Raw genomic sequence first — 57,671 nt, forward strand, 5'->3', positions numbered from 1 at the left:
GGTGGGCCCCAGCGAACCGGTCGGACCGGTCGGACCCGTGTGCCCTGGAGTGCCGGGCGAACCGGCGGTGCCAGGCGTGCCGGCGAGGCCCTGCGGACCGGTGGGCCCCAGCGAACCGGTCGGACCGGTCGGACCCGTGTGCCCTGGAGTGCCGGGCGAACCGGCGGTGCCAGGCGTGCCGGCGAGGCCCTGCGGGCCAGTGGGCCCCAGCGGACCGGTCGGGCCGGTCGGGCCGGTGTGCCCCGGCGAGCCGAGCGAGCCGGCCGTGCCAGCAGGCCCCTGCGGACCGGTCGGGCCCGTGGGCCCCTGCGGGCCGCGGCAGCCGGTGTGGTCATCGGCACGCCTGCAGTGGTCATCGCCGCCGCCACCGCCCGCCGGGGTGAGGGCCGAGGTGGTCGGAGCCGCCAGCACCCCCAGACCCATCACCGCGGCGGCCACAGCCACGCGGGCTGCCCTACGAGCGTTCACGATCTTCTCCTTCGACAGGTGGCACCGGGGCCGCACCCGAAGTGATGGATGCTCACATTGAGTGACAGTGAGCGTTTATCACCCTGCCTCAGCCACTGGAGGGCCGCCACCTGGAAGCCGCGCCCGCGGCCGGAACGCCACCGTTGGCACGGGCGCAACGAACTGCGCCGACGCTCGTTCCTCACGCCATGAGGAATGTCATCACCGCGCGGCGACGGTCGCACATCCTGGTCGCAGTCGCCGCCCTGACGCTGGGAGTTACGGGCACGGGGATCGCGCAGGCGAGCCCGGCGGCAGCCGGCTGCCCGACCGCGGAGATCTTCGCGAGCAACAACACCGCGATCATCACGGATCCGGCCGACCCCCGGCTCAAGACCCGTCTGACGCGCTTCGACCATGTGGTGCGAGCGATCATCCAGGCCCATGGCGCGCGGCCCGGCGCCTCGAAGCTCCTGGACGGCGTCTTCTGGTCCGGTGACCTGAAGCAGGCCAGCTACGAGCGCTCACGCGAGTTCGACGTCAACAAGGTCGGCCGCGACGGGCTGCACCACATCGCGGGCGTCATCGCCAAGCAGTACCACCAGGAGTCGGTGCTCACCTTCCGCTGTCTGCCGCAGGCCTCGTCGGAGGCCGACGCGGTCGAGATCCAGGTGCCCGGCGTCAACCGGACCCGCCTTCACGACACGCTCCTCGCCGACCCCGAGGCCCGCGACGAACTCGGCGGCGGCTCGGTCACCCTGGACGGCCGGCTCATCCTCATCGCCCCGCTCGCCGACCTGCCGTCGGCCCAGAAGTTCACGGCCGAACTCGGCGTCGACTGGAACAAGGCCGAGCTGCGCTACGGCGACGAGGAGTTCGTCAGCTGAGGAGCGTCAGGCCCGCGGCGGCGGCGCACGACGACGGCTTCGGGCCCACCGTCCTCGGTTGCCCCGGGACGGTGCGCCTACCGCTCCCCGGCCGGCAGGTGGGCTGCTGCCGGGGCGGCGGTGAGCAGCGCGTGGACGGCTGCGCGGACCTGGTCCGCGACCACCTCGGGGGCGGAGGTGTCGAGCTTGCCGTCGAGGTGCAGGAAGGCCAGGCCGTGGACGAGCGCCCACACCGCGGTCGACATCGCCTCCGGATCGGCCCCGGGGAAGGCCTCGCGGACGACCGCGCGGACGTAGTCCCACATGGCCGCGGTCGCCGCCACCCGCTCCTCGTCGGCCGGGTCGCAGGGCTCCGCGAACATCACCCTGAACAGCGCGGGGCGCTCCAGTGCGAAGCGGACGTAGGCGACGGCGATCGCGGCCAGGCGGTCGGGCGTCCGGGACGAGGGGTGCGCCGCGACCAGCTGTTCGGCGAGTTCGCGGTAGCCCTGCGCGGCGACGGCGGAGACGAGGGCGTCACGGTCCGCGTAGTGGCGGTAGGGGGCGGTCGCCGAGACGCCGGCCCGTCGGGCGACGGCGCGCAGGGACAGCGCGGCGCTGCCGTCCTCCTCCAGCAGTTCGCGCGCGGCGCGCAGGCAGGCGGCGCGCAGGTCGCCGTGGTGGTACGAGCCGGTCTGCTGTGGCATGGGCCACCCTCTCCGATGTTTGCAGTGCATACACCGCTGCCCTAATGTGTGTGGTGTACACATTCTAGTCGATGCATGGGAGGCCCACATGACGGGCGAACTGTTCTCGCCACTGCGCCTGAGCTCAGGGGCGGAACTGGGCAACCGGATCGCGAAGGCGGCCATGGAGGAGAACATGGCCGGCGACGGCCAGCTGCCCGATGGGCGGCTGGCGGCCCTGTACCGGCGCTGGGCCGCGGGCGGCACCGGCCTGCTGATCACTGGGAACGTCATGGTCCACGCCGAGGCCCTGACCGGCCCCGGCGGCGTCGTGCTCGACGACGCCGCGCCGCTGGCGCCGTTCGCCGAGTGGGCCAGGGCCGCCAAGTCGGGCGGCGGGGCGGTGTGGATGCAGATCAACCACCCGGGCCGTCAGGTGCAGGCCGGCATGCCGGGCGTGGTGTGGGGTCCGTCCGCGGTGGGCGTCGACCTGGGGCGGCACAGCGGTCGCTTCGGCCGCCCCGTCGCCATGACCGCCGAGCAGATCGAGGCGACGGTCGCCCGGTTCGCGGTCACGGCCGCGCGCGCCGAACAGGCCGGGTTCGACGGAGTGGAGGTCCACGCCGCCCACGGCTACCTGCTCTCACAGTTCCTCTCCCCCCTGGTCAACCGGCGCACCGACGCGTGGGGCGGATCGCTGGAGAACCGGGCCCGGATGCTGCTGGACGTCGTGCGCGCCGTTCGGGCCGCCGTCTCGCCGTCCTTCGCGGTCGCGGTGAAGCTCAACTCCGCCGACTTCCAACGCGGCGGCTTCGACGCCGACGACGCCCGGCAGGTGATCGCGATGCTCGCGCCGCTCGGCGTCGACCTGGTCGAACTGTCCGGCGGCAGCTACGAGAGCCCCGCCATGACCGGCCGCCCCGCCGAGGCCCACTCCCCCTCGCGCTCCGGCTCGGACTCGCGCTCCAGCTCCGGCTCCGGCTCCAGCTCCAGCTCACGCGAGGCCTACTTCCTCGACCTGGCGGCCGACCTGGTGCGCACCAGCCCCCTGCCGCTGATGCTCACCGGCGGCATCACCCGGCGCGCCACCGCCGAGCGGGTCCTCGCCAGCGGCGTCGCGGTCGTCGGCCTGGGCACCGCCCTCGCCGTCACCCCCGACCTGCCCCACCGCTGGGCGGCCGACCGCGAGGCCGACCGGCAGCTGCGCCCGGTGACCTGGTCCGACAAGGCCCTCGCCTCCGCCGCCGGCATGGCACAGGTCCGCCACCAGTTGCGCCGCCTCGCCCGCGGCAGCAATCCCGCCCCCGGCACCCACCCGGCCTTCGCCCTGCTCTCGGAACAGCTCGGGCAGCGAAAGGCCCTGCGCCGCTACCGCGCCTGGCTGCCCACCGCCGGCAGCAACCCCGCATAGCCGGGGGCCCAGGGGCCCCGCGCGGCAACAGCGTCGGCCCGCGTCGATTCACGCGGGCCGGCGCTGCTGTTGCGATGGTCACACCGTGTGGTGCTGGTCACTGCTCCTGCGGGCCGAGCGCACGGACCAGGGCCGACACGTCCTGGTACTCGCGCCAGTGCACCACCTGGCCGCCGCGGGCCGTCAGCACGACCACGAACGCAGCCGTCTCGCTCTTGCCGGTGGTGGTCAGGGTTCCGCTCAACTCGTATTCAGCGACGATCACTTGCGGATCGGCGGTCTGGTGGACGGCGATGGTCCGGAACTCATCGAACCGCACGGGCAGCGCGGCCCGCGTGGAAGTGGTGAAGGCGGTGTACTGCGCGCGGTCGTTGAAGTGCCGCGGGCTCTCGGACGGGGACAGGGGGAGTTCGATCACGACATCCTCGGCGAGGAGGTCCTCGGTGAGGCCGATTTCACCGGCCAGTACGTTCACCCGGAAGCGTTCGAAGATCTCCAGCGGGCTCAGCTTCGCGGAGTCGGTGGACTCGGGCATGGCAGATCCTTCCAGGGGGAGTTGTCCCAGTAAGGCGAGTCACTGCTCAAGAAGAAGTATGAGTCCCGTCTCCGCATCGGAACGCTCTGCTTTCGGCCATCCTCAAAGACCCGCCGGCCGCCACCGGTGCCGGTGCCGCCGCCGGCGCCGCGCGACAACGGGCCGCTGATCAGCGGCAGTTGAGCTCAGGACCGGCGTGCCCGCAGGTACTCGCGGCCCAGCAGGCGCACGGCGCCGAGCGTGCCGGGGCCGGCGGAGCGCCGGAGCAGGGCGGGGATGTCCCGGCGGGCGGCGGCGCCGGTCAGCTCGTCCAGGCCGATCATGCACCGGACCATGGGCCGATGGGCGGGCGGGACGAGGCCGACCACGGCGCGGCTCTCGGCGAGCGTGCGGTCGACCTCGTCGAGCAGACCGGTGATCAGCTCCCGCACGGCAGGCAGGTCGCGGGCCTGCTCCAGATCACCGCGGGTGACACCGTGCCGCTCCAGTCTCTGCGCGGGGATGGTCAGGCGGCCCTGCGCCAGGTCCTCGGCGAGGTCGCTGACGAAGTCGAGCCGCTGGCTGGCGTCGATGAAGAGGCGGCAGGCGGCTCGGTAGGCCTGCTGGTCGCCGTCCGGACCGAGCAGGGTGGCGACGACCATGAACGCGGGCAGCGAGTAGGCGTCCAGATAGTGCTGGTAGTCGGCCTCGGTGGCGAAACCCGCGAAGTCGAGATCCGCGGCGGCCCCGGCGAGGAAGTCCAGCACGCACTCGCGCAGGACGGGGTGCGCGGCGACGGTGTTGAGCAGCGGTCGCAGCTCGGGGTCGTCGCTGTGGGCTCGGGTCAGGCTGTCGGTGACGTCCTGCTCCCACTGGACGTACGCCGCCTTGCGGCTCTCTCGCGGACCGCTGTCGAGGAGGTTGTCGGTGTGGTGGATGAAGGCGGTGGCGGCTATCAGGTGCGGGACGACCGACGGCGGCATCAGCAGCCCCAGGGCGAGCGGGACCTCCCGCTTGTACGCCGCGACGCGCGTGCGCTGCCGTTCGTAGTCAGCGCGCAGCCCCGGCTCGGTTATCCCCGCCGCGCTCAACGCCCGCTGCCATCCGCCCACGTGCCCCTGACCTTCCGCCCGACCGGCACCCCGGCCGAGCGCCGGTTCCGTCCACCGGGGCCACCGAGCCCCCCGAGACGCTACCGCACCGCACGGGGCACCGATCGGGCCTCCCCCGCCGCCGACATACACAATGCGTCAGCAGCGCGTCAGAGCGCCGTCAATCGCGGCGCTCCCGCCGCCCGGACGCCGCAGACTTTCTCCACCTGCAGGTCCGCAGGCCGTTCTGGAGGTGAGCCGCGTGTCAGTCTTCGCCGCGTTCCATTCCCTGGCCCCCGACCTGAGCCGCCGCGGCCACGGCCTGCGCACCACCTTCTCGCTGATGCTGGACCGGCTGGCCGCCGGCTCGCTCGACAACTCCGTTCTCCAAGCCGTGGGGGCGCCGCGGCGCACGCCCACCGAACGGGTGGCCATGCGGGCCCACTGGCGGACCGTCACCCGCGAGGACGGGACGACCCGGCTCGAAGCCGTCTGGCATCCCTCGCGCTGACCGCCCAGCACGACCCGGGCGCCGGCACCGACGCGTAGGTACCCCCATGGCCGGCGACCCCGGTGCCGGCAGCCGAGGCGGCCGGGGAAGGACCGGGCTCGTGGCCCGGACCAGGAAGGAGTCAGCGTGTCGTCAGCGGCGTGCGCCACAGTGAAAATCTCTGTGAGCCAACGGTAGGGGACACCATCGTGAGCACTCTCAAGCGCCGCCTCGCGGCCGCCGCCGCTGCCGCGTGCCTGACTGCCGGGCTCGGCGTCGCCACCGCGGGCACCGCCCAGGCCACCGCGGCGAGCTGCGGCCTGACCGACGTCGGCAACCCCGGCATCCTCACCATCGACGGGACCAGGCCCGTCGGCCAGGTCCAGCAGATCTACAACACCTGCAACGGCACCGCCCAGGCGCACTTCGTCTGGGACAGCCAGTACCGGAGCGCATTACCCTTCGCCGACGCCACCGTGGCCCTCACCGCGTCGAACGGCACCGTGGCCTCGGTCACCCAGCCCGCCTCCGCCGGCCAGACCGTCGACACACCCTGGGTGGACATCAACAGCCAGAACCCGCAGACCTATCAGGCCTTCACCCAGGTCATCTGCGTGCAGGGCTACGGCTCGTGGCACGCCTACGCGGACGGCTCGAACTGGGGCGACAGGGCATTCAACTCCTGCATCTGACGCACGCCGCACAGCTGACGGGCGTCGGATGCCCAACCGGCGCCCGTGTACCGGCCATGGTGTCCGATTTCCGCCAGCCGTCCTCGGCCCGAGGTGGCATCCTGGACCGTGCCGCGCACCGGCGCCGGGAGCGGAGAATGGGACCAGGTGGAGGAGGGCAGTGGTGACGTACCAGCACGCCATGGTGAGCACGGGTCTGGGCGAGCTCCTGATGGTCTCGGACGGAGCGGCGCTGACCGGGGTCTACTTCGAGGGGCACCGGTACCCGCCGGCCGCCGAGCAGATCGGCGGGCGGGTCGGCGAGCGCGAGGACGCGGTGATCGCCCGGACCGCCGACGAGATGCGGGAGTACCTCGCCGGTGAGCGGCGCGACTTCGAGGTCCCGGTGCACCCGCGTGGTGACGACTTCTCCCAGCAGGTGTGGCGGATCCTCACGCAGATCCCGTACGGCGGGACGACGACCTACGGAGCCATCGCGCAGCAGCTGGGGAACAAGCTGATGGCGCAGCGCGTGGGACAGGCGGTGGGGCACAACCCGGTGAGCATCGTCATCCCGTGCCACCGGGTCGTGGGGGCGAACGGCTCGCTCACCGGCTTCGCCGGCGGGATCGACCGCAAGCGCACCCTGCTCGACCTGGAGGAGCCCGCGGAGGCGGCCGCCATGCGGCTGTTCTGACGTCCCGGTGGCCGGCGGCTCTCCGCAGAGTGCCGCCGGCCACCCGGCCGCCCGGGGCGTGCTCAACTCACCTTGAAGCTGCGCACCTCGTCGTCCTGCTCGTTGCCGGGTTTCAGGGTGTTGTCGGCCACCCGGTGGGCGCAGTCGGGCCGGTCGTAGAGCTGGATGCCGTGCCCGGTGTCGTCGCGCAGCGCGAACGCCGGCGCGTCCGCCCGGGCGGCCAGCGGCGCCACGATGTTGCGGCATTCGCCGGCCTGCAGGCCGCCCACCGTCTGCGCCAGTTCCGCCGGGCCGGTGGCGGCGGCACTGTGGTAGCGCAGCAGCACGCTGCCGGCGATGGCGGCGTCGGTGTCCTGGGCGGTGCCCGGCAGCGGGTCGGCCCACGGCTGGACCTGCGTGACCGGGCGGGCCGCGCTGTCCCGGTTGCGGTAGGACGTGCCGGGCTTGAGCTCAGTGGATCCGAAGAGCTCCGGAACGGTGACCGGGGTGTAGCCGGCCCGGCGCAGGTTCCGGATGAGCTGCGGGACGGCGGCGAGGGTGTCGCGCTGGTTCTCGGTGTCGTGCATCAGGACGACCGACCCGGCGCGCACCCCGGCCTCGGCGCGGCTGAGCACCTGGGCGGGGTCGTGGTGATACCAGTCCAGGCTGTCCAGGTCCCAGAGCATCAGGGGGTGGCCGTAGGCCGCGACCTGCGCGCTCTGGTTGCCGTAGGGCGGACGCACGAGCGCGGGACGCGTCCCCGTGATGTCGGCGATCGTCTGTTCGGTACTGGCGAGTTGGTCGTGCACCTGAGCGGGTGTCAGCGCCCCCAGGTACGGGTGGGTGTAGGTGTGGTTGCCGATCGCGTGACCCTCGGCGACCTCGCGTCTGACGAGCTGCGGCCGGTACTGCGCCTCCTGGCCGACCAGGAAGAAGGTCGCCTTGGTGTGGGCGGCGGCGAGGTCGTCCAGCAGGGCGCCGGTCGCGGCCGACGGCCCGTCGTCGAAGGTCAGCGCGACGCAGGCCAGCCGCGCGCAGTCCGGCGCCGGTGGCGTGGCCCCGGCCGGGTCCTCGGCCGGGGCCAGCAGGGCCGCGCACAGGCACATCAGCGTCGGCAGGGCCGCGGCCCCCAGCCGTTCGCCGCGCGTGGCACCCAGCCGCTCGCCAGGCGTGGTCACCAGCGACCGGCCGTGCCGTCGGGCGCCCAGGCGCTCGGTCAGCCGCTCGGTCAACCGGCGCGGATCCCGACGGGCCGAGCAGCCGGGGTGGGCCGGCGGCTGGTCCACCGGAGCCGGCTCCTGCCTCGGCGAGCCCTCGCAGGTGCGGCCGACTCCGTACCCGTGCCCGTGCCGGCGTGCTCCGCGGCCGTGCCGGTGCGGGTGCGGGTCCTGGTGGACGGTGGTGACGGGAGCGCGATGCGTCCGGTCGTCAGGCGTCCAGTACTTGAGGAGCGTGGCGGCCGATCGGCGGGCGCGCGCGAGGCGTGACATGGGTTCTTCCTTCAGCTGGAACCGCGCCGGACACTGGTCCGGGGGGCTTCAGTCGTTTCCATCTGAATCCGTTTATATGACTTATTCGTTCCTTACTTCACCCGCACGAAGGACAGGGAGCGGGGCACCCTTGCCAGGCCCACGCGAACGGCGCAGCCTTGCGGTGTACACGACGAACCCGGCGGTCCACGGCGTCGGTCCCGGTGAACAGGAACCTCACGATGGGAGAAGCAGTGGTGTCAGCGGCTTCGCATCCGACCGTCCGCAGCGTGACCTACGATCTGCTGCGCACCCTTGGACTGACCACCGTCTTCGGCAATCCCGGTTCGACGGAGGAGACCTTCCTCCAGGAGTTCCCCGGCGACTTCAGCTATGTACTGGCCCTTCAGGAGGCCTCGGTGGTCGCCATGGCCGACGCCTTCGCCCAGGTCACCGGCCGCCCGGCGCTGGTCAACCTGCACTCCTCGGCGGGGCTGGGCAACGCGATGGGCAACCTGGTGACCGCGTTCCACGCCTTCCCGGCCTCGATGTCGCCTCCGTGGCCCGCGGCTTCGGCTGCTGCGCCGTCGACGTCAAGACCACCGACGACCTGGAACGCGAGTTCGCCCAGGCCCTCAGCGCCGGCATCACGACCGTCATCGTGGTCGCCACCCAGCCACAGGAGGCGGCACTGTAGCCGCCCCGCCGGGCCCCGTTCGACCGGGCCGAGTTCCGGTCGGGGCAGCCCAGTTCGAACCCGACCGGCTCACGCCGGCGCTTCGAGCCCGTACGGGTGAATCTGGGAATTTCGTGCATTTATCAGCGCTTACGATCGACTGCTATGACAGAAAGTCGGAGCAGTGGAGCGGCCCAGCACACGGCCGACGTGGTGATCCTCGGTGCCGGACCGGCCGGGCTGGTGCTCGGAAACCTGCTGCTGGCACGCGGGATCGACTGCGTCTTACTCGAACGGGCCGACCGCGCGCACCTCGGGTCCCGGGCGCGCGCGGGTTTCCTGGCCGCGAACACCGTGCGGATCCTGGAGCGGCACGGACTGGCCGAAGGGCTGCGCCGACGCGGCCGGGAGCACGCCAGCTGCGAGTTCCGCACCGAGGAGGGCCGCTTCCGGCTGGACTACGGCAGCCTCGGCCTCGGGGAGCGGCACACCGTCTATCCGCAGCAGGACCTGGTGACGGATCTGCTGACCCGCTATCTGGCCGACGGCGGGCGGCTCCGTTTCGGGACCGAGGCACTGGCCGTGCTGGACGCGGACAGCGCACGGCCCTCGGTCACGGCCCGCGAGGCCGACGGCCGTCCGGTCCACTGGCGGGCCAGGTACGTGGCCGGCTGCGACGGCCGGCACGGCGCCGCGCGGCGCTCGCTGCCGCCCGGTGCGGTCCGGCGCTACCACCGCGACCACCAGGTCTCCTGGCTCGGCCTGCTCGCCGAGGCGCCGCCGAGTCTGGACGCGGTGGGCTACGCGGTGCACGAGCGCGGATTCGCCGGACACATGGCACGCACCCCCGAGGTCACCCGCTACTACCTGCAGTGTGAGCGCGGCAGTTCGCCCGACGCGTGGTCCGAGGAGCGGATCTGGGACGAGCTGGCGCTGCGGATGCGCAGCGCGGACTACGGCCCGCTGAACCGGGGCCCGGTGCTCCAACGCACCGTCGTCGACCTGGAGTCCGATGTCCTCGAACCGCTGCGCCACGGCGCGCTGTTCCTCGCGGGGGACGCCGCGAGCCTGCTGTGCCCGGCCGCCGCCAAGGGGGCGAACCTCGCCGTGCTGGAGGCGGAACTCCTGGCCGCCGCCCTGATCGACGACCTCGTCCGCGGCGACTCCGCAGGGCTCGCGCGCTACTCGCAACGCTGTCTGGCCCACGTCTGGCGGGCGCAGGAGTTCTCGCAGTGGATGGTCCGGCTGCTGCACGCGGCCTGCGGACCGGACGACGCCGCGTTGTTCCACAACTCCCTGCGACGCTCCCGCATCGAGTCGCTGCGCACCTCGCGCAGCCAGCAGCACTGGTTCGCCGAGCACTACGTCGGCGTCTGAGGACTGCCGGGGCACGAGCGCTGCCGGCGCACGAGAGCCGCCGGCACATGAGAACTGCCGGGGCATGAGAACTGTGCCACCTACCTACCGAATTGAGGATTCCTCCACAATGGTGACAACGATCCCGAGCGAGCCGACGACGGTCCCCGGTGACGCGGCGCGCTTAGCCGCGACCGTGGACTTCGTCCGGGAGCAGCACACCGCCACGCTGCTGCCGCTCCTGCTACCCGGACTCGACGGCCCGGAACTGCGGGCGCTGGTGGGGCGCTGCCGCTTCTCGCACGCGGCACTGCTGGTGTTCCCCACGGACCCGCAGGCGCTGCGCACCCAACTCGCCGACTGCGGACTGGATCCGGCGGTGGTGCCACAGCCCAGCGTCGTCGTCCGGCAGCGGCTGGCCGCCCGGCACCGGCGCGACGCCGCGGAACTCGACGTGCGCATCCTGCGGCCACCGGTGCTCGGCCCGGACGGGGCGCACCGCACGGTCGAGATCTTCACGCTGACCGTGCCACCGGGGTCACCGCTGGCCGCGATCGCCGAGCACGAGCGCGACCGGCAGCACGAGGCGCATCTCGCCTTCGAGGTCGAACGGCCGGATCCGCTGGTGCTGCGCGGACTGTGCGCGATCCTGGCGCGGCACGGCGCACTCGCCGACGGCGGCGGGTACAACCAGCACGAGGACGGCACGGTCCTCTACTTCACCGCACCCGCCGACTCGAAGTCCGGCTACCGCCGGGTGGAGCTCTACCTGCACGGCGACCACCGGGACGTCCTCGCCTCCCATCTGGAGGAGTCCCGCGCGCGCCGGCCTGCCGAAACGCTTCTTCGCCTGCTGACCGGGGCATGGGCGACCCAGGCCCTGGCCGTCTTCGCCGACCTACGGGTCCCCGACGCCATGGACACCCGCGCGGCGACCGGTGCCGGGGCGCTGGCCCGGGCGGTCGGCGCCGACCAGGAGAGCCTGGCGCGACTGCTGCGCTACCTCACCGTGCCGGGGGTGGTGGCGGCGGAGCACGACGGCTTCCGGCTCACCGAACTCGGCGCGCTGCTCCGCGCGGACTCGCCCGGCTCGATGCGCCCGCTGGCCCTGATGTACGGCGGCCCGTTCTACCAGTCCTTCGCCCACCTCGCGCACACCGTGCGCACCGGGGAGACGGCCTTCGACCACCTCTTCGGCGAGAACCACTTCGACCACTTCGCCCGCGACCCCGAACTCGCCCGGCTGTTCGACCAGTCCATGGCCGCGAGCTCGCGCATGTTCGAGCCGCTCACCACCCATCCGGTGGTCACGGCCGTGAGCGCGGCGCCCGGCCCCAGGAGCGTCGTCGACGTCGCGGGCGGCAACGGCGAGCTGCTCGCCCGCCTGCTGACCGCGCACCCGCGCCTGAACGGCGTCTTGCTCGAACGCCCGCATGTCATCGAGGCCGCCCGCCGGTCACTGGCGGCCGCCGGCTGCGCCGAGCGGTGCGACCTCCGGGTCGGCGACTTCGCCGACGTACCGCCGGGCGGTGACCTCTACCTCCTCTCCCGGGTGCTGCACGACTGGGACGACGACCGCTGCCGCGAGATCCTGCGCCACCTCGCCCGCGCGATGCCCGCCCACGCCGACCTGCTCATCGTCGAGCGGGTGCTGCCCGCCGACGGCTCGCCCTCGCTGGCCCTCTCGTGGGACCTGCACATGATGTGCAACGTCGGGGGCCGCGAGCGCCGCACCGATCACTACGCCCGGCTGCTCGCCGAGGCGGGGCTCACCCTGCTGGACCGCTCGCCGCTGCCCTTGGACGCCGACGTGCTGCACGCCCGCAAGGCCACCGCCGAGAGCGCCGAGCTGCCCCGCCAGCTCCCCGGACTCCGCTGAGCCGTTCGGTGGCCCGGCGCGTCAGCTGACGCGCCGGGCCACCGGAAGGGTCCGACCCACCGTTCGGGCCTCCGCCGTCACGGCGTCCTACACCCTCGTCCTACGCCCTCGTGCGCGGGTCACTCCGGCCACGGGGAGTCGAGGATGGTGCGCACGAAGTCGGCGCGTTCGAAGCCCGGCACCCGGTGCGCCAGCACGTCCGCCTTGACGTTCCCGAAGGTCGTCTCCGGCTTGTGCCGGACTCCCTCGGTGAAGGCCTCCAGGATCCGCTCCTTGAAGCCCGGCCGCGGGTGGAGGGCGGTGATGGCCGAGCGGTCGGCCTCGTCGATGTCCCGGTACCCGATACCCAGCACGTCGTACTCGACGCCGGCCGTCACCAAGGCGACCTCGGGCTCCATGAACTGCGGGATCCCGGGCGTGGTGTGCAGCGCGATCGCGGTCCACACCCGCCGGACGCTGTCCTCGGGGACCGCGTGCCCCTGGAGGAACCGGCGGGCCTCGTCCGCGCCGTCCACCTCGAAGCGCCGCCCGCTGGTGCGGAACCGCGAGCCGAGGCCGAGATCATGGAACATCGCGGCGACGTACAGCAGTTCAGGATCGAAGCTCAGGTCCCGGTTCCGGCCCTGCAGGGCACCGAAGCAGTACACCCGGCGCGAGTGGTGGTAGATCAGGTCACTCGTCGCCTCCCGCACCAGTTCGGTTGCCTCGCGGGCGAGCTTCGTGTCCGGCACGCTCACCGGACCGACGGACAACGTATCCATGGCACCCATCCCAGGTAGTGGCCGACCAATCACGTCGCCTTCGCGACTCCCCCAGCCTCTCCCGTCCGGCCGGGCGCTGCCATGTCCACCAGGCCATCGGTGCCACAGATCCGGACATCGCGGATCCGCTGGGGAGCCCTCCGGTTCGCCGTCCACGCCCTGTCCGAGAACCTGCGCGAGGAGGTCGCCTCGCGCGGCATCCGGGTGGTCACCATCGCCCCCGGCGCCCCCGGCGAGCCGCCCGGGTCACGAACCGGAGGTGGCCGCGGAGAGCGTCGTCGCCATCACCGGGCTCGTGAACGTGTTCGTCGCGTCGCCCGGGGACGGGTGGTACGACCCCCACTTGAGGTAGTCGCTGGTGCCGTCGTACGTGGTCCCCACGAACGTGCCCGCGCCGGTGCTGAACGTCTGCTTCACGCCGTCGAACCAGAAGTCGATGCTGCCGTCGGTACGGCCCAGGTGGATCTTCAAGGCGTAGGAGTGCCACTGGTTGTTCGCGATCGGCGCGGACCACAGGGCGTGCGAGACATGGTCGACGTCCCACTCCTGGAGGCGGATCCGACCGTTGGTCGCGTCGAGCTCGATCGGGTGGTTCGCCGTGCCGACGCTCGGAGAGCACTTGAGCTGGAAGACGTAGCGGTCGCCGGAGTCGCTGATGTTCAGCTTCGACGACCACCCGACGTAGAACGTGTTCCCCTCCGTCAGGCCGCCGCTGAGCGCCTCACAGCGCTCCTGCCCGGCGCCCTGGTCGGCCCGCCACACCCGCCGCCCCTTGCCGGGATCGTCGACGACACCGAACCCGCCCGGCGCGCACTGCACGGAGGCGAACGACGACGGGCCGACGGACGTGCTCGGCTCCCAGATCACCGGCCCCGCGGCGTTGCTGGGCGTGGCCGCACCGCACGAGATCGCGAGCGCGGCGACGGCCACGCTCGCGCCGCTGAGCTTCCGGTTGGCGAACAGCAAGGACATACCGCTCCTCAGTTTGATGGGTTCAGCCGACCCGGCCTGCGATCGCGCCGGGAGGAATCGTCCCAGCGGCCACCGGCCAGGGGAACGCTTCGCCCGCACGACTGTCCTTTCGGGCAACCACGGTGGTGTCTACGGCCGGTCCGGCTCGTCGGCGGTGGGCTGGGCCTGCTGCTCCTCGGCGGCGATCTCGGCCTGGACACCCGGGCGCAGGCCGATCATCGCCACGACGGCGGCCACGGCCATGATGGCTGCCATCCAGTAGAGGACCGCCTGGGTGGCATGGGCGAAGTCGGCCCGGAAGAACTGCGGGATGTTCGCGCTGCTCCCGCCACCGCTCCGTGCCTGGACCTGCGACAGGTGGGCGGCCTCGGAGACTGCCTGTGCGTGGGGCAGACCCTGGGCTACCAGGGAGTCGGTCAGGCGGGAGCGCAGTTCGGTGACCAGGACGGTGCCCAGCACGGCCAGGCCCAGACTCGCGGCGTAGTTGCGGACCGTCTGGGTGATGCCGGTCGCCTCGCCGTAGGACAGCCGCGAGGCGCGGTTGACCGCGTCGGTACTGGCCGGGGTCAGCATGAAGCCCATGCCCGCGCCGGCCAGGACGACGTCCCACTGCTGCGAGCCGAAGCGGAGCGTGGTCGCGTCGCCCGCCCACAGGTAGAAGCCGACCGCGGCCAGGACGCAGCCGATCACCACCGGCCGCTTCGCGCCGTCCCGGTCGAGCATCCGGCCGCCGAGCTGGGAGGCGATCACGAAACCGATGAAGAAGTAGAGCAGGAAGATACCGGCGTTCGCGGAGGAGTCGCCCAGCGAGATCTGCGCGTACTCGCTGGAGAAGAAGAACACCGGGACGAAGACCAGCATGGAGATGCCGAGCACCAGGTTCTGCACGGAGAACGCGCGGATGCGGAAGATGTCCACCTGGATCAGCGGCGAGGCGGTGCGCTTCTCGACGACCGCGAAGACGATCAGCAACAGGACGCCGGCCGCGATGCACAGCCCGATCGCGGGGTTCGACCAGCCCCAGATCTGGGACTGCTGGAACCCGAAGACGCTCAGCGCGACACCGCTGGCGATCAGCGCGAGGCCCCGGTAGTCCATGGGTGCCGGTCGGCTTGCCGTCACCGGCTTGGAGAGCGCGATCAGCAGCAGCGCGATCGCCGCCACCGGCAGGTTCACCCAGAAGATGGCCCGCCAGGTCCACTCGGTCAGGTAGCCGCCGAGGACCGGTCCGATGGCGGTCAGCCCGCCCGCGATGCCGAAGAACAGGGCCAGCGCCCGCCCCCGCTCGCGCAGTGCGAAGTTCTGCACCACGATCGCCAGCGCCGCCGGGAACATGATGGCGCCGCCGATCCCCTGGACCGCGCGGAAGGCGACCAGCCAGGCCTCGGCGAGGCTCCCTTGGGGGGTGAAGCCGCAGCAGGCCGAGGCGGCCGCGAAGATCAGCACCCCGAGCACCACCATCTTGCGGTGGCCGACGGTGTCGGCGAGCCGGCCGCCGAAGGCGAAGAACGCCGCCAGGGTGAGCAGGTAGGCGTTGACCGCCCACTGCACGCCGGTGGTGGTCAGGCTCAGCTCACGCTGGATGTCCGGCACGGCGATCGACACGATGGTCTGGTCGATGAAGGTCATCGCGACGGCGAAGATCATCGCCGCGAGCACCAGGTAGCGCGAGGATCCACTGACGGGAGCAGCGCTCACGGTTCACTCCTGCCTCCGGGGTGCATCCGCGAGGGTGCTGGAACGAGCCCTGGCGGCGGATGCCCTGTGGGGCGAGCCTGTCCGGGGAGGGACGGGCACGGCTCTCAGCCGTTCATACGGCCGTTTTGATGCTAGCCGAGCGGCCCGGGACCACGCCTGACGGAGCGTTGCGCACTCCGGTCCGGCGCGATCGGACAGCTCACCCGGACGGCCGAGCGCGGCGTCGGTCTGCTCAACGGCCCCGTGGACCGGCCCTGGGGGCTTCGCACCGCGAGCTTCCGCGATCCGGGTGGCCACATCTGGGAGATTGCCGCTCCCAGCGCGCCGGACCCGGCAGGCGCATAGCGCCCCCGGCTGGTGTGGGACGGGCCGGAGGCGGCCTGGGTGGCGCAAGGAGCAGTCAAAGATCACGATCTACGGCTGGGTACGGTGCGGGTCAGGGCGCGGAAGCTCTCCAGGGCCTCCAGCAGGCGGCGGGCGTCCTCGCGGGCGGCGGACGGCAGGCCGGCCATCAACTCGCCGACCAGCACCGGCTCCCGTTCGGCGAGTCGGCGCAGCAGCGGTTCCACCTGCTGCCGCGTCAGCGTGGTGCGCAGCACGTGTCCGTTGGCGGCGCACAGCAGCACCCCACCGGCCGGCTGGTGCAGCACCCGGGCACGGGCGCGTACCGCCGTGCCGTCGTCCAGGGGCTGCGGCGCCTCGGGCGGCGGGACGGGGCACAGGCCGGACGCGCTCCAGTTGCGGAGCGAGACGGAGGCGATCCGGTCCTGCATCCGGTCGGGGTCGCCGTACTCCTGGAAGACGCGCAGGGTCTGCTCCAGCGCTTCGGGCAGCGCGCCGTCCGTCGGTGGTTCGGGCACCGACAGCGGGGCGGTGGCGGTGGGCAGCCGCACCAGGCCGGCGTCCGGATCGACCATCGCGTCCGGGGCCTTGCCCAGCAGCAGGTCGTCCACGTCGTAGACCGCGCGGTGCGACTCGCGCGGCACGCCGACGTTGACGCTGGTCGCGGCCCCGCCGTCGATGCTCTCGCCGACGTGGTAGTAGTCCGCGGGCCAGTACAGCAGGTCGCCGGGCTCGGGCTCGGCGGTGAACGAGGCGGCCAGGTAGGGCTGGTAGTCCAGCACGGTGGTCACCGGCTCGGTCCACGGGCGCTCCCGCCAGAACCGCATCCGCTTGCGGCCTTCGAGGGCGAACAGGAAGGTCGCGAAGCGGTCCTTGTGGACGCCGACCGGGGTGTGCTCGTAGGTGCCGTGGAAGAGCGTGGTGATCGCCCCCGACAGCGGCAGCCCGGTGCGCTCCCACAGCGGCTCGAAGAACGCACGCTCGCGCTCCCACTGCCCGGCGTGGAAGGCGTGGAAGGCGTGCACGACCAGCGCGTACCGCCGCTCCTTCGAAAAGGCCGCCAACTCGGCGTCCAGCCGCTGCCGGTAGCCGTCGAAGGTGCCGTCCTCGGCGCGCGGGAACCAGTTGGCGGGCTCGGACTGCTGGAAGCGTCCGACGGCGAACTGTGCGTTCGGCGGCATCAGGTACGCGCTGGGCGGCCGGGTGGCGAGCGCGGTGGCAGCGAAGACCTCGCGCATGTCGAAGGGCGCCGGGCGGACGGCCTTGATCAGCACCGGGCGCCGGTCCCAATAGCACGCGGTGAACTCGTCCCAGTCGAGGGGGCCTTGGACGATGGCCAGGTCGCTCACGTGTGCCGTCGTCATCCGTCCGTCCTCTCGCCGTCGGTCAGGTCGATCCCACGCAGCCGGTAGAGCTTGCGCAGCAGCGCGGTCACGGCGCCGTTGTGCTCGTCCGCGCCCGCCGCCCGGCACAGCTCGCCGACCGTCAGTTCGCGGCCGGGCCGCAGTTGCTGGGCGATCCGCTCCCCCGCCGCCCCGCCGATCGGGAAGGCGTGCCCGTTGACGGCCCAGATCCGGCGGCCGGGCCCGTCCGGCAGCCGGACGATCGCGCGCACCACCCGCAGCCGCTGCCCGGGGGCGAGCGGGACGTCGGCGCGCGGCTCGGGTGCGGGTTCCAGCCCGGCCGAGGAGCACCAGGCCGCCCACCGGGTGCGCAGCGCGGCGGGCAGCTCCGCGCCCCCGGCTGCCGCGCGGGCCGCCTCGCCGATGGCGGTCATGGGGGCGGCCGGGGCGGCGGGCCCGCCGGTGGGTGGGGGGTAGGGCAGGCAGGGCACCGTGCCGTCGTACTCCAGGCGGTCCCGCACGTCCTCGGCCAGCAGGTTCTTGACCGCGCCGGTCGCCAGGCGCTGCGCACGGGGGACGGAGATCCGCAGCGTCGTGCAGCCGTCGAGGTGGGTTTCGCGCCAGCGGGAGCCCTCCGGCCAGTACAGCAGCTCGCCGGCGACGGCCCGCAGGACGCGCGGCTCGCCGTCCACCTCGTGCAGTTCGGCCTCCAGGGCGCCGTCCAGCACCCAGGTCAGCACCGCGTGTTCGGAGTCGACGGCCAGGCCCCGGACACGGGTGTAGTCGTCCCCCTCGGTCAGCTCGGCCTCGACCGGCAGGCACGGCCAGCCCACCTGGCGCCACAGCTCGGTGAGGGTGTCGCGGACCGCCGACCACAACGGGTAGTCGGTGTGGAGGGGCTGACGGACGCTCAGCAGGAATCCCGCGTCCGGCCCGCTGCCGGGCGGCTCGCGGCGCAGCCGGGCCCGATAGGTGGCCGGGCTCGGGTCGGCGGCGTCGGGCAACAGTCGCCCCGGCGCGCCGAGCCAGCCGAGCGGGGTGTGGAAGCGAACCTGCGGGAAGGTCCGGAACACCGTTCCGGCGCGGAAGGACTCGCAGGCGGCGACGATCGTGCGGTGGAGGTGCGCCGAGTCCGCCGGGGCGGCGGCCGGGAGCAGGGCGGGCTCCTTGCCCCAGGCACGGGCGAGGAGTTCGGTCCAGTCGGTCGCGATCACGCCTGTACCCCTTCGTTCTCGGGTGCCGGGTACTTCTCCGCCAGCAGGGCCGCGTAGGCGGCGAGCGGGTCGAGGCCGACGGCCGCGCGGCGCTCGTCCACCTGGTCCTCGTCCTCGATCGGGCACGGCCGCAGCTCGCCGCCCGCGACCCGTTCGAACTTCGTGCCGTACAGCTGCGGGCGGCCCTCGGCTCGGCGCAGCGAGTCGGTGAGGTAGGCGGCGTCGCGCGGCAGCATGTCGCCGTCCTCGGCCGCGGCCTCGATCAGGGCCAGGCACTCGCGCTGGAACGCGAGGTCGCCGGTGTGGTGCTGGAGCAGCGTGCTCGCCGCCGTGGCGGCCTCCTCACCGACCAGGCTGCGGCCGGGCCAGCCGTGCTCGGCGACCACGCCGCGCAGCCAGGCGATCCCGGCGCCGGTCAGCCGGTCGAGCTGCGCTTCCAGACCGGTGTCGGTGAAGCCCCCGGCGGCCCAGGGGGCGCGCAGCGACGCGTCGGTCCGGCCCAGGCGCAGCAGCCGTTCGCGGATCTCGACGGCCGGCCGAGCCGGGTCAGCCGTGCCGGTCAGGGAGTCGATGCGCAGCCGCAGCTTCGCCTCGTCCCATCGATAGGTGATGCGGCGGGCCGCCTCCGGCCAGTCGAAGGACACCTCGCCCTCACGCGGGCCGCGCCACCTGAGCCGTACCCCGAGCTCGGGGTCGTGCACATCGCTCTGCTTTGGCATCAGGTCGCCGTACACGTGTTCGACCGCGTCGCGCAGGGCGATGCCGAGCCCGGCGAGGTCCAGCTTCCCGCCTTCGCGGACGGCGGCGACCGGCGGCCAGGGTCGGTCCTCGCCCCACCGGGGGGCATCGGTCGGGTACGTGCGTAACTCGCGGCCGGGCGGCACCCGCATCGCCAGCAGTGGGCCGCCGTCGGCCGCGCGGAAGAAGTACGGGACGTCGCCGCGGGCGAGCTGCTCCGACTCGCCGTCGGTGAACGGGACTTCGCCGCCGTCCGGGTAGTCGGCCGTCGGGCGGGCGATCACCCGCACCACGTGCCCGGCGGCCCGCTCCCCGATGAACTCGGCGATCCGGGCGCGGTTGCGGCACATCAGCGTCCAGGCGTCGAACATGCCGCGCAGCAGTGCCGCCAGGTAGGGGCCGTATCCGGCGCGGCCCTCGGTGTCCCCGACCACCGTGCGGGTCTCGGTCCGGGTCAGGGACAGGGTCCGCCGTTCCAGCCGCAGCGAGCCGTCCGGCTGCGGGCGCCAGCAGGTCGCGGGGCCGTCCAGCTCGCACCAGCGCGCGACGTTCTCCAGGCCGGCGTGGTGGTGCGCGGAGACCGCGGGATCGAACAGCAGCCCGGTCTCGAACAGGCGGTCCAGATCGGCGAAGTACGCCTCCAGGTCGACCGGGAACGGCAGCGGCTCGCCATCCCCCGGGCGCTGCCCGATCAGCACGTTGCTGCCGATCAGGTCGGCGATCCCGAACGCGAACGCGGCGGCGGCCAGCGACCCGGCGCGGTGCCAGTAGCGGGCCGCCGCCCCTGGTTCGAGGACGGCGCCGCGCAGGCTCAGCTCGCCGTCGGCACGCAGGACGCCCCACGCGTCCGGCGGCTCGATCCACTCCTGCCAGGAGTAGCACGCCCGGTCCGGGCCGCTGCTCGTCCAGCTCCGCATGGTCGGCAGCCGGATCGGACCGGACACCGGGGGCAGCGCGTTGAGCAGGGCGAACACCGAGCCCTCGGTGGCCAGGAACAAGATCTCGCCGGTCGCGGGGCGCGGCTTGTAGGCGAGCCGGGTGCCGTCGGCGAACTCGACGCGCAGCACGCGCTGGCCGCCGTTGTGCGTCTCCTCGCCGTTCGCCCACAGGCCGGCGACCCGGCGGTCGGGGGGCTGGTCGCGGGCCAGCCGCTCCAGGAACAAGGCCAGGAAGTCCAGGTACTGCTCGGCCCGTTGGGCGACGAAGGCGGCGGCGCGCTCGGGCGGGTCGGCCACGCAGGCTTCCAGGGCCTCGGTGAGCAGCGGCCCGAACAGGTCCGCGTTCTCCGGCCCTAGCACCTGCGGATCGACCCGCCGGGCGTCGGCATCGACCCGCGCGGACCAGGCGTCGATCCGCCGCAGCGCATCGTGCAGCGGCGCGAAGCGGGCGTCGGCCAGCGCATGCGCCAGGGCCCGCGCGTCGGACGGGCCGCCCAGCGGGCGTTCGACGGCGAGCGTGCCGTCCGGCCCGGGGCCGGCCACCGGCGGGAACGCCCGGCCCGCCCTGCCCTCGGCCAGGGCCGTCAGCAACCGCCGTGTTGCGGACGGGAGTTCGGGCGAACCGGTGGCGTCGCCGGGATCGCGCAGTTCCATTCAGCCCCTAGCCAGGAGATCGATGTACGGCCGCGCGGCGCGGCCGGTCGGGCCGGCGCCGCGCGGCGTCGTGGTCTGCGCTGTGCTGTGCCTAGAAGCAGCAGTAGACGCCCGCACAGGACGACGAGTGCGGGAAGCTGTCCATCCTGGTCTGCCGGTGGTCCGGAACGTCCTGCTCCAGGTCACCGATCACCAGGTCGAACTCCTCGTCCGCTGTGAGGGCGTCGCTCTGCCGCGCCTGCACGGTCGAAGTCTCCATCGCTATCTCCGGACGGTGGAAGCGGCATGGCAAGAGTCGGATGCCGCCGGATCCGGCGGCTCACGACGTTGTCCGGGGGGAGCCGTTCCCAGGGAAGGCTCCAGCATCGCTTACTACAGAAAACAGTAGACGCGGTGACAGCTCCCGACATCCCGCGTGCTTTCCGGAGCACTCTGCTCCAGTTCGCCGATCACGAGGTCGAACTCCTCGTCGGTGATGAGGGTGTCGCCCTGCGGAGCTTGTACGGTGGGAGCTTCCATGGAGAGTCCTCCTGACACAGGTGTGGCACCACAGGCCACCACGACTCAGGTGACCAGGTGTCGTGCGGCCTCACTGAATATGCCTCGGTCGCGCGTGACGCGACCGTCAGCCAGTGTTGCCCAGCCGGACAGCACCGTCAACAGAACTGCCACACCGGTACGCCGACTTCGGCTGCGCGGACATCGACCAACGGTCGATGCCCGGCACCCGCCCCGCCCCGCCAGGCCGGGGGGCGGCCGAGCGGATGGCTTGGCACGGACCATCCTGACCCAGCGCTGAATCAGTCGACGACCGGCCCTCGGAGAGCGGCGCCAGGAGCGGCGCAGGGTCACCGTCGACGAGTGCCCGCACGACTGGCGGGGAATCGACAGGCAGGCCCTACGCCGCGATCAGCCTCGACGCGTCGTCAGCCGGCTGCGCCAGGCTCGCGACGACCGCGTCGGACGGCACGGCGATCACCGTGCACAGGGCCCGGGCCACGCAGTAGCGGCTGACCGTGCCGTGCACCAGGCGCTGCAGCGGACCCCGGCGGCCGGCGCCCACCACGAGGACGTCGTCCGGGCGGTCGGCGATCCGGACCAGGGCGGGGCCGGCCTCGCCGCGGATGACGACCGGGTCGATCCGCAGACCGGTCGGGTAACCGCCGAGGGCGTCCGCGAACGCCTCATCGAGACGGGTACGGGCGGCCTGCTGCCAGAGCGCCGCCAGTGACGGGCAGGGGTGGGCCCGCTCCCCGCCGACCGGGGTCCAGGCGATCACCGGGACGAGGACGGCGCCCAGCCTGCTCGCCTCGGCCACGGCACGTCGCAGGACCACGGCGCTCCGCTTCGATCCGCTGACTCCGACGACGACCCGGCTGGTCTCGGCCATGGTGCTGCACTTCCTCGATCTTCCGACCCCACTCGGGGGCCTTCGCTTTCCAGACGCCATGCGAACTGGACCTTTGAAACAGTCGGCTCATAGCCCGCTGTCCCGCTGATCCATGGAAACCTGGCGAAGCACAGCTTCCCCGCCTCTTAACGCGTCCAAGACGCGCCGTCGCCGCTTCCTGACGAACCCCTGACATGCGCCCCGTCCGGGCTCTGTTCGGCGTCCGGGGCGGTCGCGAGGTCGAGGGTGTCCTCGCGAGCATCCGGCTCGTGGTGTTTCGTCGCGCCGAACAGTCCGCGCCCCCGCCCGCCCGCGGCCTCATGCGTGACCATGTGGACGTCGATGTCGCCGGAGAGTTCGACGGTGGTCTCGCCGATGCCGCGGCCGCTGAGCGCGCGGGCGAACCGGCCGTGGCGGCTGGTGCCGAGCACCAGCTGGGTGGCGTTCTGCGAGCGGGCGAAGTCCAGCAGGGCGGCGGGGATGTCGTCGCCGACCACCCAGTGGAAGCTTCCGCCGAGGCTCTCCACCAGGTCGCGCTGGGCGGTGAGGGCCTCGGGCGAGGCGTCGGCGAGCCCGTCGCCGTGCGCGACGTGTACGGCGAGCAGGTCGCCGCCTGCGGTTCGGGCGGCGATCCGGGCGGCGCGGCGGATCAGCGTGTCGTCCTCGGGTCCGCCGGTGAGCGCGACCACGACCCGCTCGCTGGTCTCCCACACCTCGCCGATGCCGTGCTGCTCGCGGTAGTCCCGCAGCCGCTCGTCCACCCGGCCGGCCAGCCAGAGCAGGGCGAGCTGGCGCAGCGCGGTGAGGTTGCCGATCCGGAAGTAGTTGCCGAGCGCGGTGTCGATCTGCTCCGCGGCGTAGACGTTGCCGTGCGCCATCCGGCGGTGCAGGCCCTCCGGGGCCAGGTCGACCAGCTCGATCTGCCAGGCACCTCGCACCACCTCGTCGGGGACGGTCTCCTGCTGCGGGACTCCGGTGATCTTGAGGACGACGTCGTTGAGGGATTCCAGGTGCTGGATGTTGACGGTGGTGATGACCTCGATGCCGGCGGCCAGCAGTTCCTCGACGTCCTGCCATCGCTTGGGGTGGCGCCCGCCGGGGATGTTGGTGTGGGCGAGCTCGTCGACGAGCGCCACCTGGGGGCGGCGGGCGAGCGCGGCGTCGAGGTCGAACTCGGTGAACTCGGTGCCCCGGTAGGTGCGGTGTGCGCGCGGCAGGGTCTCAAGGCCGTCGAGCAGGGACTCGGTGCGCTCCCGGCCGTGGCATTCGACGAAGGCGACGACCACGTCGGTACCGCGGGCCCGGCGGCGCAGGGCCTCGTCGAGCATGCGGTAGGTCTTGCCGACGCCCGGTGCGGCGCCGAGGTACACCTTCAACCGGCCGCGCCCGACCCGGGTCGCATTCTGCTCAACCACCGCGCGCCTCCTTGCCGGCCGGGGTCAACCGAGCCGCGCGAGCGCGAGGTTGAGCGTGACGACGTCCACCCGCCGCTCGCCGAGGAAGCCCAGGGCGCGGCCCTGGGTGTGGTCCCTGACCAGCTGACGGACCCTGGCCGGGTCGAGGCCGCGCGCGGTGGCCACTCGGTTGACCTGCTCATCAGCGTAGGCGGGCGAGATGTCCGGGTCGAGGCCGGAGCCGCTCGCGGTCAGCGCGTCCGGGGGCACCTGGCCGGCCGGGACACCGTCGAACGCGGCGGTGGCGGCGCGGCGTTCCTGGACGGTCCGGGTCAGGCCCGCGTCGTTGGGGCCGAGGTTGGAGGCACCCGAGGCCAGCGGGTCGTAGCCGGTGGGGCCGGCTGCCGAGGGGCGTGGCTGGAACCACTTGGGGTCGGGCTGGGCCTGCTCGTTCGGGTCGTTGGGGTTCTTCTTGGGCAGGTTGAAGTTCTGCCCGAGCAGGCTGGAGCCGATCACCTGGCCGTTCTGCTTCAGCTGCGAGCCGTTGGCCTGGTGGGAGAAGGCGAGTTCGGCGATGCCGGTGATCAGCAGGGGGTACGCCAGGCCGCAGACCACGGTGAAGACCAGCAGCAGGCGCAGACCGGTGAGGTGCAGCCGGACCAGGGCCGGCAGGGGACGTGCCACGGCGGGCTCCTTCGCTCAGTGCAGACCGGGGATGAACTGGACGACCAGGTCGATGAGCTTGATCCCGACGAACGGCAGGATCAGCCCGCCGACGCCGTAGACGCCGAGGTTGCGGCGCAGCAGCGCGGAGGCCGAGGAGGGCTTGTAGCGCACCCCGCGCAGCGCGAGCGGGATCAGTCCGATGATGATCAGTGCGTTGAAGACGATCGCCGAGGTGATCGCCGAGGTCGGGCTGTGCAGGTGCATGATGTTGAGGTGCCGTAGGCCCGGGTAGACGCTGGCGAACATCGCCGGGATGATCGCGAAGTACTTGGCGACGTCGTTGGCGATCGAGAAGGTGGTCAGCGCACCGCGGGTGATCAGCAGTTGCTTGCCGATCTCGACGATCTCGATCAGCTTGGTGGGGTCGGAGTCCAGGTCCACCATGTTCCCGGCCTCCTTGGCGGCCGAGGTGCCGGTGTTCATCGCCACCCCGACATCGGCCTGGGCGAGGGCGGGGGCGTCGTTGGTGCCGTCGCCGGTCATGGCGACCAGCTTGCCGCCGCCCTGTTCCTGGCGGATCAGGGCCATCTTGTCCTCGGGGGTGGCCTCGGCGAGGAAGTCGTCCACGCCGGACTCCCCCGCGATGGCACTGGCGGTCAGCGGGTTGTCGCCGGTGATCATGACGGTCCTGATGCCCATCAGGCGCAGGTCCTCGAAGCGTTCGCGGATGCCGTGCTTGACCACGTCCTTGAGTTCGATGACCCCCAGGACCCGGGCGGCCTCACCGGCGTCGTGGACGGCGACCACCAGGGGGGTGCTGCCGGCCGAGGAGATCCGCTCGACCAGCGTGCCGATCTCCTCGCCGGAGCGGCCGCCGTTCTCCTCCACCCAGGCGACGACGGAGCCGGCCGCGCCCTTGCGGATCCGCCGGATGCCCCCGTCCTCGTGCAGATCGGCGCCGCTCATCCGGGTCTGGGCGGTGAACTCGATCCACTCGGCGTGACCGATCTCGGCCTGGGTGCGGGCCCGCAGCCCGTACTTCTCCTTGGCCAGCACCACGATCGAGCGGCCCTCGGGTGTCTCGTCCGCGAGGCTGGACAGCTGCGCGGCATCCGCCAGCCGGCCCACCTCGACGCCGGTGACCGGGGTGAACTCGGCGGCCTGGCGGTTGCCGAAGGTGATCGTCCCGGTCTTGTCCAGCAGCAGCGTCGAGACGTCGCCCGCGGCCTCGACCGCGCGCCCGGACATGGCGAGCACGTTGCGCTGCACCAGGCGGTCCATCCCGGCGATGCCGATCGCCGAGAGCAGCGCGCCGATGGTGGTCGGGATCAGCGCGACCAGCAGGGCGACCAGCACGACGATCGTCTGCTCGGCCCCGGCGTAGGTGGCCATCGGCTGCAGCGTCACGACCGCGAGCAGGAAGACGATGGTCAGCGCGGCGAGCAGGATGTTGAGCGCGATCTCGTTCGGCGTCTTCTGCCGGGCGGCGCCCTCGACCAGCGCGATCATGCGGTCGATGAACGTCTCGCCGGGCTTGGAGGTGATCTTCACGACGATCCGGTCGGAGAGCACCTTGGTGCCGCCGGTCACCGCGCTGCGGTCGCCGCCGGACTCACGGATGACGGGCGCGGACTCGCCGGTGATCGCCGACTCGTCGACGCTGGCCACGCCCTCGACCACGTCGCCGTCGCCCGGGATGACCTGACCGGCCTCGACCACGACGTGGTCGCCGAGCTTCAGCACGGTGCCGGGCACCTGCTCCTCGGCCGGCGAGGCGGGCCAGTCGGCCAGGCGCCGGGCCATCGTCTCGGACTTGGCCCGGCGCAGCGTGGCGGCCTGCGCCTTGCCCCGGCCCTCGGCCACCGCCTCGGCCAGGTTGGCGAAGACGACGGTCAGCCAGAGCCACACGGTGATCACCCAGGCGAAGGCGCTGGTGTGGCGGATCGCCGCGTAGGTGGTGAGCAGCGAGCCGATCTCGACCACGAACATCACCGGGTTGCGGACCATCACCCGGGGGTCGAGCTTGCGGACCGCGTCGGGCAGCGAACGCAGCAGCTGCCCCGGGTCCATCAGTCCGCCGGAGACCCGGTGCGCGTCGTGCGGCTCGGCCGGCGGTTCGTCACCCGCGCGGGCAAGGGGAACGGTCATCTGTGCAGGCCTTCCGCGAGCGGCCCCAGGGCCAGGGCCGGGAAGTAGGTGAGGCCGACCACGATCAGCACCACGGCGGAGAGCATCCCCACGAAGAGCGGCCGGTGGGTGGGCAGCGTGCCCGCGGTCACCGGGACGGGCTGCTGCTGGGCCAGCGAGCCGGCCAGCGCCAGCACGAAGACCATCGGCAGCAGACGGCCGAAGAGCATGACCAGGCCGAGCGCGGTGTTCCACCAGGTGCTGGTGGCGGTCAGGCCGGCGAACGCGGAGCCGTTGTTGTTGGCCGCCGAGGTGAAGGCGTACAGGACTTCGGAGAACCCGTGCGGACCGCTGTTCAGGATCGCGGCCCGCTCGGCTCTGAAGGTCATGGCCGTGCCGGTGCCGATCAGCACGATCGCCGGCGTGGTCAGGATGTAGAGCGAGGCGAACTTCATCTCCCGGCCGCCGAGCTTCTTGCCCAGGTACTCGGGCGTGCGCCCGACCATCAGCCCCGCCACGAAGACGGCGACCACGGCCAGCACGAGGATCCCGTACAGCCCGGAGCCGGTGCCGCCGGGCGCGATCTCGCCCAGCATCATGTCGAAGATCGTCACCCCGCCGCCCAGCGGCGAGAAGGAGTCGTGGAAGGAGTTGACCGCGCCGGTCGAGGTCAGCGTGGTGGACGAGGCGAAGAGCGCGGAGGAGGCGATGCCGAAGCGCACCTCCTTGCCCTCCATCGCCGCCCCCGCCGCGTGCAGCGCGGTGCCGGTGTGCTGCCACTCGAAGAACGTCAGGAGCGCGGCCGAGCCCACCCAGAACAGCGCCATCACGGCCACGATCGCGTAGCCCTGGCGCCGGTCGCCCACCATCGTGCCGAAGGTGCGCGGCAGCGAGAAGGAGATCACCAGCAGCAGGTAGATCTCCAGCCAGTTGGTGAACGGATTCGGGTTCTCGAACGGGTGCGCCGAGTTGGCGTTGTAGAAGCCGCCGCCGTTGGTGCCGAGCTCCTTGATGACCTCCTGCGAGGCCACCGGCCCACCGGTGATGCTCTGGCTGCCGCCGCTCAGCGTGCTGACCTGAGCGGCCGCGTGCAGGTTCTCGACCATGCCCGAGGCCACGAAGACGATCGCGAGGACGACCGAGACCGGCAGCAGCAGCCGCACGGTCACCCGCACCAGGTCCACCCAGAAGTTGCCGACCCGGTCGGTGCCGGTGCGGTGGAAGCCGCGGATCAGCGCGGCCACCACGGCGATGCCGACCGCGGCGGACAGGAAGTTCTGGACCGCGAGCCCCGCCATCTGCACCAGGTGGCCCATCGTCGACTCGCCGGAGTACGACTGCCAGTTGGTGTTGGTGACGAACGAGGCCGCGGTGTTCCAGGCGGTCGCCGGGTGCACCGCGGGGAACCCGAGCGAGAGCCAGAGGTGGTTCTGCAACCGCTGGAAGCCGTACAGGAAGAGCACCGAGACCGCGGAGAAGGCGAGCACGCTGCGCAGGTACGCCATCCAGGTCTGGTCGAAGTCCCCGTTGACGCCGATCAGCCGGTGGACGCCGCGTTCGGCGCGCAGGTGCTTGGCGCTGGTCAGGATGTGCGCCAGGTAGTCGCCCAGCGGGCGGTGCGAGAGTGCGAGCGCCGCCACCAGTGCCAGCGCCTGCAGGAAGCCCGCGAGCGTGGGGTTCACCTCAGAACCTCTCGGGGCGGATCAGCGCCAGGACGAGGTAGACGATGATCGCGGCCGCGACGACCAGGCCCACGATGTTGTCGGCCGTCACAGCCGCTCCACCCCCTTGGCGATCAGGGCGAGGACGGCGAACACGAGGATCGTGATGCCGATGAAGGCAAGGTCGGTCATGGCAGGCTCCACCCAGTGTGTCGGTCCCCACGAGTCTGTACCGGGGCGTGAGGGCCCGCTCACTGTGCGTGGTCCATTGGGAGCAGCCGTCGGAGCCCTCCGCGGGTGGCCGGCGGTGGCAGGTCTGCACTTTCCCCTAGTCCGGAGTCCGTAGGGTCGTAACCCTGCGACACACCGATCAGGGCGGGCCGGGCACACGGATCGCACGCGTGCACAGGCGTGGAGGAGGGGAAGTCTTGCTCGTCGACGACATGGTCCGCCCAGCGGCCGGGGCGCCCGTCCTGCGCGTCGTGCGCGGCCGGGTGACCGAGGAGGAACTCGCCGCGCTCACCGTGGTCCTGACGCTCGCCCGGCGGCCCGCAGCGGCCGCGGCCGACGGCTGCGGCAGGCCGGCGGCCGTGGTGGCGCGGCGGGCACGCTGGGCCGGGACGAACTACCGGGCCCCGAGCGCCTGGGCTGCGGCATGACAGCGGCTCACAGCGGAGCGGCCGGGTGAGGCCGTACGGCCCGGCCCCGGCCGCACGGCCTCACTTGATGAAGTCGTTGACGACCTTGGGCGGCCAGACACCCACCTTGAGGACGCCCATGGAGTAGGCACGGGACACCAGCGCGGCCCGGTTGGGGACCCGGAGCTTGCGCAGCAGGCAGGTCACGTGGTACTCGACGCCCTGGCGGCTCAGGTAGAGCCGGGCGGCGAGCGGGACGGTGGAGACCCCGGCCGCGATGCCTTCGAGGATGCGTGCGTCGATCTCGCTCAGCAGCTTCTTGCGGTTGCTGACGACCCCCGCGTCCACGCTCTCCTCACGCCCGGACATCATCACCAGGATCGAGGAGAGTTCGGGGGTTCCACCGCGCACCGCGACGGCGGTGAGCGGGACGGTGAACGCCTCGTCCTCGGTGCCGACCGCGATGACCTCGGTGGCGAAACGGTCGCGGCGGCCCTCGACGAGGCCGGCGAACTGTCGTAGCAGCGGCTGCTGGACGCTGGGATGGACCAGATCGCAGAAGGTGCGGCCGCACAGACCCGCTGCGGAGGTCCCGAACTGCCGGAAGAACTCGGGAGTGGCCTCCTGGATCGTGAGTGTCCGGTCGAGGCAGGCCAGATTCAGGCCCGGCTGGTCGAGCTGCGGATGGGCCTGAGGCGACCCGGCGCGGTCGGACTCGACATGCGGCGCCACGGTCTGCGCCAAGTCCTCCAGGACGGGAGCGGAAATCCCCAAGGAACTCATTCCCCTTTACGAATTCAGAACACGGAACTCTGAGCCCGCCGCACCGGCGGCCATTTCTGCGGACCGCACGGTGGGCATGAAACAGAGCCTAGATTTACGCGGCTATTGTGGTCAATGCGCCAAGACCCGTTCGCCGCCAACCCCGTGGTCGTCCACCGGTGGGGTTCGGTCCGAACCCGTACCTTCGGCGGTTCGGTACGGTACGGTGCCCGACCTACCGCCCGGTACGCCTGTGACCAGCGCAAATGTCTGCTCCTGCGGCCCGGCGCCGGGCAGCCGCCCGAAGGGCTCCGGGCGGGCGGACCGAACCGGGGTGCGGGGACCGAAGGATTTCCGCGGTTCTGCTCACCGGGCAGCCGGCGGTACTTGGCCGAGGATCGCGACCAGCTCACGCCGACCGGATATCCCGAGCTTCCGATAGGAATTCGTCAAATGCTTCTCGACGGCCCGGGAACTCACTCCGAGCGTCTCGGCGATCTCCTGATTCGTCAGCCCGCCGCCGACGAGCGTCCCCACCCGGCGCTCGGTGGGGGTCAGTACCGGCCCGCCCGTGGATCCGACCGGAACACCCCCGTCCGGGCCCGACCACGGCGTCCCGCAGAGCGCCGCGAGTTCGGCGGACTCGCGCAGCATCGCCTCCGCCTCCGCTCCCCGCCCCAGCCTGCTGCCCAGCGAACGCATCGCACGGGCGAGTTCGAGCTCGTTGGCCGAGCTCCGCAGGACCTCGACGGCCTCGCGCAGCAGCTCGGTCCCCGTGCCCGTCTCCTGCAGCCTGCCCTTCAGCCGCAGCGCGCGACCGACCCCCACCGGCGCACCCCACGACACGGCCTCGGCATACTCCTGCTCGGCGAGTGCCTGGGCCGAGTGCGTGTCACCGAGCCGGTGGGACAGGCTGATCGCCCAGGGCCGCCACGGAAAGAGCACGGGATTGCGCCAGCCTGCCGCCGCCAGCTCCCGCCCGCACGCCAGTGCGGCGTCCAGGGCCCGCTCCCGCCGGCCCTGTCGCGCGTGGACCGAGACCTGCAGGAGGCGGAGCATCACCGTCTCCAGCAGCCCCACCGGCGGGCGGCGGGCGGCTTCGGCCAGCACCCGCTCGGTCAGCACGGGGTCGCCCCCCTCCAGGGCGACCGCGGCGAGCGCGGCGGTGGCGAGCGCTCCGCTGTGCTGCCGCTCGGACGCGGCCAGGTCGAACGCCCGCTCGGCGTACTCCCGCGCCCGGGCCGGCCGCCCGCAGGCCAACCGGACCAACGCCTGCTCGGCGTTGCCGACCGCGTCCGCGCCGGTGCCGCCCTCCCGGCGGCTGCGCTCGCGCGCCGCCAGCCAGGACTGGCCGGACTGCGGCGAATCCGCGGCGACCAGCGCGCACACGACCAAGGGCAGGACCGCGTGCGCGCGCGCCGCGGTGGCCGGTTCGCGCTCCAGGATCCGGCCGGCGTGACGGGCGACCTCGGCGGCCAGCAGGCCGCAGCTGAGCGTGGCCGCGTCCAGCAGGACGGCCAGCAGCTCGCGCTCGGCAGCCGAGCAGACCGGCGGCTCGCCCCCCGGCCCGCGCAGCCGCTCGACGGCGGCGCCCAGTTCGCCGCCGTCCTCCCGGCCGCAGTACCGCAGCCGGGCCTCCAGCCGCAGGGCCACCGCGCGCGCCGATCCTTCGAGCAGCTCAGCGGCGCCGAGCTCGCCGGCGCCCTGCCGCAGCACGGCCACCGCCGAGGGGCTGAGGGTGCCCAGCACACCGGGCGCGACCCGCAGTGCCGCGGCCGCCCGGTCGGTGGCCGCGGCCAGCAGCGGCATCGCCTGGGCGACGTGCCGCTCGGCGGCCGACGGGTCGAACGCCTGCTCCACCTCGGCGAGTTCGACCAGCAACCGGGCCCGGTCCTCGTTCTGCTCGGCGCGCTCCAGCAGGGCGCGCAGCAGGTAGCGGGCCGCCGTCTCGGGCGCGCCGCGGCGCAGTGCGCTCTGCGCGGCAGCGCGCAGCACCGCGACCGACCAGGGGTGGCCGGCGGCCGGGACGGCCACCAGCTGGGCGGCGACCTGCTCGGCCGGGCGTCCGCTGCGGTACAGCAGGCTCGCCGCCGACTCCTGCCAGCCGGTCCGTTCCGCCATGGTCATCGCGGATTCGACCGCGTCCTGGACCACCCGGTGGACGAAGCGCGGTTCACCCTCCTCGGCCAGCAGACCGAGCCGGTGAAGAGCCCGCAGGGCCGCCGTGCAGCCGCTCGGGTCCAGCCCTGCCAGCGCGGCGACCAGTGCGGGGGCGTTCTCCTCGCCGAGGGTCGCCATCGCCGCGGCGACGTCGCGCACCGGCTGCGACTGGGTGCGCAGGCAGCCCGCCAGCCGATCCCGCAGGTGCGCGGGCCGCAGCGCGCGGGCCGCCTCCGCGTGGACGGCGCTCGGCCGGCCGCCCGCCGCTGCCAGGCCCGCCAGCACGCAGGTCAGCAGCAGCGGGACGCCCGCGGCGCTCTCCTGGCAGGCCCTGGCGAACTCCTCGTCGGCCGGCTCGCCGAACTGACGATGGATCAACTGCCGGGTGGCGCCGGGCGACAGCGGTCCGGGGCGCAGCACCTGGTCGGCCGCGCCCGCCACCTCGTGCACCAGCGGGTCACCCGCCATCCGGTCGCCGTCCCGCAGCGTGCAGACCAGTACGGCCCGCAGCCCGCGCAGCCGCTTGGCGAGGTGGGCGAGCCAGCGCAACGAGGCGCGGTCGGTCCACTGCAGATCGTCGACCAGGAGCAGCAGCGGCCGCTCCGCGCCGATCGCGGCCAGCAGCGCGTACAGGCCGAGCAGCACGGCCTCGGGAGCGGCGTCGGGCTCCTCGCCGGCCGGCAGGATGTCGTCGGTGACCACCGGCCGGGCGGCTCCGGCCTCGCGCAGCCAGCGTTCGCGGGCCGGGGCGGGGGCCGCGGCGAGCAGGCCCTCGAAGAGCTGGCGCACCACGCCGAAGGCGAAGTCCCGCTCCATCGGTGCCGCATGGGCGCGCAGCACGTGGACGTCCTGGCCGGCGGCGCGGACCGCCAGTTCGCCCAGCAGCGCCGACCGGCCGATCCCGAGCGGGCCGGTCACCAGCAGCGCGGACCCGCCGGTGGCGCAGCGGTGGACCGCCTCGCGCACCAGGGTCAGCTCACAGTCCCGTTCGAGCAGCATCCGCTGGGTGTCCTTCCATCTCACGCAGGAACGAGCGGAGTTCCTGGCGGCCACTGATCCGGAGCTTGAGGTAGGTGCGGCTCAGCCGGAGCTCGACCGTGCGGGTGGAGACCGCGAGGATGTCGGCGGCCGAGCGGTTGCTGTGGCCCTGCCCGACCAGGCGCGCGGTCTGCCGCTCGGTCGGCGACAGCGTGCTCCAGGCCGGGTGCTCCTCGCTGTGCGGCTCGCACGACCGCGCCAGGTCCCGGGCCAGGGAGCGTGCCCGCGCCGCCATCGGCCCGGCCGGATGGGTCGGGTCGAGCCGCGACAGTTCGGCGAGCGCCGCCGCGGCGGACTGGCTGCCGCCGACCCGCGTCAGCTCGGCGGCGACCAGCTCGGCCAGCGCGCGGGCGTGCACCGGGCCGCCCGGACCGGCCGGCCCCGAGCTCGCCGTCCGCACGATCCGGGCGAGCTCGGCCGGCCGGTCGGTCCCGTCCGCGGGGTCGGCGCAGAGCTCGGCCCAGGCGACGGCGATCGGCGCTGCCCACCGCCGGGCGAGCAGCAGTTCCGCACGGCTCAGGCGCGCCGCCTCCTGGTGGTCCCCGAGCGCACGGCAGGCCCGTGCGGCGAGTGAACGCCAGGGCAGCAGGGAGGGGTTGAGGTGATGGCGGCTCAGCAGGCGCCGACCGGTCTCGCGCAGCAGCTCCAGGGCCTCCTGCGGGTTCGCCTCGGCCGCGGCCACCAAGGCCCGGGCGAACAGCAGCTGGGGCCAGTGCGGACCGGCCTGCGCCGCATCGGGCAGCGGTACGGCGGCAAGGGAGCGCGCGCGGTCCAGCCGGCCGCACCCCAGCTCCACGATGATGCGCACCGCCTCCAGGTGGAGCGTGGCGGCAGGCCGCCCGGCCGGCCGCAGGGCGCGCTCGGCGGCCGCGATGTCGCGCTCGGCGGCCGCCAACCTGCCGCGGCGCAGCTGGAGTTCGGCCCGGACGGCGAGCACGGGCGCGAGGCCGATGCCGATCTGACGCTCCGTCAGATCGGCCAGGAGCGCGGTCAGTCCGGCGTCGGCCTCGTCGTGGTCGTCGGTCAGGATCAGGGCTCGGCAGGCGGCCAGGCGCGGCTGGAGCAGCTCGGCTCCGGGCGCGGGGGCCCGCCGGGACAGGGCGCGGCGGGCCAGCTCCCTGGCCTGCTCCCGGCCGTCGCCGGCCAGGGCGAGGCGCCAGGCGCGCACCCCGGCCTGGGCGGGCGAGGCCGGGTGTTCGGGCAGCGCGGGGACCTCGGGCGGGAACGACGCACCGCCGTCCGGGCCGCTCGGGTCGGCGGACCAGAACAGGGCGATCAGGTCCTCGCGTTCCGTCCCACTCGTCCTGGGCAGCACCTCGGCCACGGCCCGGCGCATCGCGTCGGCGTCGCCGCAGCCGAGGGCGAGGTCGACGCACCGGGTGCGCAGCGCCGCGGGCGTCGTCCGGTCGCGGACGATCCCGCCCAGTCGCCGGTCGCCTGCCTCGGGCACGCTCAACAGCTCGACGGCGGCCAGCTCCAGGGCCAGCCGGGCACACCGCTCGGGTTCGGTCTCCTCCGCCAGCGCCCGGACCAGGCAGCCGGCGGCACGCTCCCGCTCCCCCTGGCGCAGTGCGGCCCTGCTCGCACGGCTCAGCACGGAGCTCGCCCAGGGCGCTCGGATCGGCCGCGCGCCCAGCAGCAGGGCGGCGACGGCCTGGTCGTCCGCCGCGGCCCGATGGGCCAGTTCGGCTGCCGCGGCGTGCAGTTCGGCGCGCTCGTCGGCGGTCATCCCCTCCAGCACCCGGGCCCGGGCGGCGGGATCCAGCCGAAGCCGCGCGCCGCGCGGGCGGACGAATCCGGTCGCCGCCAGGGCCGCCCGCAGCCGGGCCTCGTCCAGCGAGGTCGCCCGGCCGAGCCGGCACACGGCGGCGAGGTCCAGCAGGTCGCCGCAGACCGCCAGCGCCCGCAGGACGGCGACCGTCTCCTCGTCCAGGCCGCCCAGCACCCGGGTGACGTGGTCGCCCAGCACGCGGCCGGCGACCGCCCGCAGTTCGGGGGCCCGGGCGGTGACCGGGCGGTGTCCGCGCGCGGCGAACTGCCGCAGGGTCTCGCACAGGACCGCGGGGTTGCCGTCGGTGACCGCGTGCGCGGCCGCGACGAAGCGCTCCTCGCCGGTGCCGCCGCAGGCCCGGGCCACCTCGGCGGCGGTGTCGGCGGGGCCGAGCCGCGCCAGCACCAGCTCGCGCACGGCGACCGGGCCCGGGGACGCGCCGGCCAGGCTGCGCCAGTCGGGTCCGGTGGCCGTGACACCGCTGCCGCCGGCCAGCACGGCCACCGGAAGGTCCGCCGAGCGGCGCACCAGCGCGCAGAGCCAGTGCAGTGACTCGGGGTCCAGCCACTGCGCGTTCTCCACCGTCAGCAGGGTGGGCAGCCCCCGGACCGCGGACACCAGGGCGGCCAGCCCCGGCAGCCCGCCGGACCGGTCCGACGAACCCCGCGAGCGCACCGCCGCCCCACCCGGCTCGGCCGGCTGACCCAGCAGTTGGCCGACCACGCCGTAGCCCGACCGGCACTCGGACCGGGCCGCGGCGGCCCGCAGCACCCGCACCCCGTGCCGCGGTGCCCGGCGGGCCGCCCAGCGCAGCAGCCCGTGCTGCCCGAAGCCGGGCGGGCCCGTGAGGGTGGCGACGGTCGAGCGGCCCGCCGCGAGGTCGGCGAGCAGTCGGTCCAGGATGCGCCGTTCGTCCTCCCGGAAGCCCGGGGCCGGATCCGTCGACGGCGTTCGCGCGCCCGCGACCAGGGGGGCGACGGCAGCGGTGGGTCCATGCATGGTCAGTTCTCAGGCTTTCGGATCAGCGTGCTGTTCGTCGGCGCCCGGTCGGCGCGAGGGGTCCCTCAGCAGTGGCGGGCGGGCAGTGCCAGGGCCCGGGGCGGCACCGTGAGCGCCCGGGGCGGCAGCGCCGAGGCCAGCGCGGCGCGGTGCCCGACCCCGAGCTTGCGGTAGACGCTGGTCAGGTGTGTCTCCACGGTGCGCACCGTGACGAACAGGGTCTGCGCTATCTGGCGGTTGCTCGCCCCGCCCGCCACCAGGGCCGCCACCTTGCACTCCGCGCCGGTCAGCATGTCGACCGGCGCGGCCGTGATCTCCCGCATCCGGCCACCGGCGGTGATCAGCAGCCCACGGGCCGCCCTGGCGAGGGCCAGCGCCCCGCAGCCCCGGGCGCGGTCGGTGGCGGCGCGCAGGTGCTCGCGCGCGCCGGCCAGGTCGCCGGTCGTCAGCAGGGCCCGGCCGAGCGCGTACTCGGCCCGGGCGTGCTCGGCGCGGGCGGGCGAGCAGGAGAGCCGGGCCACCGACTCGGCGAGCAGCTCGATCCCGGGCCGCCCGGGGGTGAGCACACCGCGGGCGAGCGCCGCCTGGCCCAGCCCGCGGGCCGTTCCCCAGCGCTGCGCCAACTCCTCACCGTGCTCCGCGAACTCGCGGGCCTGGTGCGGGCGGCCGAGGGCGGCCAGCAGATGGCAGGCCTCCGCCCACCACGGGGAGAAGACCGGGTTCGCCAGGCCGGCCGCCTCCTGGACGCGGCCGCTCTCCAGCAGCAGGCCCAGGGCCGCCTCGGGGTCACCGAGCGCCCACCGGGCCCGCGCCCGGGCCAGCAGGTACGGGTGGTAGTCCAGGATCGAGCCCTGCGGCCGCGGGCGGTCGATCCCGTCGAGCAACTGCTCGGCCCGCTCAGGCTCGCCCCGGTCGAGTCGTGCGTTGGCCAGCACCACGCGCGGCAGGGTCAGTCGCGCGCCACAGCTCTCCTCCCCGACGCTCTCCAGCACGGTCAGGGCATCGGCCATCGCCTCGGGGATCGCGCCGGTGGCGTAGCGCACGAGGGCTCGGCCGGACAGGGCCAGTGCACGGGTCCACTCCGAGTGGTCCCCCTGCCCGCAGCGCAGGGCGCGCTCCAGCGCGACGAGCGCGTCCTGCGTCTCGTCGACGAGCCCCAGCGCCATGGCCGAGGTGATCAGGGGCCAGCTCGGTGCGGCCGGCTCCGGTGTGTCCAGCACCCGCCGGGCGTGTTCGACCGTCACCTGCCTGGAGCAGCTGTAGAGGGCCGACAGCAGCGCGCTCAGGGCATGCCCCTGCTGGGCCTGCGGTCCGCCGGCGCCCGGCGCGGTCGATCGCGCGATGCGCTCGCACACCGAGGCGGCGGTGCTCCGGTCGGCGGAGCCGGTGATCAACAGGACGGACTCGACCGCCGTCCGCAGCTCGTCGTCGGGGTCGAGCTCGCTCCGCAGTGTGTGCAGGACCGCGGCCAGTTCCCCGGCCGCGGCCGGGGCCTGGTGGGCCGCCAGGCAGGTCATGCCGTACTGCACGGCGATCCTGGCCCTGGCCCGCGCGTCGGCGGCCCGGGCGAGCGCCTCGCCCAGCAGCGGAACGGCTTCCAGCGGGTCGGCCTGGGCCAGTGCGGTGGCCAGCCGCAGCCGCACCGCATCGTCCTGCGGCTCGGCCTCCAGCACCCGGTGCAGGAAGGCGGCCGCGTTGCCGGGGGCGCCGCGCTCCTCGGCCCGCTCGGCCGCCTCGCGAAGCACCGTGACCATCCACGGCTCCGGTGCGCCGGGCAGCTGCAACAGGTGGCCGGCGACCTGCTCGGCCGGGCGGCCGGCGTCGCTGAGCAGCAGGGCGGCTCTGGCGCGAAGGCCGGTCAGTTCCTCGGTGCTGAGCGGTTCGAGGACCGCGCGGCGCACCGCTTCGTCCATCGGTGCCGGATGCCGCGGGGCGAGCAGTTCACCGCGACGCAGCAGTGCCAGCGCGTCCTGGACCAGCGCGCCGGGGAGGCCGGCCAGCGCTCCGAGCAGCTCCGGCGAGTCCTCGCCGAGCACCGCCGTCACGGTGGCCACCTCGCGGATCCAGGACGGCATCCGGGCGAGCCTGCCGCGCACGGACAGTGCGATCAGCCGGCCGCCGAGCTCGGTGGCCCGGATCGCGCCGTGGGCGTCCGGCCGCACGCCCTCCGCACACAGCGCGCGCAGCAGCCGGGTGGCGCGGCGGGGATTGCCGCCGGAGCAGTCGCCGACGCGTCGGGCGAACGAGGGGTCGACCGGCACCCGAAAGGCCTGCCTGGCCAGGGCGCCGACCTGGGCGTGGCCGAGCGGGCCGAGGTGCACCGAGGAGAGCGCGGGCTGCGCGAGGAGGTCGGCCCAGGCCGCCGGCGCGGCCGGCTCCTCCTCGGCGCGCCGGGCGAGGAGCACCAGCAGCGGCAGGCCCTGGGCCCTGCGCAGCGTGAAGTCCAGCCAGCGCAGCGACTCTTCGTCGCAGGCGTGGGCGTCGTCCAGGACCAGGACCAGCGGGCGCTGCGCGGTCAGCTCGACCACGAGCGCGTGCAGGCCGTGCAGGATCCGGTAGCGCGATGGGCCGGCGGGCCGCTGCGCCACGTCCTGGTGACCGAGGCCGAGTCCGGAGAACAGCGCCAGCGCCGCGGCGTAGCCGGGACCGGCTGCGGCGCCGCGACCGCACGCGCCGTGCCGCACCGTCAGCTCCCGGCCGGACGTGCGTTCCAGAAAGGCCCGCAGCAGGAGGGTCTTTCCCATACCGGTCGCCCCGGATATCACCACCAGGGCGGCCTGGCCACGACAGGCGTCGGCCAGCCGCGTCTCGAGTGTTTTCAGCTCGTCAGTGCGGCCGACTATCGGGGTGGGCAGAACCGGAGCGGCCGCGCTGGTCATGAAAAGACATTCCCCCCATCGCCCCCGCGAGACGGCCCGGGACCGCTGTATTCCCGGGATGATTCCGAGCCGCTGCGCCACAAAGGCGTCGGCCTGCGTCAGATTACCCTCAGTCGACGACTCGAACCGTATGAGTAGTGTCAAGAATGGTCGGCGGAGCGAACTCGATCGCTTGTCCGAGCCGTCGGGGGCGGGCCCACCGGACTCGCGCGTCAGGCCCACGCCGCCGTCCTCGGAGGGCTGTCGCCCCGAGTCTAAGGATTTCCCGGCGCCGGGCGTGAGACCAAGTTCTGGTGCAGCCACCACGCCCGACCACGGCCATGCCCGAGGGAGTCCCGATGAGCACCACACCGCGGCCGATCCTGTTTGTCAGCCTCCCGGAGAGCGGTCTGCTCAACCCGATGCTGGTGCTGGCGCGCGAACTCGCCCAGCGCGGCACAGCCGACCTCTGGTTCGCCACGGACGAGCCCCGGCGCGCGGACGTGCAGCGTTCGGCGGGGCGTACGCCGGTGGAGTTCGCCTCCCTCGGCGAGGTCTTCTCCGAACTGTCGGCGGTCAGTTGGAGCGACGAGGTCTACCGCGAGGTCACCCAGTCCTCGCGTTTCAAGGCACACCGCGCGGTCATCCGGCAGTCGTACCGACCCGATCTCCAGGCCGAGAAGTACCGCCGGCTGGAAGCGGTGGTGGAGAAGGTCGGCCCGGCGCTGATGGTCATCGAATCGATGAGTTCCTACGCCGTCGACCTGGCGCTGACCCGGAACATCCCGTTCGTCCTGAGCGTCCCGTTCCTGCCGAGCAACGTGCTCACCTCGCACAACCCGTTCGGCAGTTCGTACACTCCGAAGAACTTCCCGGTGCCGCACTCCGGACTTCCGTTCCCGATGAATGCCGTGCAGCGCATGAGCAATCGGCTGTTCAAACTCCGGACACTGGCCCTGTTCGTCAACCCGACCATGGGGAAGGTCCTTTCCGAGGACGCCAGGATTCGCAAGGAGCTGGGCCTGCCGGCGCCCAGTCCGATGACCCGGATCGACCGGGCGGAAATGGTCCTGTGCAATTCCGTACCGGAGCTGGACTACCCCTTCGAGATCCCGGCGAAGATGAAGTTGATCGGGGCGGTGATGCCACCGCTGCCGGAGAGTTCCGGGCCCGAGGACGACGCGGGGCTCCGGGAGTGGCTCGACACCCGGTCCTCCGTCGTCTACATGGGATTCGGCACCATCACCCGGCTGACCCGGGACCAGGTCGGCGCGCTGGTGGAGGTCGCCCGACGGCTCGACGGCAAGCACCAGTTCCTGTGGAAGCTGCCCGAGGAGCAGCAGCACCTGCTGCCCGCGCGCGAATCGCTGCCGGGCAATCTGCGCATCGAGAGCTGGCTGCCCTCGCAGCTCGACGTCCTCGCCCATCCGGCGGTCGAGGTGTTCTTCACCCACGGCGGCGGCAACGGCTTCCACGAGGGCGTGTACTTCGGCAAGCCCCTGGTGGTGCGCCCGCTCTGGGTGGACTGCTTCGACCAGGCGGTGCGCGGCCAGGACCTCGGCATCAGCCTGACCCTCGACCGGCCGCAGACCATCGACCCGGGCGACGTGGTCGACAAGCTCACCCGGGTGCTCGGCGACCCTGCCTTCCGGCGCCGCGCCGAGCGGCTCGGGGAACTGCAGCGGGCGGCCGGCGGGCGCACCCGGGCCGCCGACCTCATCCTCGGCCTCCCGGCGCTGAACTGACGGGACGCCCGCTCGCCGGACAAGCCCCGGCAGACCAGGAAGTCGATGAAGCATCCAGCAAGTGAGGACCGAATGACGTTCAGGTACCCCGTTTCCCGGCCCGCCCTCGACGGGCGGGAACTCGAATATGTCACGAACACGATCAACGACGGGTGGATCTCCTCCCAGGGCCCGTACGTGCAGCGCTTCGAGCAGGCATTCGCCGACTGCAACTCGATCGCGTACGGCGTTGCCTGCTCCTCCGGAACGGCGGCGCTCACCCTGGCGCTGCGGGCGCTCGGCATCGGTCCCGGCGATGAGGTGATCGTTCCGGAATTCACCATGATCGCCTCCGCCTGGGCCGTCAGCTACACCGGCGCGACCCCGGTCTTCGTCGACTGCGGCGACGATCTGAACATCGACCCGAGCCGGATCGAGGAGAAGATCACACCGCGGACGAAGGCCGTCATGCCGGTCCACGTCTACGGCCGGCAGTGCGACATGGAGGCGATCATGGATATCGCGTTCCAGTACAACCTCAGGGTCGTCGAGGACTCCGCCGAGGCGCACGGCATCCGCCCGGTGGGCGACATCGCGTGCTACTCGCTCTTCGCCAACAAGATCATCACGGCCGGTGAGGGCGGCATCTGCCTCACCAACGACGCCAGGCTGGCCGGCCAGCTCTCGCACCTGCGCGCGATGGCCTTCACCACGGACCACAGCTTCGTCCACAAGAAGCTGGCCTACAACTTCCGGATGACGGCGATCCAGGCAGCGCTGGCGCTGGCCCAGGTGGAGCGCCTGCCCGAGCTCCTCGCCACCCGCCGCGACCTGGAGCACCGCTACGACCAGGGCCTCAAGGGCATCCCGGGGATCACCCTGATGCCGCCGCGCGACGTGCTGTGGATGTACGACCTGCGCGCCGAGCGCCGCGAGGAGCTGCGCGCCTTCCTGGCCGACGAGGGCATCGAGACCAGGCTCTTCTTCAAGCCGATGAGCCGTCAGCCGGGCTACCTCGCCCCGCACTGGCCCTCGCTCAATGCCAACCGGTTCGCCGAGGACGGCCTCTACCTGCCGACCTACACCGCGCTGACCGCCGCCGACCAGGAGTTCATCACCGACCGGATCCGTGCCTTCTACGGGAGCGCCGGGTGAGCGGCGCCGAACCCCCCGTGGTGGACTTCCCGCTGCGCCGGCCCGGTGAGCCGTTCCCGCCGCCGCGCTACGAGGAGTACCGCAGGCAGCGCGGTCTGGTGCTGTCCTACCTGCCCAACGGCAACAAGTGCTGGCTGGTGACCCGGCACGAGGACGTGCGCGAGGTGCTGACCAACCGCGGCATCAGCTCCAACCCGGACCACCCGGGCTTCCCCAACATCAGCGCCACCATGGGCGTTCCCCGGCAGGAGCAGATCCCGGGCTGGTTCGTGGGCCTGGACTCGCCGGAGCACGACCGGTTCCGCAAGGCCCTGATCCCGGAGTTCACCGTCCGGCGGGTGCGCGAGATGCGCCCCGCGATCGAGCGCACGGTCGACGAGCGGATCGACGCCCTGCTCGCCGCGGGGAACCAGGCGGACCTGGTCGCCGAGTTCGCGCTCCCGGTGCCCTCGTTGGTGATCTCGACGCTGCTCGGCGTACCCCCGGTCGACCGCGACTTCTTCGAGTCCCGCACCCGCACCCTGGTCGCCATCCGCGCCTCCACCGACCAGCAGCGCGACACCGCCACCAAGGAGTTGCTGCGCTACATCAACCGGCTCGTCGCGATCAAGGAGAAGTGGCCCGGCGACGACCTGATCAGCAGGCTGCTGGCCACCGGCACCATCAGGGCGCAGGAACTGTCGGGCGTGCTGCTGCTCCTGCTGATCGCCGGCCACGAGACCACCGCCAACAACATCGCGCTCGGAGTGGTGACGCTGCTGGCCAACCCCGCGTGGATCGGCGACGACCGGGCGGTCGAGGAGACCCTGCGGATCCACTCGGTGGCCGACCTGGTCTCGCTGCGGGTGGCCGTCGAGGACGTGGAGATCTCCGGCCAGCTGATCAGGGCGGGCGAGGGGATCGTGCCACTGGTCGGCGCGGCCAACCACGATGCGGAGGTCTTCGCCTGCCCGCACGCCTTCGACCCGTCCCGTGCCGAGCGCCACCACGTCGCGTTCGGCTACGGCGTGCACCAGTGCCTGGGCCAGAACCTGGTCCGGGTCGAGCTGGAGATCGCCTACCGCAGACTCTTCGAGCGCATCCCGACCCTGGAGCTCGCCGTGCCCATCGAGGAGCTGCCGTTCAAGTACGACGGCGTGCTGTGCGGGCTGCACGAGCTGCCGGTCCGCTGGTGACCCGCGAACCCGACCGGAGAAACGATCATGCGCATCACCGTTGACACCCACCGCTGCATCGGCGCGGGGCAGTGCGTGCTGTCCGCGCCCGAGGTCTTCGACCAGGACGAGGACGGGCTGGTCACGCTGCTCCGCCCGGAGCCCGGCGCCGAGGAGTGGGCGCGGGCCCGGCGGGCGGCCGGCCTCTGCCCGTCCCGCACGATCACCGTCCAGGAAGCCTGAACCCACCTACGACGTAAGGACCGACGATCCCGTGAACGGCACGGACAACTCCACGGCTGCCCTGTGGCTGCGGCGCTTCCACCCGGCTCCGGACAGCCCCGTCCGGCTGGTCTGCTTCCCGCACGCCGGGGGCTCCGCCAGCTTCTTCCACCCGGTCAGCGTCAGGTTCTCCCCGGACGTGGACGTGATCGCCCTGCAGTACCCCGGGCGCCAGGACCGGCGCCGCGAGCCGTGCGTCGAGGACATCGGCACGCTGGCCGACCTGATCACCGACGAACTCCTCGCGCTGGATGCCAGGCCCACCGTCTTCTTCGGCCACAGCATGGGCGCGGTGCTCGCCTTCGAGACCGCCTGGCGGCTGGAGCGCAAGGGCGTGCACGCACCCCTATCGGTCATCGCCTCCGGCCGCCGGGGGCCCTCCACCACCCGTACCGAAGCGGTGCACCGGCTCGGCGACGACGGGATCCTCGCCGAGCTGCGCCTGCTCGACGGCACCCAGGCCCAACTCCTGGGCGACGACGAGATCCTGCGGATGGCGCTGCCCGCGCTGCGCGGCGACTACCGCGCGATCGAGACGTACGGCTGCCCGCCGGACCGCCAGGTCCGCTGCCCGCTCACCGTGCTGACCGGGGACGCCGACCCGCGCACCACGCTCGCCGAGGCACAGGCCTGGCAGCGCCACACCACCGGGGCGTTCCGGCTCAAGGTGTTCCCCGGTGGCCACTTCTTCCTCACCGGCCAGCAGGCGGCGGTGAACGACGAGATCGCGCGCGAGCTCGACCGGGGATGACACCACATCGGCTCCTCGCGCCTCGGCTCCTCGCACCCCGTCAACACGACACGTGCAGGACAAGGACCTTCTGATGCGCACACTACTCGTCGACAACTACGACTCCTTCACCTACAACCTCTTCCACTACCTCGCGGAGGTGAACGGGCGGGAGCCGGAGGTGATCCGCAACGACGACCCGGCCTGGCGTCCGGAACTGCTCGACGGGTTCGACAACGTCGTGCTGTCGCCGGGGCCCGGCACCCCGCACCGCCCCGCCGACTTCGGCCTCTGCGCACAGATCGCCACGGAGGGGCGGATTCCGGTCCTCGGGGTCTGCCTCGGGCACCAGGGCATGGCCCTGGCCCACGGTGCACGGGTGGAGCGCGCCCCCGAGCCCCGGCACGGGCGCTCCTCACTGGTCCGGCACGACGGCACCGGGCTCTTCGACGGACTGCCGCAGCCGCTGGAGGTCGTCCGCTACCACTCCCTCGCCGTCACCGCGCCGGCCCCCGAACTGGAGCCGATCGCCTGGGCCCAGGACGACGGTGTGGTCATGGCGCTGCGCCACCGCACACTGCCGCTGTGGGGCGTGCAGTTCCATCCCGAGTCGATCGGCACCGAGGGCGGCCGGCGGCTGCTGGAGAACTTCCGGCAGCTGACCGGGCGGCACGGCCGGCGCCGCACCGCACCGGCCGCGATCCCCGCACCGAGGGCCACCGCATCCGCCGCACGCACCGCACCCACTGCACCCGCCGCCGAGCGCGCCGACAGCACCGGGAGCACCGGGAGCACCGGGAGCAGCGGCAACGCTGGCAGCCCGCCGGTGCGCCGGCTGCGCGTGCTGACCGAGCACCTGCCCACCGACTGGGACGCCGAGGTGGTCTTCGACCGCCTGTTCCGCGCAGGCGACCGGCCCTTCTGGCTGGACAGCAGCCGGCCCGGGGGTGCTCTGGGACAGCTCTCCGTCCTGGGCAACGCCGCCGGCCCGCTCGCCCGGGTCGCCACCGCCGACGTGTTCGCCGGCACCGTGACCATAACCTCGGCGGACTCGACCCAGGTCGTCCACAGCACGTTCCTGGACTGGCTGGACCGCGACCTGCGCGCCCTGCACGTCGAGCTGCCGGAGCTGTCCGAGCTGCCGTTCGACTTCGCGCTGGGCTGGGTCGGCTGCCTCGGCTACGAGCTGAAGGCCGAGTGCGACGGCGACCTGGCGCACCGCTCGGCCGACCCGGACGCGGCCATGGTCTTCGCGGACCGGGCGGTCGTCCTGGACCACCGGTCCGCAACGACCCACCTGCTGGCCCTGGCCGAGGAGGGCCGGGAGGCGGCGGCCCGGGACTGGCTGGCCGACGCGGCGGCACGGCTGGCGGCCTGCGCGGGGCAGGCGCCCGGCCCGTGCCAGGCGCCTGCCCGGGGGCGGGGCGCGGAGCTGCGGCTGCGGCACGGCCGCGCGGAGTACCTCGACCTCATCGGGAGCTGCCAGGAGGAGATCAAGGCCGGTGAGACCTACGAGGTGTGCCTCACCAACATGATCGAGGCCGAGACCGACCTCGATCCGTGGCAGGCCTACCGGTTCCTGCGCCGCGCGAGCCCCGCCCCGTTCGGGGCCTTCCTCGACTTCGGCGGGCTCTCGGTGCTGAGCACCTCCCCGGAGCGGTTCCTGCGGGTCGACCGGCAGGGCGTCATGGAGTCCAAGCCGATCAAGGGCACCCGGCCCCGGGGAGCCACCCCGGCCGAGGACGCGCTGCTGGTGGCCGACCTGACGACCAGTGAGAAGGACCGGGCCGAGAACCTGATGATCGTGGACCTGGTCCGGCACGACCTCGGGCGCTGCGCCGAGATCGGCACGGTGGTGGCCGACCCGGTCTTCCAGGTCGAGACCTACGCCACGGTCCACCAGCTGGTCAGCACCGTGCGGGCGCGGCTGCGCCCCGACACCACGGCGGTCGCGGCGGTCCGCTCCGCGTTCCCCGGCGGCTCGATGACCGGCGCCCCGAAGATCCGGACCATGCAGATCATCGACCGGCTCGAAGGCGGGCCGCGCGGCCTCTACTCGGGTGCCATCGGGTACTTCTCGCTGACCGGGGCCGCCGACCTGAGCATCGTCATCCGCACCGCGGTGCTGAGCGGCGGGCGGCTGCGCTACGGAGTCGGCGGCGCGATCATCGCCCTGTCGGACCCGGAGGCGGAGTTCGACGAGACGGTGGTGAAGGCGGCGCCGCTGCGGATGCTGCTCGACACCGGGTTCCCGGGAGCGCTGGACACCGGGATCCCGGGAGCACGGGTCGCCTCCGGCGCTGCCGCCGGACAGCTCTAGGGGCTGCTACCGGGCACCTCTAGGGCTTTCCCGGTGCTCCCCGGCCGAGCATGGATCGGCAAACCCATGCAGTGGCCGGCCTTCCCGGGGAGTGATGGTGTCCGTCCGCATCGATGACTACGCGACAGATCCGGCCGCCGACGAGGGCCGGAGCGGATCGCCGGCCCCGTCCGGCCAGGCCCTGCGCGGTCTCACGCTCCCGGCGGTCTTCGCCGCCGCCGTGAGCGTGGACCCGGACGCGGTGGCGCTCACGGACGGGGACCGGTCGCGGACCTGGCGCCAGTGGAGTGCGGAGGTCGACGCACTCGCCCGCGGGCTGCAGGAACTCGGCGTCGGCGTCGGCGACGTGGTCGCGGTGCGGCTGCCCAACTGCTGGGAGTACGCGACCCTGCACCTGGCCGTCGCGGCCGTGGGCGCGGTCATGATGCCGGTGCACCAGGGCAACGGCAGTGCCGAGGTGAGCGCACTGCTGGAGCGGGTGGACCCGGCGGTCGTCGTGCTGGGGCCGGGCGCCCCGGGCAGCGGTGACGGCGGGCAGGCGGCGGCAGGGCGGGCGCTGCTGACCGCGGTGCCCTCGCTGCGCGCCGTGCTGGTCACCGGGGAGCTCGCCGGGGAGCCGGATCCGCGGGTGCTCCCGGTGCAGCGGCTGCTGGCCGACTGGCTGGGCAGCGCCCCGCACCCGGTGGACGTCCACCCGGACCTGCCCTTCGTCCTCATCCCCTCCTCCGGCACCACCTCCGCGCGGCCCAAGCTCTGCCTGCACAGCCACGACGGCCTGCTCTCGAACACCGCGGGCGTGGCGGCGGCGGGCGCCGCGGCGTTCACCGGCGCGGTCATCACGGCCTGCCCGCTCACCCACCTGTTCGGCCTGCAGTCGCTGCACGCCGCCCTGTTCACCTCCTGCCGGCAGGTCCTGCTGCGCGGCTGGGACCCGGACCGGTTCCTGGAGCTGGCCCGGCGCACCGACCCCGGCGTGGTCTTCGCGGTGCCGGCCCAGCTGCACGACATCGTCACGCGCCTGGCGCGGACCGGGGAGCCGGCGGGATTCCGCCCGCGCGAGGTCCGCACGGCCGGCGCGGCCATCGCGGGCGCACTGGTCGGCGAGGTGCGGGCCGCGCTGGACACCAGCCTCGTGGTGGTCTGGGGAATGTCGGAACTCGGCACCGGCACCTGCACCGGCACGGACGACCCCGCCGAGGTGGCCGCCACCCGCGTCGGACGCCCGACCAGCGGCGCGCGGGTGCGCATCGTGCGCGAGGACGGCCAGGAGTGCCCACCGGGCGAGGTGGGCGAGCTGCGGTACCGCAGCCCCAGCATGTTCCGCGGCTACTTCCGCGAGCCGCAACTGACCCGGGCCGCGGTCACCACGGACGGCTGGCTGCGCACCGGCGACCTGGCGAGCGTCGACGAACAGGGCCTGGTCCGGTTCCACGGACGGGCGGCCGAGCTGATCAACGTCGGCGGCCGGAAGTTCAACGCCACCGAGATCCAGGGCCTGCTGGCGGAGCTGCCCGGGATCGGTGCGCTGGCGGTGGTCGCCAGGCCCGATCCCCGGCTCGGGGAGTACCCCTGCCTGGTCGTCACCGACCAGGCGAGCGCTCGGATCGGCCTCGGCGAGGTGACCGGCTTCCTCCGGGGCCGCGGGGTCGCCGAGTACAAGATCCCGCTGGAACTGCTGACCGTCGGCGACGATCTGCCCCGCACGCCCGCGGGCAAGCTCCACCGGCGGGCGCTGGAGGAACTGCTCGCCGGCGACAACCTCCCGCCGCGCCCGGCCCCGCCGACGGCGGCGCCGCCGCGCAGCCTCGCGGACGCCCTCGGCCTGGTCCGACGCTGCGTCACGACGGTGCTCGGCCCGGACGCCGAGGAGTCCCCCATCGAACCCGAGGCCACCTTCCGCGGTCACGGGCTGGACTCGATCCGCGCCATCCGGCTGCGCAACCTGCTGGTCGAGGCGACCGGGCTGGCGCTCCCGGTCAGCCTGGCCTTCGACTTCCCGAGCCCGGCGGCGCTCGCCCTGGTGCTGACCGGCCGGGCCGACCCGAGCGGCGCGCAGGAGCTCCCGGAGCCGGCGAACGGGCGGGCCGACGGGCGGACGGACGGGCGGACGGACGGGCGGGCCGACGAACCGATCGCCATCGTCGGGATGGCCTGCCGACTGCCCGGCCAGGTGGCCTCCCCCGAGGACCTGTGGACCCTGCTCACGGAGGGCACCGATGCGGTCTCCGGCTTCCCGGCCGACCGCGGCTGGGATCTGGCCCGCCTGTTCGACCCCGATCCGGAGCACCCGGGCACCTCGTACACCCGGGCGGGCGGGTTCCTGCACGACGCGGGCCGCTTCGACGCGGAGTTCTTCGGGCTCTCGCAGCGGGAGGCGCTGGCGACCGACCCGCAGCAGCGGCTCCTGCTGGAGACCGCCTGGGAGGCCCTGGAGCAGGCGCGGATCGACCCGACGACGCTGCGCGGGTCCCGGACCGGGGTCTTCGCCGGTGCGATGTACCACGACTACGCGGCGCACCTGGCGAGCGGCGGTGCCGGCGAGTTGGAGGGACTGCTCGGGATCGGCACGGCCGCGAGCGCGCTGGCCGGCCGGATCTCCTACACCCTCGCTCTGGAGGGCCCGGCCCTGACCGTCGACACGGCCTGCTCGTCCTCGCTCGTCGCCCTCCACCTGGCCTGCCAGTCCCTTCGATCCGGCGAGTCCGCCCTGGCGCTGGCCGGCGGGGTGGCCGTGATGGCGACACCGACCTCCTTCGTGGAGTTCTCCCGCCTGCGCGGCCTGGCCCCCGACGGCCGGTGCAAGTCCTTCGCGCAGGCCGCCGACGGTGCGGGCTGGGCGGAGGGGGTGGGCCTGCTCGTACTGGAGCGGCTCGCCGACGCCCGGCGCAACGGGCACCAGGTGCTGGCGCTGGTGCGGGGATCCGCGGTCAACCAGGACGGCGCCTCGAACGGTCTCACCGCGCCCAACGGACCCGCTCAACAGCGCGTCATCCGGCGGGCGCTGGCCGATGCCGGGCTGTCCGCCGCAGAGGTCGACGCGGTGGAGGCGCACGGCACCGGGACCACCCTGGGCGACCCGATCGAGGCCCAGGCCCTGCTCGCGACCTACGGCCGGGCGCACCCCGCGGAGCGGCCGCTCTGGCTCGGCTCGGTGAAGTCGAACATCGGGCACGCCCAGGCCGCCGCCGGCGCCGCCGGGGTGATCAAGATGGTGCAGGCCCTGCGGCACGGGGTCCTGCCGAGGACCCTGCACGTCGACCGGCCCGCCACCCGGGTGGACTGGTCCTCGGGGGCGGTACGGCTGCTGACCGAACCCCAGCCGTGGCCCGCCCGGCCCGGCCGGGTGCGGCGGGCGGGCGTCTCCTCGTTCGGGATCAGCGGCACCAACGCCCACCTGATCCTGGAGGAGGCTCCGCCCGAGGCCGCCGCCGGACCGGGCCCCGCCGGGACGGGCTCGGCCGGACCGGACTCAACCGGGACGGGCTCGGCCGGACCGGACTCGGCCGGATCGGGCTCGGCCGGACCCGTGACGGACAGGGCCGTGCCCTGGCTGCTCTCCGCCCGCAGCGAGTCCGCGCTGCGGGCCCGCGCTCGGCAGCTCGCCGACCACATCGCGGCCCACCCCGAGCAGTCCCCGCGCGACATCGCCTTCGCGCTGGCCACCACCCGTGCGCTGCACGGCGGCCATCGGGCCTTCCTCCTCGGTGCCGGTCGGGAGGAGCTGCGGTCGGCAGCGGCCGCGCTCGGTACCGGCGCCTCGTCCACCCGCGCCTCGTCCACCGGCGTCCTGCCGGGGCGCCGCCGGCACGGCCCGCTCGCCTTCGCCTTCACCGGGCAGGGCAGCCAGCGGCTCGGCATGGGCCGGCAACTCGCCCGTGCTTTCCCGGCCTTCGACGCCGCTCTGCGCGAGGTCTGCGCACGGCTCGACCCGTTGCTGGACCGGCCGCTGCTCTCCGTGATGTGGGAGCAGGGCGAGGGCGTCGACCGGGCGGCTGCCGGGCAGGCGCTGCTCGACCGGACGGGCTACGCCCAGCCGGCGCTCTTCGCCCACGAGGTGGCGCTGTACCGCCTGTTCGAGTCCTGGGGCGTGCTCCCGGACCACCTGGTCGGCCATTCGATCGGCGAGATCGCCGCCGCCCACGTGGCCGGTGTCTTCTCGCTGCCGGACGCCTGCACCCTGGTGGCGGCCCGCGGTCGGCTGATGGAGGCCCTGCCGGCCGGCGGCGCGATGCTGGCGGTCCGGCTCCCGGAGCTTGAACTCGCGCCGTGGCTGGGCGAGTTCGCCGACGCGGTGGCGGTCGCGGCGGTGAACGGCCCGTGCTCCGTCGTCCTGTCGGGGGCCGAGGAGGCGCTGGCCGGGCTGGCCGACCGGCTCGGCGCCGCCGGGCACCGGACCAAGCGGCTCGCGGTCAGCCACGCCTTCCACTCGCCGCTGATGGCGCCCATGCTGGCGGACTTCCGGGAGGTCCTCGACACGCTCGCTCCGGCCGCGCCCACCGTGCCGCTGGTCTCCGGCCTCACCGGCCGGCTGCTGACCGAACAGGAGGCCCGGGACCCCGGCTTCTGGGTCCGCCACGTCCGCGAACCGGTCCGCTTCCTGGACGCGGTCGAGCTGCTGCGCGGCGAGCGGACCGACCGCTTCGTGGAGCTGGGCCCGGAGATCGCGCTCGCTCCGATGATCGACGAGTGCCTCTGCGCCGCCGGCGCCGACCCGGTGGACACGGGTGTCATACCGACCGGCCCGCATGGCAGCCTTGACGAGGAGCGGGCCGTGCTCGCCGCCCTCGCCCGGCTGCACCTGGACGGCGCACCGGTGGACTGGGCGGCGGCGCTCCCGGGCGCCCGCTCGGTGCCGTTGCCCACCTATCCGTTCCAGCGTCAGCTGTACTGGATCGCGGCGCCGCTCAGCGCCCCGGGCGACGACGCTCCCCCGACCTGGTCGACATCCGCCGTGGCATCCGTGCCCGCACCGGCCGACCGGCTGGCCGGACTCGACGAGGCCGCGCAGGAGGAGTTCCTGCTGCGCCTGGTGCTCACCGAGACCGAGGCCGTGCTCGGCGGCGGTGCGCTGGAGGGCTCCCCCGCCGAGCAGCCCTTCACGGAGCTGGGCATCAACTCGGTGAACGCGATCGAGCTGCGGAACCGGATCATCGCGGCCACCGGTGCCCGCCTGCCGGCCACCCTCGTCTTCGACCACCCCACGCCCGGCGCGATCGCCCGGCTCGTCCGAGCCGAACTCACCCGCTCCACCACCACCGCCCCGCGCTCGGCGAGCGCCCTCACGGACGAGCTGGAGCGTCTGCTCCAGTCCGGCACCGGGCTCGACGCCGACACGGCCGCGCGGCTCAAGGAGCTCGCCAGGCGCTGGGGGCCGGCCCCCGCCGAGGGCAACGGCCGACCCGACGTCGGCGCGGCCACCGACGAGGAGCTCTTCCGGCTCCTGGACGGCACCAACAGGTAACCCCGCCCGGGCGGTTCCCCGCGAACCGCCCGAACGACGGACACCAGCAGCCGACCGGCGACCGATCGCCGGTCGGCTTTCCTCGCTCCACCTCCGGAGACACCTCCGGCCCTTCTCCGAAGACACCTCCGAAGACACTCCGGAGACACCTCCGACCCCCTCCGAACCCACCTCCGACCCCGGGAGATCACCGATGACCGGCACCACCCCTGCGTCCCTCCCCCGAGCACCCGGGGAGGTCATGATCGAGGCGCACGACCTGAGCAAGGTGTTCGGCACCGTCCGAGCGCTCGACTCCGTGACCGTCTCCGCGCGCCGCGGGACCGTCCTGGCCCTGCTCGGGCACAACGGAGCGGGCAAGACCACGCTCGTCAACATCCTCACCGCCTCGCTCCCGCCCACCTCGGGCCGGGCCACGGTCGCCGGTCTCGACGTCGTGCGACAGCCCCGCGAGATCCGCCAACGCATCGGCCTCACCGGACAGTTCGCCTCGGTCGACGGCCGGCTCAGCGCGCGGGACAACCTGGTCCTGCTCGCCCGTCTGCTGGGCGCCGACCGCCGGGCGGCCCACGCCCGGGCCGACGAACTGCTGGAGCTGTTCGCGCTGCGGGAGGTCGCCACCCGCCGGGCCGGCACCTACTCCGGCGGGCTGCGCCGACGCCTGGACCTCGCCGCCAGTCTGGTCGGCCGACCGGAGGTCATCTTCCTCGACGAGCCGACCACCGGCCTGGACCCGTCGAGCCGACTGGGCCTGTGGGAGATCGTCGAAGGCCTGGTCGCCGAGGGAACCACGGTCGTCCTCACCACGCAGTACCTGGAGGAGGCCGACCGCCTGGCCGACTCGATCGTGGTGCTCGCCGCCGGTTCGGTGATCGCCGGCGGGACCGCGGCCGAACTCAAGGCCAGGGTCGGCCGGCGCACCGTCACCGTCGCCCTCGACGACACCGACGACCCCCGGGCCGCCGTCGCGGCGCTGCGCCGCTCCGGCCTGGAGCCGGTGACGAGCCCGGCGGACGGCACGATCACCGTCCCCATCGACGCGTCGCGGGAGATGGCCCGCGTGGTCCGCGCCCTCGACCACGTCGGCATCGAGGCGGCCGAACTCGCCTTCGCCGAGCCGAGTCTCGACGACGTCTACCTCAACCTGGCAGCACAACCCACGCCGTCATCAGGAGGACCGGTCCGATGAGTACCAGCACGAGCACGACCACGAGCGCGGCGGTGCCCGCCGAAGCGGCGACCGCACCGCCCGTGCGCTGGGCCCGCAGTTCGATGTTCCTGCAGGTCCGGGTCCTCACCGGGCGCTCGCTGCGCGCCCTGGTGACCGATCCCGGGGTGGTGCTGTTCGGGCTGCTGCAACCGGTCATCATCCTCTTCGTGCTGACCCAGGTCTTCAGCAAGATGGGGGCACCGCCGCACTTCCCCAAGGGAGTCAGCTACCTCGACTTCGTGCTGTCGGCCGTCCTGGTGGACAACGCGGTGCAGTCCGCCGTGCAGTCCGGGGTCGGCCTGGTGGACGACATGAAGAACGGGATCGTCGCGCGGCTGCGCTCACTGCCGATCCACCCCAGCTCGCTGCTGATCGCCCGCAGCCTGGCGAACCTGGTCCGCAGTGCAGTCCAGGCGGTGATCATCCTGATTCTGGCCCTCACCCTGCTGGGGTACCGGCCGCACGGCGGGGTGGCCGAGATCGCCGCCTCGGTCGGCCTGACGCTCTTCATCAGCTGGGCCCTGGGGTGGGCGTTCATCGCCGCGGGTGCCTGGCTGCGCCGCGCGGAACCGATGCAGAACCTCGCGATCATCGCGGTCCTGCCCATGATGTTCGCCTCCAGCGCCTACATCCCGGTCGCCGACCTGCCCGCCTGGCTCGGCGCCGTCGCCCGGCTCAACCCCCTGACCTACGCGATCAACGCCACCCGCGCGCTCGCCCTCAGCATCCCCGGCGCCGACGCCATCGTGCCCGCGCTGCTCTTCAGCGGCGTCATCGCGGTGATCGGAGCCACCCTCGCGGTGCTCGGGTTCCGCCGTCCGATGTAGGCCACTACAAGCCGCTGCAGTCCGCTGCCGTCCGCTGTCAGCAGGGCTCGCGCGACAGAGCCCGCGGGCCCGGTCTTCCGACGAAGACCGGGCCCGCAGCCCTATCTGATCGTGGGCCATCTGCCGGGACTCACCATCCGGCGGTCACGACAGACCCAGCTCGTTGTCCAGCAGGTCGAAGACGTCCTCGTCGGAGGCCGTGTCGAAGTCGAAGGCGGCACCGGAGCCCGAACCGCCGCGCAGGGCGCCCCACTTCGCCTTGATCACCTCCAGCCGGCCCGCGACCTGCTCGTACAGCTCCTCACTGACCTCCAGATCGGCGAACGCCTTCTCCAGCCTCTCCAGGTCGGCCAGGAGGGCCCCCTGCCCGGCCGCTTCCTCCGGCGCGAGCTCCAGCTCGGCGAACAGGTGATCCGTCAGCTCCAGCGGTGTCGGGTAGTCGAAGACCAGGGTCGCCGGCAGTCGCACCCCGGCCAGGGCGCCCAGCCGGTTCCGCAGCTCGACCGCGGTGAGCGAGTCGAAGCCGAGGTCCTGGAAAGCGCGTTCCGGATCGACCTCGGTCCCGCTCGGGTGCCCGAGGACGGCGGCGACCTGACCGCGCACCTCGTCCAGCAGCGTCTCGCGACGCTCGGTCCCGGGCAGCGCGGACAGGCGCCGGACCAGGTCGCCGGCGCCGCCGGCACCCGCGGCCGAGGTCCGGCGCAGCGGCGTACGGATCAACTCCCGCAGCAGCGGCGGCACCTCGCCCTTGGCCCGCAGCACCGCCAGGTCCAGGCGCATCGGCAGCACGGCCGGCTCCGCCCCGGCGAGGGCGGCGTCCAACAGCGCCAGCCCGTCCGCCGCGGCCAGCGGCGGCATACCGGCCCGCGCCATCCGCTGGGCGTCGGCCTCGCTGAGCTCGCCGGTCATCCCGCCGGTCCGGGCCCACGGGCCCCAGGCGAGTGACAGGCCCGGACGCTGCTGCGCCCGGCGCTGGCACGCGAGTGCGTCCAGGAAGGCGTTGGCCGCGGCATAGTTGGCCTGGCCCGGGTTGCCGAGCGTCCCCGCTGCCGAGGAGAAGAGGACGAAGGCCGCGAGGTCCAGACCCCTGGTCGCCTCGTGCAGGTTCCACGCCGCGTCCACCTTCGGACGCAGCACGGCTGCCAGCCGCTCGGGGGTCAGCGAACCGATGACGCCGTCGTCCAGCACACCCGCCGTGTGCACCACCGCCCGCACCCGGTGACGGGCGACCAACTCGGCCACCGCCGCCCGGTCCGCGACATCACACGCCTCGACCACCGTCTCCGCACCCAACGCCGCCAGCTCGGCGACGAGTTCGGCCGCGCCGTCGGCCGCCGCCCCGCGACGGGAGACCAGCAGCAGCCTCCGCACCCCGTGCTCCACCACCAGGTGACGAGCCACGAGCCGGCCCAGGCCACCGGTACCACCGGTCACCAGCACGGCACCGTCACCGTCACCGTCACCGGCCCACGACGGGGAACCCGCCTCGGCCGCCGCCGACACCCGCACCAGCCGCGCCGCCAGCACCTCACCAGCACGCACCAGCAGCTGCGGCTCGTCCAATGCCAGTGCGCCCGTGGGCAGTTCGCCCTCGCCCTCCAGATCCACCAGACCGAACCGGCCCGGATTCTCCGACGACGCCGACCGCACCAGACCCCACACCGCCGCGCCCGCCAGATCCGCACCCGACACCGCACCACGCGTCACGAAGACCAACCGCGAGCCCACGAACCGCTCCTCGACCAACCACGACTGCACCAGACCCAACACCCGCGACGCCACCGCATGCACCGACTCCACCACGCCACCGGACGCACCAGCGGGAAGCTCAACCACCACCACAGCCGGCACCTCCACCAACGCCGCCAGATCCACCTCCAGCCCGACCCTCACATGCGACACGGACTCAGCGTCCACCGGCTGAACCGCCGTCCAGTCGAGCCGGAACATCGCATCCCGCGCAACCGCCCCCGAACCACCCAACTGCTCGGCACTGATCGGCCGGACCACGAGCGACTCCACCCAGGCGACCGGCGCCCCTGCGGCATCCGCGACCGCCAGCGACACACCGCCGGCACCAGCACGCGACAACCGCACCCGCACCGACGACGCACCCGCCGCATGCACCGACACACCGGACCACGAGAACGGCACACCCGCCGAGCCCTGGCCCTCCCCCGCGCCCGCCGCGATCACGTGCAGGCCCGCGTCGAAGAGCGCGGGGTGCAGGGCGAACGACCCGGCCTCCAGGCCGTCAGGCAGCGCGACCTCGGCGAACAGGTCGTCGCCGAGCTGCCAGGCAGCCCGAAGGCCCTGGAACACCGGACCGTACTCGAAACCCGCCTCCGCGAAACGATCGTAGAGACCGGTCACGTCCAGCGGCTCGGCACCAGCCGGCGGCCATGTCGTCACGTCGAACGGTACCGGTGCCGGTACCGCGCCGGCCGTCAACACCCCGGTCGCATGGAGCGTCCAGGGTTCCTGGGAGGCGTTCGCCCGGCGGGAGTGCACGCTCAGCGTCCGCCGGCCCTCGTCGTCCGAACCGCCGACGGCCACCTGCAGGTCCATGCTGCCCTGCTCGGGCAGCACCAGCGGCGCGGCGAGCGTCAACTCCTCGACCAGGTCGCAGCCGACCTCGTCACCCGCACGGATCGCCAGCTCCAGCAGCGCCGTTCCCGGCACCAGCACCGAACCCAGCACCACGTGATCGGCGAGCCACGGCTGCGCCTGCACCGACAGCCGGCCCGTGAACAGGAACCCGGCCGCGCCTGCCAACTCCACCGCACCCGAGAGCAACGGGTGTTCGGCGGACTTGAGCCCGAGAGCCTCGGCGCCCCTTGCCCCGGCCACCGCGGTGGGCCAGAAGTGCTGGTGCTGGAAGGCGTAGGTGGGCAGGTCGACGCGACGGGCGCCGGTGCCGGCGAGGACGGCGGTCCAGTCGACCCGCACACCGTTCACGTGCAACGCGGCCAGCGCGTGCAGCGCGGTCGTCTCCTCGTCCCGGTCCTTGCGCAGGACGGGGACCGTGAGGACGTCCTCGGTGAGCGTCTGCTGGGCGAGTGCGGAGAGCACACCGTCCGGGCCCAGTTCGACGAAGCGGGTGACGCCCTGGGCGTGCAGCGCGCGCACGCCGTCGGCGAACCGGACGGCCTCGCGGACGTGGCGCACCCAGTACTCCGGCGAGCGGAGCTGCTCGCCTGTCGCGAGGTCGCCGGTCAGGTTGGAGACGACCGGGATGGCCGGCACGCCGAAGGACAGGCCCTGGAGCACGGCACGGAACTCGTCCAGCATCGGGTCCATCAGCGGGGAGTGGAAGGCATGCGACACCTGCAAGCGGGTCGTCTTGCGCCTCAGCTCCTCGACGTGGACGCGAATCCGTTCCACCTGTTCCTCGGCGCCGGAGACGACGACCGACTGCGGCCCGTTGATCGCCGCGATCGAGACGAACTCATCCAGCAGTGGCAGGACTTCCGCCTCCGTCGCCTGCACCGCGAGCATCGCGCCACCGGTGGGCAGGGCCTGCATCAGACTGCCGCGCGCCGCCACCAGGGTGCACGCGTCCGCCAGCGAGAACACCCTGGCCACATGCGCGGCAGCGATCTCGCCGATCGAGTGCCCGGCCACGAAATCGGGCTTGACGCCCCAGGATTCGAGCAGCCGGAACAGCGCCACCTCGATGGCGAACAGACCGGCCTGGGCGTGGACGGTCCGGTTCAGCAGGTCCACGTCCTCGCCCCAGAGCACCTCGCGAACCGCATCGAAGCCCGGCTGCGCACAGACCGCGTCGAAGGCTTCGGCGAACACCGGGAAACGGGCGTACAACTCCCGGCCCATCCCCAGGCGTTGCGAGCCCTGCCCGGAGAACAGGAAGGCCCGCTTGCCCGCACGCACCGAGCCCTCGACCACACCAGGCGTCGACTCAGCCGCCGCCAACGCGGCCAGCCCATTCAGCCCGGCCAGCCCGGCCTCACGGTCGGAAGCCAGCACCACCGCGCGGTGGTCGAACGCCGAGCGTTCCGTCGCCAGGGACAGCGCGACATCCACCGGGGAGAGCGCGGGCCGCTCCCACACCTGGGCAAGGAGAGCCTCGGCCTGCGCCCGCAGCGCAGCCTCGCTCCGGCCCGACAGCACCCACGGCACCACCCCGGGCACCACCCCGGGCACCACCACCAGCTGCTCAACCGGCGGGAGTTCGGCCGGCTCGCCCTGCTCCAGCACGACGTGGGCGTTGGTGCCGCTGATCCCGAAGGACGACACACCCGCCCGACGCGGGCCCGCACCCTGCGGCCAGGCCTGACTGTCCGTCAACAGCTCGACCGCGCCCGCACTCCAGTCCACGTGCGAGGACGGCGCATCCACGTGCAGTGTCCTCGGCAGCACACCGTGGCGCATCGCCATGACCATCTTGATCACACCCGCCACACCCGCAGCCGCCTGCGTGTGCCCGATGTT

Annotated in this window: 41 protein-coding genes and 3 pseudogenes (1 of these 44 running past the window's edge); 20 read left to right on the top strand and 24 right to left on the bottom strand. The window is 73.3% G+C overall.

Translation table 11 applies throughout. The features are described 5' to 3' along the window. Nucleotides 1-468: pseudogene (locus tag ACFZB9_RS24420) on the bottom strand (hypothetical protein); the annotation flags it as partial. A 188-nt stretch (nucleotides 469-656) separates the two neighbouring features. On the opposite strand from ACFZB9_RS24420, the gene ACFZB9_RS24425 reads away from it, so the two are divergent. Continuing rightward, on the top strand, nucleotides 657-1,334 hold the full coding sequence (locus ACFZB9_RS24425; RefSeq protein WP_391450412.1) for a hypothetical protein: 678 nt from the start codon (nucleotides 657-659) through the stop codon (nucleotides 1,332-1,334). Between the two features lie 77 nt (nucleotides 1,335-1,411). On the opposite strand, the gene ACFZB9_RS24430 is transcribed toward ACFZB9_RS24425, so the two are convergent. Next, complete coding sequence (locus ACFZB9_RS24430; protein ID WP_391450414.1) at nucleotides 1,412-2,020, bottom strand: TetR/AcrR family transcriptional regulator; 609 nt, start codon at nucleotides 2,018-2,020, stop codon at nucleotides 1,412-1,414. An 88-nt stretch (nucleotides 2,021-2,108) separates the two neighbouring features. On the opposite strand from ACFZB9_RS24430, the gene ACFZB9_RS24435 reads away from it, so the two are divergent. Continuing rightward, on the top strand, nucleotides 2,109-3,410 hold the full coding sequence (locus ACFZB9_RS24435) for an NADH:flavin oxidoreductase/NADH oxidase family protein (protein WP_391450415.1): 1,302 nt from the start codon (nucleotides 2,109-2,111) through the stop codon (nucleotides 3,408-3,410). Between the two features lie 97 nt (nucleotides 3,411-3,507). Here the strand turns inward: ACFZB9_RS24435 and ACFZB9_RS24440 are convergent, their stop codons facing one another. After that, entirely contained in the window at nucleotides 3,508-3,945 is a 438-nt protein-coding gene (locus ACFZB9_RS24440; protein WP_391450417.1) for a nuclear transport factor 2 family protein, read from the bottom strand. 185 nt (nucleotides 3,946-4,130) lie between these two features. Next, a complete protein-coding gene (locus tag ACFZB9_RS24445; RefSeq protein WP_391450419.1) occupies nucleotides 4,131-5,036 on the bottom strand; it encodes a phytoene/squalene synthase family protein in 906 nt (301 codons plus the stop codon). Between the two features lie 241 nt (nucleotides 5,037-5,277). Between ACFZB9_RS24445 and ACFZB9_RS24450 the strand changes: the two genes are divergently transcribed. The 3 genes from ACFZB9_RS24450 (at nucleotide 5,278) to ACFZB9_RS24460 (ending at nucleotide 6,873) form a co-directional block, all read left to right on the top strand. Beyond that, complete coding sequence (locus ACFZB9_RS24450) at nucleotides 5,278-5,526, top strand: hypothetical protein (protein ID WP_391450421.1); 249 nt, start codon at nucleotides 5,278-5,280, stop codon at nucleotides 5,524-5,526. Between the two features lie 188 nt (nucleotides 5,527-5,714). Continuing rightward, nucleotides 5,715-6,197 carry a hypothetical protein gene (locus tag ACFZB9_RS24455; RefSeq protein WP_391450423.1) on the top strand — a complete coding sequence of 161 codons (483 nt, stop codon included), beginning with the start codon at nucleotides 5,715-5,717 and terminating at the stop codon, nucleotides 6,195-6,197. A gap of 163 nt (nucleotides 6,198-6,360) precedes the next feature. Further along, the gene (locus ACFZB9_RS24460) at nucleotides 6,361-6,873 is read left to right on the top strand and encodes a methylated-DNA--[protein]-cysteine S-methyltransferase (protein ID WP_391450425.1); all 513 of its coding nucleotides are present in this window, start codon (nucleotides 6,361-6,363) and stop codon (nucleotides 6,871-6,873) included. 62 nt (nucleotides 6,874-6,935) lie between these two features. Here the strand turns inward: ACFZB9_RS24460 and ACFZB9_RS24465 are convergent, their stop codons facing one another. Then, a complete protein-coding gene (locus tag ACFZB9_RS24465; RefSeq protein WP_391450427.1) occupies nucleotides 6,936-8,342 on the bottom strand; it encodes a polysaccharide deacetylase family protein in 1,407 nt (468 codons plus the stop codon). 221 nt (nucleotides 8,343-8,563) lie between these two features. On the opposite strand from ACFZB9_RS24465, the pseudogene ACFZB9_RS24470 reads away from it, so the two are divergent. The 4 genes and pseudogenes from ACFZB9_RS24470 to ACFZB9_RS24485 form a co-directional block, all read left to right on the top strand. Beyond that, nucleotides 8,564-8,842 (top strand): annotated as a pseudogene (locus tag ACFZB9_RS24470) (thiamine pyrophosphate-binding protein); the annotation flags it as partial. 38 nt (nucleotides 8,843-8,880) lie between these two features. After that, the gene (locus ACFZB9_RS24475; protein ID WP_391450577.1) at nucleotides 8,881-9,018 is read left to right on the top strand and encodes a hypothetical protein; all 138 of its coding nucleotides are present in this window, start codon (nucleotides 8,881-8,883) and stop codon (nucleotides 9,016-9,018) included. A gap of 144 nt (nucleotides 9,019-9,162) precedes the next feature. After that, the gene (locus ACFZB9_RS24480) at nucleotides 9,163-10,374 is read left to right on the top strand and encodes a 4-hydroxybenzoate 3-monooxygenase (protein WP_391450429.1); all 1,212 of its coding nucleotides are present in this window, start codon (nucleotides 9,163-9,165) and stop codon (nucleotides 10,372-10,374) included. A gap of 109 nt (nucleotides 10,375-10,483) precedes the next feature. Further along, nucleotides 10,484-12,232, top strand: coding sequence for a methyltransferase (locus tag ACFZB9_RS24485; protein WP_391450431.1), 1,749 nt, complete (start codon nucleotides 10,484-10,486; stop codon nucleotides 12,230-12,232). Between the two features lie 119 nt (nucleotides 12,233-12,351). On the opposite strand, the gene ACFZB9_RS24490 is transcribed toward ACFZB9_RS24485, so the two are convergent. From ACFZB9_RS24490 to ACFZB9_RS24500, 3 genes are all read right to left on the bottom strand, one after another. Next, complete coding sequence (locus ACFZB9_RS24490) at nucleotides 12,352-12,993, bottom strand: HD domain-containing protein (RefSeq protein WP_391450432.1); 642 nt, start codon at nucleotides 12,991-12,993, stop codon at nucleotides 12,352-12,354. A gap of 246 nt (nucleotides 12,994-13,239) precedes the next feature. Then, on the bottom strand, nucleotides 13,240-13,965 hold the full coding sequence (locus tag ACFZB9_RS24495; protein ID WP_391450433.1) for a heparin lyase I family protein: 726 nt from the start codon (nucleotides 13,963-13,965) through the stop codon (nucleotides 13,240-13,242). 129 nt (nucleotides 13,966-14,094) lie between these two features. Next, complete coding sequence (locus tag ACFZB9_RS24500) at nucleotides 14,095-15,663, bottom strand: MFS transporter (RefSeq protein WP_391450434.1); 1,569 nt, start codon at nucleotides 15,661-15,663, stop codon at nucleotides 14,095-14,097. A 189-nt stretch (nucleotides 15,664-15,852) separates the two neighbouring features. On the opposite strand from ACFZB9_RS24500, the gene ACFZB9_RS24505 reads away from it, so the two are divergent. Then, nucleotides 15,853-16,008, top strand: a complete 156-nt coding sequence (locus ACFZB9_RS24505; protein ID WP_391450572.1) for a VOC family protein — start codon at nucleotides 15,853-15,855, stop codon at nucleotides 16,006-16,008. 62 nt (nucleotides 16,009-16,070) lie between these two features. Here the strand turns inward: ACFZB9_RS24505 and ACFZB9_RS24510 are convergent, their stop codons facing one another. The 11 genes and pseudogenes from ACFZB9_RS24510 to kdpF form a co-directional block, all read right to left on the bottom strand. Further along, on the bottom strand, nucleotides 16,071-17,369 hold the full coding sequence (locus ACFZB9_RS24510; protein WP_391450436.1) for a JmjC domain-containing protein: 1,299 nt from the start codon (nucleotides 17,367-17,369) through the stop codon (nucleotides 16,071-16,073). Next, nucleotides 17,366-18,562, bottom strand: coding sequence for a hypothetical protein (locus tag ACFZB9_RS24515; protein WP_391450437.1), 1,197 nt, complete (start codon nucleotides 18,560-18,562; stop codon nucleotides 17,366-17,368). The genes ACFZB9_RS24510 and ACFZB9_RS24515 overlap by 4 nt, the downstream gene beginning before the upstream one ends. Continuing rightward, nucleotides 18,559-20,892 carry a DUF4135 domain-containing protein gene (locus ACFZB9_RS24520; protein ID WP_391450439.1) on the bottom strand — a complete coding sequence of 778 codons (2,334 nt, stop codon included), beginning with the start codon at nucleotides 20,890-20,892 and terminating at the stop codon, nucleotides 18,559-18,561. The genes ACFZB9_RS24515 and ACFZB9_RS24520 overlap by 4 nt, the downstream gene beginning before the upstream one ends. A gap of 91 nt (nucleotides 20,893-20,983) precedes the next feature. Then, complete coding sequence (locus ACFZB9_RS24525) at nucleotides 20,984-21,151, bottom strand: hypothetical protein (protein WP_391450440.1); 168 nt, start codon at nucleotides 21,149-21,151, stop codon at nucleotides 20,984-20,986. 113 nt (nucleotides 21,152-21,264) lie between these two features. Next, entirely contained in the window at nucleotides 21,265-21,411 is a 147-nt protein-coding gene (locus ACFZB9_RS24530) for a hypothetical protein (protein WP_391450442.1), read from the bottom strand. 379 nt (nucleotides 21,412-21,790) lie between these two features. Continuing rightward, nucleotides 21,791-22,282, bottom strand: coding sequence for a universal stress protein (locus ACFZB9_RS24535; protein ID WP_391450444.1), 492 nt, complete (start codon nucleotides 22,280-22,282; stop codon nucleotides 21,791-21,793). Between the two features lie 308 nt (nucleotides 22,283-22,590). Beyond that, nucleotides 22,591-23,697: pseudogene (locus tag ACFZB9_RS24540) on the bottom strand (universal stress protein); the annotation flags it as partial. 24 nt (nucleotides 23,698-23,721) lie between these two features. Then, nucleotides 23,722-24,360, bottom strand: coding sequence for a K(+)-transporting ATPase subunit C (kdpC, locus tag ACFZB9_RS24545; RefSeq protein WP_391450446.1), 639 nt, complete (start codon nucleotides 24,358-24,360; stop codon nucleotides 23,722-23,724). Between the two features lie 15 nt (nucleotides 24,361-24,375). Continuing rightward, nucleotides 24,376-26,490, bottom strand: a complete 2,115-nt coding sequence (gene kdpB / locus ACFZB9_RS24550; RefSeq protein ID WP_391450448.1) for a potassium-transporting ATPase subunit KdpB — start codon at nucleotides 26,488-26,490, stop codon at nucleotides 24,376-24,378. Further along, nucleotides 26,487-28,151: a potassium-transporting ATPase subunit KdpA gene (kdpA, locus tag ACFZB9_RS24555; RefSeq protein ID WP_391450450.1), complete on the bottom strand. Its 1,665-nt coding sequence runs from the start codon at nucleotides 28,149-28,151 to the stop codon at nucleotides 26,487-26,489. Before kdpA ends, kdpB begins: the two co-directional genes overlap by 4 nt. Before the next feature lies 1 nt (nucleotide 28,152). Beyond that, nucleotides 28,153-28,242 (bottom strand): K(+)-transporting ATPase subunit F, encoded by a 90-nt coding sequence (kdpF, locus tag ACFZB9_RS24560; RefSeq protein ID WP_391450452.1) that lies wholly within the window; start codon nucleotides 28,240-28,242, stop codon nucleotides 28,153-28,155. 316 nt (nucleotides 28,243-28,558) lie between these two features. Here kdpF and ACFZB9_RS24565 point away from each other — a divergent pair, with 316 nt between their 5' ends. Further along, entirely contained in the window at nucleotides 28,559-28,789 is a 231-nt protein-coding gene (locus tag ACFZB9_RS24565; protein WP_391450454.1) for an acyl-CoA carboxylase subunit epsilon, read from the top strand. Between the two features lie 60 nt (nucleotides 28,790-28,849). Here the strand turns inward: ACFZB9_RS24565 and ACFZB9_RS24570 are convergent, their stop codons facing one another. The 4 genes from ACFZB9_RS24570 to ACFZB9_RS24585 form a co-directional block, all read right to left on the bottom strand. Continuing rightward, nucleotides 28,850-29,536 (bottom strand): LuxR C-terminal-related transcriptional regulator, encoded by a 687-nt coding sequence (locus tag ACFZB9_RS24570; protein WP_391450573.1) that lies wholly within the window; start codon nucleotides 29,534-29,536, stop codon nucleotides 28,850-28,852. 360 nt (nucleotides 29,537-29,896) lie between these two features. After that, on the bottom strand, nucleotides 29,897-32,713 hold the full coding sequence (locus ACFZB9_RS24575; protein WP_391450456.1) for an AAA family ATPase: 2,817 nt from the start codon (nucleotides 32,711-32,713) through the stop codon (nucleotides 29,897-29,899). Beyond that, complete coding sequence (locus ACFZB9_RS24580) at nucleotides 32,667-35,498, bottom strand: AAA family ATPase (protein ID WP_391450458.1); 2,832 nt, start codon at nucleotides 35,496-35,498, stop codon at nucleotides 32,667-32,669. The genes ACFZB9_RS24575 and ACFZB9_RS24580 overlap by 47 nt, the downstream gene beginning before the upstream one ends. 65 nt (nucleotides 35,499-35,563) lie before the next feature. After that, entirely contained in the window at nucleotides 35,564-38,377 is a 2,814-nt protein-coding gene (locus tag ACFZB9_RS24585) for an AAA family ATPase (protein ID WP_391450460.1), read from the bottom strand. Between the two features lie 338 nt (nucleotides 38,378-38,715). Between ACFZB9_RS24585 and ACFZB9_RS24590 the strand changes: the two genes are divergently transcribed. The 9 genes from ACFZB9_RS24590 to ACFZB9_RS24630 all read left to right on the top strand — a co-directional run bounded on the left by ACFZB9_RS24590 (nucleotide 38,716) and on the right by ACFZB9_RS24630 (nucleotide 53,219). Next, the gene (locus tag ACFZB9_RS24590) at nucleotides 38,716-40,101 is read left to right on the top strand and encodes a glycosyltransferase (protein WP_391450462.1); all 1,386 of its coding nucleotides are present in this window, start codon (nucleotides 38,716-38,718) and stop codon (nucleotides 40,099-40,101) included. A gap of 72 nt (nucleotides 40,102-40,173) precedes the next feature. Continuing rightward, on the top strand, nucleotides 40,174-41,235 hold the full coding sequence (locus tag ACFZB9_RS24595) for a DegT/DnrJ/EryC1/StrS family aminotransferase (RefSeq protein WP_391450464.1): 1,062 nt from the start codon (nucleotides 40,174-40,176) through the stop codon (nucleotides 41,233-41,235). After that, nucleotides 41,232-42,410 carry a cytochrome P450 gene (locus ACFZB9_RS24600; RefSeq protein WP_391450466.1) on the top strand — a complete coding sequence of 393 codons (1,179 nt, stop codon included), beginning with the start codon at nucleotides 41,232-41,234 and terminating at the stop codon, nucleotides 42,408-42,410. The genes ACFZB9_RS24595 and ACFZB9_RS24600 overlap by 4 nt, the downstream gene beginning before the upstream one ends. A 27-nt stretch (nucleotides 42,411-42,437) precedes the next feature. Beyond that, a complete protein-coding gene (locus ACFZB9_RS24605; protein ID WP_391450468.1) occupies nucleotides 42,438-42,632 on the top strand; it encodes a ferredoxin in 195 nt (64 codons plus the stop codon). Between the two features lie 31 nt (nucleotides 42,633-42,663). Beyond that, complete coding sequence (locus ACFZB9_RS24610; RefSeq protein ID WP_391450470.1) at nucleotides 42,664-43,422, top strand: thioesterase II family protein; 759 nt, start codon at nucleotides 42,664-42,666, stop codon at nucleotides 43,420-43,422. A gap of 73 nt (nucleotides 43,423-43,495) precedes the next feature. Further along, nucleotides 43,496-45,721, top strand: a complete 2,226-nt coding sequence (gene pabB / locus ACFZB9_RS24615) for an aminodeoxychorismate synthase component I (RefSeq protein WP_391450472.1) — start codon at nucleotides 43,496-43,498, stop codon at nucleotides 45,719-45,721. 94 nt (nucleotides 45,722-45,815) lie between these two features. Further along, on the top strand, nucleotides 45,816-51,182 hold the full coding sequence (locus ACFZB9_RS24620) for a beta-ketoacyl synthase N-terminal-like domain-containing protein (protein WP_391450474.1): 5,367 nt from the start codon (nucleotides 45,816-45,818) through the stop codon (nucleotides 51,180-51,182). Nucleotides 51,183-51,423: 241 nt separating this feature from the next. Continuing rightward, nucleotides 51,424-52,371: an ATP-binding cassette domain-containing protein gene (locus ACFZB9_RS24625; protein ID WP_391450476.1), complete on the top strand. Its 948-nt coding sequence runs from the start codon at nucleotides 51,424-51,426 to the stop codon at nucleotides 52,369-52,371. After that, on the top strand, nucleotides 52,368-53,219 hold the full coding sequence (locus tag ACFZB9_RS24630) for an ABC transporter permease (protein WP_391450478.1): 852 nt from the start codon (nucleotides 52,368-52,370) through the stop codon (nucleotides 53,217-53,219). The genes ACFZB9_RS24625 and ACFZB9_RS24630 overlap by 4 nt, the downstream gene beginning before the upstream one ends. 144 nt (nucleotides 53,220-53,363) lie before the next feature. On the opposite strand, the gene ACFZB9_RS24635 is transcribed toward ACFZB9_RS24630, so the two are convergent. Next, nucleotides 53,364-57,671, bottom strand: the final stretch of a protein-coding gene (locus ACFZB9_RS24635; protein ID WP_391450479.1) for an SDR family NAD(P)-dependent oxidoreductase. It continues 27,012 nt past the right edge of the window; only the last 4,308 of its 31,320 coding nucleotides appear in the window; its start codon lies off the right edge, out of view — the gene reads right to left on this strand; it ends in the stop codon at nucleotides 53,364-53,366.

Source organism: Kitasatospora sp. NPDC008050, assembly GCF_042957465.1.
GTDB lineage: Bacteria > Actinomycetota > Actinomycetes > Streptomycetales > Streptomycetaceae > Kitasatospora.

Bases quoted from the DNA above. Each gene is read 5' to 3' on its own strand.
- ACFZB9_RS24425 (WP_391450412.1), top strand. From the start codon at position 657: ATGAGGAATGTCATCACCGCGCGGCGACGGTCGCACATCCTGGTCGCA.
- ACFZB9_RS24430 (WP_391450414.1), bottom strand. From the start codon at position 2,020: ATGCCACAGCAGACCGGCTCGTACCACCACGGCGACCTGCGCGCCGCC.
- ACFZB9_RS24435 (WP_391450415.1), top strand. From the start codon at position 2,109: ATGACGGGCGAACTGTTCTCGCCACTGCGCCTGAGCTCAGGGGCGGAA.
- ACFZB9_RS24440 (WP_391450417.1), bottom strand. From the start codon at position 3,945: ATGCCCGAGTCCACCGACTCCGCGAAGCTGAGCCCGCTGGAGATCTTC.
- ACFZB9_RS24465 (WP_391450427.1), bottom strand. From the start codon at position 8,342: ATGTCACGCCTCGCGCGCGCCCGCCGATCGGCCGCCACGCTCCTCAAG.
- ACFZB9_RS24480 (WP_391450429.1), top strand. From the start codon at position 9,163: ATGACAGAAAGTCGGAGCAGTGGAGCGGCCCAGCACACGGCCGACGTG.
- ACFZB9_RS24485 (WP_391450431.1), top strand. From the start codon at position 10,484: ATGGTGACAACGATCCCGAGCGAGCCGACGACGGTCCCCGGTGACGCG.
- ACFZB9_RS24490 (WP_391450432.1), bottom strand. From the start codon at position 12,993: ATGGATACGTTGTCCGTCGGTCCGGTGAGCGTGCCGGACACGAAGCTC.
- ACFZB9_RS24495 (WP_391450433.1), bottom strand. From the start codon at position 13,965: ATGTCCTTGCTGTTCGCCAACCGGAAGCTCAGCGGCGCGAGCGTGGCC.
- ACFZB9_RS24510 (WP_391450436.1), bottom strand. From the start codon at position 17,369: ATGACGACGGCACACGTGAGCGACCTGGCCATCGTCCAAGGCCCCCTC.
- ACFZB9_RS24520 (WP_391450439.1), bottom strand. From the start codon at position 20,892: ATGGAACTGCGCGATCCCGGCGACGCCACCGGTTCGCCCGAACTCCCG.
- ACFZB9_RS24525 (WP_391450440.1), bottom strand. From the start codon at position 21,151: ATGGAGACTTCGACCGTGCAGGCGCGGCAGAGCGACGCCCTCACAGCG.
- ACFZB9_RS24530 (WP_391450442.1), bottom strand. From the start codon at position 21,411: ATGGAAGCTCCCACCGTACAAGCTCCGCAGGGCGACACCCTCATCACC.
- ACFZB9_RS24535 (WP_391450444.1), bottom strand. From the start codon at position 22,282: ATGGCCGAGACCAGCCGGGTCGTCGTCGGAGTCAGCGGATCGAAGCGG.
- kdpB (WP_391450448.1), bottom strand. From the start codon at position 26,490: ATGACCGTTCCCCTTGCCCGCGCGGGTGACGAACCGCCGGCCGAGCCG.
- ACFZB9_RS24580 (WP_391450458.1), bottom strand. From the start codon at position 35,498: ATGCATGGACCCACCGCTGCCGTCGCCCCCCTGGTCGCGGGCGCGCGA.
- ACFZB9_RS24585 (WP_391450460.1), bottom strand. From the start codon at position 38,377: ATGACCAGCGCGGCCGCTCCGGTTCTGCCCACCCCGATAGTCGGCCGC.
- ACFZB9_RS24590 (WP_391450462.1), top strand. From the start codon at position 38,716: ATGAGCACCACACCGCGGCCGATCCTGTTTGTCAGCCTCCCGGAGAGC.
- ACFZB9_RS24595 (WP_391450464.1), top strand. From the start codon at position 40,174: ATGACGTTCAGGTACCCCGTTTCCCGGCCCGCCCTCGACGGGCGGGAA.
- ACFZB9_RS24605 (WP_391450468.1), top strand. From the start codon at position 42,438: ATGCGCATCACCGTTGACACCCACCGCTGCATCGGCGCGGGGCAGTGC.
- pabB (WP_391450472.1), top strand. From the start codon at position 43,496: ATGCGCACACTACTCGTCGACAACTACGACTCCTTCACCTACAACCTC.
- ACFZB9_RS24620 (WP_391450474.1), top strand. From the start codon at position 45,816: ATGGTGTCCGTCCGCATCGATGACTACGCGACAGATCCGGCCGCCGAC.
- ACFZB9_RS24625 (WP_391450476.1), top strand. From the start codon at position 51,424: ATGATCGAGGCGCACGACCTGAGCAAGGTGTTCGGCACCGTCCGAGCG.
- ACFZB9_RS24630 (WP_391450478.1), top strand. From the start codon at position 52,368: ATGAGTACCAGCACGAGCACGACCACGAGCGCGGCGGTGCCCGCCGAA.